We start from the raw sequence: 57,671 nt of genomic DNA, 5'->3' as shown, positions 1-57,671 counted from the left end.
GTGCACTCTCTGTAGCACCTAAACTGTCTAAGAGAGGAGAAACAATAGTATATGTTCCATCTGGTGCTACAGTAATGGTTAATGCACCAGCTTCTTCTAATCCTGCAGTTTGTGCTGCATCTGCATTGAGTGCTATATCAATAGCTGTAAGGTTTCCATTAGCATCTTGGACTTCACTGAGATCAAGAACCGATGAGTTTGTAAGAACATTATTAAGTTCTGTCATATTTGTTGTAGCTTGTATATCTTGTGCTAATGTCGTAAGAGTATTACTTGAACCAAGAAGAGCTGTAGCTAAAGATGTTTGAAGTACATTTTCAAATGCACCTTGTAGAGCGCTAAACGCAGTAGAAGAACCTGCTTGTGCTGCTTGATAGAGACTTAAAAGATGTGAATCTGTCTGAGGCAATGTTACTGTAAGTCCTAAATCTGCATTCTCTACTTTAGAGAAAGTATGTGTATCTGTTGTATCTTCATCATTTACATTGAGGGTACCACTATAAGAAAGAACATTTATACCACTATCATCAGGTATTGAAGTTAATGAATCTTCACTTACTGTTATATCTACATTATTTACAATTGGTTGGTCATTTATATTATTAATGTAAATAGATAGAGTTTCAGTAGTTGAATTTCCATGAGTATCTGTTGCTGTAATATTTACATTGTATTGATTGTCACTACCTTGATCAAGTGGATGCTCATAATTTGGAGGTTGAATAAAAGATAAAGTTCCAGTTGTATCATTTAGTGTAAAGAGGGCACTATCTAATCCATTTTCAAGAGAATAGGTTACATTGCTTGCATCAGTGCTTGTTACTTGGATGACTGGTGCTGTATTGTTTTCATCATATACAATGATGGGCTCAGAAGTTATTACTGGAGCAGTACTATCGGGAGTACCTTGTTGAAGAGGGCTTAGTAAAGGTTCCCTCTCAGCTGTTGGAGTATCTGTTGTGGCTTCTTCTGCTAATATTGTCCTTGATGTTAATGTCGTCTGAACTAGTGGAGATTGATTTACAGGAGAGTCGTCAGTAGGGAGATTTGTCTCAGTCTCGAAAAAAGGAGTAGAATATGTAGTTATAGGTTCATTACCAGTAGCTGTATCATTTATATTGAATGGAGTACTGTTAATAGCTTGTTCATTGGCATTGGCAACGTGATATACAGAACTATCCACTAATACAGTGAAAACCCCAGAGTATTCTGTAGGTTCAGGATGTGCAAAGTATTTAATATCAAAAGATACAGAGTCATCCTGACTGGATATCTGATCTCCTTCATATACAAGTGTTCCATTCTTTATTGGTCGAGTAGTTCCATCTGGTTCAACTATTTCTACATTTTTTAGATAACCAGATTCTGAAGAATTTAATTCAACTTTACCTACAACTCTTTTGTGCAACGGATTAGACATATATGCTGGAGTATTCACAATAAACACCTTTAATTATTATTTTTGATATAATAACATTGAAAATGAAATTTGTAAATAGTACTTTAGTATGAGAACATTTGATCTATGATGGGTTTAGATTTTATTTTTAGTTTTTTTTTAAGTATACTTTTGAATATATTGCGTTATAATTAATTATTGAGAAAATAAAAATTCACACTATTAAGGATTTAAAAATGAGATATATAATTGCTTCGGCTCTTACTCTCCCATCGTTGTTGAGTGCATTAACTATTTCTCAAGTAGTGCAACAAACTATTGAGACTAACCCTAAAATTTATGTTAAAAAAGCTGTTTTAAGTAGTGAAAAAACGCTTTTAACAAAAGAGAAGTCTGGCTATTTACCATCGGTTGATCTCTACTATTCTGCAGGGCGAGAGAGAAGTCGAATGATTTCAAATTCTAGAGATACCGTTATAAATACTACTCAAAATATGACAGGTACTGTGAGTGAGAATATTTTTGAAGGTTTTAAAACCCAAAGTGGTGTTGATAAGCAAAAAGCGTTAATTGTTTCTGCAGAAAAAAATGTACAAAATGTAATCAATAATACTGCCCTTGACGCTGCAGCTGCGTATATTAATATCATTAAAAATAAGTATTTGACAAAAATTGCTAAAAAGAATGTTGCAGTACATAAGAAATATCTTGCACAGATAAAAGAGAGAGTTGATGCTGGGGTAGCTAGAAAATCTGATTATAAACAGACGCTGTCACGTTATGCAAATGCTCAAAGTAACTTCTATTTTGCTCAACAAAATTATAAAAATGCTATAACTTCTTTTCAAAAAATTCTTGATATAAAAGTAAATCCAAATAGTTTTGAAGAACCATCAATAGATAAATTACCTACACAAAATATAGGGGAGTTAATAAAAATAGCCCTTGAGAGAAATCCTGAGTTACTTATGAATCATGCAGATATTAAATCGGCACAAGCATTAGTAGTGCAATCTAAAGCAAGTTATTATCCAAAAGTTGATCTAAAACTACAAAGTTATTGGCATAAAAATCTCAATGGTATTGTTACAAATGTAAATAATCCATACGATACGGAAGATTCATACAGTGCACAGGCAGTTTTAAGTTATAATATATTTCGAGGGTTTTCAGATAAGGCGGTTGTAGAGTCAAACAAATATAAACTTCTTGAGAAACAAGATATTTTGGCAGATTTAAGAAGAAGAGTTATAGCAGATGTAAAAACTGCATGGCAAACATATAATTCAACAAAAGAACAGATGATTTTTTTAACACAACAGATTGAAGCAAGTAAAGAGACTGTTAAGGATTATCATCAAGAGTATAATCTTGGAAGAAGAAGTATTGTAGATTTGTTAAATATAGAACTTGAATATAATTCAGCGAAAAATCGTTTTGTTAAAGCAAAATATGAACATTATCTCTCATATTATAAGCTTTTAACATATATAAATAATATGTTAGAGGAAATGAATGTCTCTGTCAAATAGTCAATATAAGGATCCTGTTTTAGAGTGTTTGGTACTTTTTACTAAACTCTATAATAGACCATATTCTGCAGATGCTCTTGTTGCAGATTTACCTGTAGAACCGGGAAGGGTCACTCCACAGCTCTTTTCTCTTAATGAAAAAGCCTCAAAATCTGCTTTTTCAAGAGCAGCAAAGCGTGCTGGGTTTACTTCAAAGTTAGTTGGCTATGCATTTAAAGATATATCCCCTCTTTTATTGCCAGTCATACTTATACTTAAAGGGGATGATGAAAAAGAGAATGCATGTATATTGGTAGAAATTAGTTCAAATAGACAGTATGCAAAAATTATTTTACCTGATATAGGTGAGGGTGCTAGCTGGATAAAAGTTGAAGATCTCGAGAAAGAGTATATTAATTTTGCTTTTTTACTCAAACCTGAACATCACTATAAAGATGCTCACAGAAAAATTTTGAAACATGAGAAAAAGCATTGGTTCTGGGGCACTATTGCATATTCAAAGAAAATTTATTTTGATGTGATTGTTGCCTCTTTGCTTATTAATCTTTTTATTCTTGCGACACCTATTTTTACTATGAATATCTATGATAGGGTTGTGCCAAATAATGCACTTGATACTATGTGGATTTTTGCAAGTGGTATAATTGTAATATATGTATTTGATTTAATTTTAAAATTTTTACGCTCTTATTTTTTAGAGAATGCAGCTAAAAAGAGTGATGTAATTATGTCTTCAATCCTTTATGAACAGGTCTTAAATATAAAAATGTCACATCGGCCGCACTCTATAGGTTCTTTTGCCAGTAATCTTAAAGATTTTGACACTATTAGGAACTTTTTTACTTCATCTTCTATTGCAACAATGATTGATCTTCCATTTGCGCTTATTTTTCTTTTTGTTATCTACCTTATTGGTGGCTGGATAGTTGCCATTCCATTGATTAGTGCTTCTATTATTGTTATTTATAGTTTAATTATTAAAAATCCTATGCAAAGGAGCATTGAGAGTACTTATGAAGCTGCTGCACGTAAAAATGGAGTTTTAATAGAGTCACTTACGGCACTTGAAACCATCAAAGCATTGGGCATTAGTGGACATTCACAATGGAAATGGGAAGAGGCAACGGGTGATGTCTCTCAAAAAGGTCTGAAATCTAAAATTCTTTCTAATTCTATATCTAGTGTAGTCAATTTTGTAGTTCAGATCAATACTGTTTTTATGATTATTGGTGGAGTTTATGCAATTGGGGAGAAGACTTTAAGTCTTGGTGGACTTATTGCCGTTGTGATGCTTGGTTCACGTACGCTGGCACCACTTGCACAAGTTGCTTCTCTCGTATCAAATTTTCAACAAACGAAGACTGCCTATAAAGTACTTGACGATATTATGAAAATGCCAGTAGAGAGAGAAGAGGGTAAGAAGTTTGTACAACGTCCATCTTTTAAAGGAAAAATAGAGTTTCAAAATGTTAGTTTTACTTATCCTGGAACTGAGAAAAAAGTTTTGGACAATGTTAGTTTTACAATTAACCCTGGAGAATCTGTTGGTCTCATTGGAAGTAATGGCTCTGGAAAAACAAGTATAGAAAAACTTATTTTAGGTCTTTATGAACCTGATGAAGGTTCTATACTGATGGATGGCATAGATATTAAGCAGATAGATCCTGCAGATTTGAGAAATGAAATTTCTTATGTCCCTCAAGATACCATTCTTTTTAAAGGTACACTAAAAGAAAATATTGTTGTACGTGCTCCTGATGCTAATGATGATGAAATTTTACAAACATCTCAAATCAGTGGGACTCAAACATTTGTTGATATTCATCCACTAGGTTTTGATATGCCGGTACTAGAGAGAGGAGATGGATTGTCTGGTGGACAAAAACAGTCTATTTCTATTGCTCGAGCTTTTATTAGAGAGACTCCTATTTTACTGCTTGATGAACCAACTAACTCAATGGATAGTACAAGTGAAGCAAAATTTATAGAGTATCTTAAAGAGTATCAAAAAAATAAGACATTGCTTTTGGTCTCTCATAAAAATACTCTTTTGCAAATTACTAAAAGGCTTATTTTACTTGAACAAGGGAAGATACTAATTGATGGTACTTATCGGGATGTTTTACAAAAATTAAAAGTAAACCAACAAGGATTAACAGCATGAGTTTGCATGATAAATTTGTTGAATCTCCTTACAATAAAAAAGATTTAAAAAAATTTTCTGTCAAAGATGAAGATGATTTGAAATATATGAATTCAGTCAGTGCGGCAATATTAATGCAGACAAAAATGAAAACACGTATTATTCTTTGGTTGGCCGCGATTATTGTAATATGGCTTATAGGTTGGGCATATTATGCTAAAATTGATGCTTTAACGAGAGGTCAAGGAAAAATTATACCTTCACAGCAATTACAAATTGTGCAAAATTTAGAGGGTGGTGTAGTAAATGAAATACTTGTAAAAGAGGGTGAAAATGTTAAAAAGGGACAAATTCTTCTTAAAATAGATGATACAGATTTTAAGAGTAAGTATATGGAAAATCAGTTGCGATACAATGAACTTTGGGCAAAAAGTATACGCTTAATTGCAGAGTCTTCTGGTAAACCTTTTCAAATTAATAAAAAACTCTCGAAAATAGCTCCTGAATTATTTAAGCATGAAAGGTCACTCTATTTGACTAATAAAGAACAATTAAATAATAATATTCGTATTTATCAACGTCGTCTAAGTCAAAAAAGAACAGAAAGAAAAGAGGCAGAAGCTAAATTAAGGCAGTTAAAATCAAATTATGTACTTCTAGCAAAAGAGATTCAAATCAATAAACCGCTAGTAAAAAAAGGTATTGTTTCTGAAGTTGAATTTCTTCAGCTTCAAAGAAAGGCAGGAAGTTTACATGGAGAAGTAGAGGCAATAAAGCTCTCTATACCAAGACTTATCTCCATTATTGAAGAGCAAAAAAACAATATTAAAGAGGTGAAACTTAAGTTTAAGAATGCTGCAAAAGAGAATTATAATAAAACAAAAGCAGAGATGGAACGCATAAGTAAAATGAATATTGCACAAGAGTATAAGGTAAAACGTAGTTTTATACGCTCTCCTGTTAATGGAACTATTAATCAGATTTTAGTCAATACTATTGGTGGTGTTGTTAAACCTGGAATGGATCTTGTAAAAATTGTCCCTTCACAAGACAACCTTATAGTAGAAGCAAAAATTCGACCTTCTGATATAGCCTTTTTATACCCAGGACAAAAAGCTATTATAAAATTTTCTGCTTATGATTTTGCTATTTATGGAGCATTGAATGGTGTTCTGACACATATTAGTGCTGATACTATTGTCGATAAGATTGATAAAAAAAGCTATTATCTTGTTAAGATAAAGACAAATAAAAATTATTTGGGAACCAAAGATAATAAGTTAAAGCTCATTGCCGGTATGACAGCTGATGTTGATATAATTACGGGGAAAAAGACTGTATTAGATTATATACTTAAGCCTATTCGCAGAGCGTTTATAAATACATTAAGTGAGCGCTAAAATGAAAAATATTATAATTTTTACTAATTCATCTGCAATTGAAAAACATTGGAAGAATGCCTTAGATGGATATAGTACTACGACTATAGAAGAGTTTGAAAATTTAATTAAACATCTTCGTTTAACTGATGAAAAAACCATTGTTATGCTTGATGAACAGAGTGTAAGTGATATAGAAGAAGTATTAGAAAATTTAGCTATTTTTACTCATATTGATTTACTTTTATTTCATAATTTTCCTGATGTGGACCATGCAGTGAAGCTGATAGGTAAAAATATTAAGGGATATGAAAATAGTTTTATACATAAAGTAAATTTACTTCAAATGGTGGAGAGTGTGGAGAATGGAAAGAACTGGTTTTTTTTAGATTTAACGCAATACATCATAAACAGTTTTATAAAAGAGAATGATAAAGAGAAGAATAAAGAGCCAGATTTTGTCAAAGAGTTGACGAATAAAGAGCATGTAATTTTAAGTTATTTAGCACAGGGACTTTCAAATAAAGAGATAGCCTACAAAGAACAACTCGCACTCTCTACTGTTAAAGGTCATATAAGAAATATATTTCAAAAAGCAGATGTAAGTGATCGTGTTTCTCTCATTTTATTACTGGGGTAAGTTTGTTAAATATTTTTTTATATATCTCTTGCGTTTAGACTCTTTCATTTTTGAGTTATCCGCCATAATAAATCCCTCTACAACACCGTGGAGAGCGTCATTTACACTAAAGTCTAAAAAGCGTACGGCTCCCTCTTCATAAAGCTCAGTATACTGTTTAAAAAGTGTAGGTATGGCAGTATTTAAACTTTTTAGATACTGCTTTAAAATGATAAAATTTTCTTTATATGTTGGAGCATGAAAGAGTGCATCAAACTCTGTTTTGTATTTTTCACTCATTATATATGGTGTTTTAGCTGTCATGATTTTTTCTTGAGAAGAAAAATAGCGTGAGTAAAAGTATACAAGTGCTGCTACTGCTTTTTTTGGTGTATCTGCATTGATGGTAACTGTACCATAGGTATATATAATGTTATGGTGTTTTGCAAGGTATGCACCTACACCCTGCCAGAGGTTGTCTAATGCTCGTGAACCCCAGTATTTTGGTAGGATAAAACTCCGTCCAAGTTCCACAGATTTGTCAATATAGTTTTGAAAATTTTTGTCATAAGTAGAAAAATTATATGTGTATAAGCCCTGCATTCCTCTATGCTTTACAATATCTTGTGTTTCACCAATTCTATATGCTCCGACAATCTCTAAATCTTCATCATCCCAAAGTATGAGATGTTTATAATAGTCATCATAGAGGTCATTGTCTTTTGTTTTTCCTGTTCCTCCACCAATAGCACGAAAGGAGATTTCTCTTGCGCGTCCAAGTTCACGAATAAGTGAAGTAGTATGCTCGACATCTGCCAATATAATGCGTTTATTGTCTGATGTGCGTCCAAGTTGTTCAGCACGTGCTACCTCGGCTTTGAGCAGCATTTTACTCGTGGTAGGAATGATGGTGTTTTGTGTTTGTAGTAGCTCACCTTTTTTTGTACCTAAGTTGTAGAGGTGCTTATAGAACATCTCTACATACTCATTGATTTGTATTTTTTTATCGCAAAAAGAGGCAGGAGGAATGACCTTTCCTATGTGATAATGAAGTGGTGGTAATGTACCCGATATTGCGAACTCCCTTGGTAGCATGAGTCCGCTAAACTTCATTGGCAAAATGAGTGAAACAAGGTAAAAAAGTATGCTGTTTCTTGCCTCTATGCGTATAGGTAAAATAGGTGTATGATTTTTTTTTGCAATTTTTAAAAAGCTTGCTTTCCATGGTAAATCTTTAATGCCCTGCCAACTGAGTCTGCTTACTATTCCAGCAGGAAAAATGACAACAGCCTCTTCATTTTGCAGCGCTGTATTTATGGCTTGAAAACTCTTTTTTGTAATATTTCCGCTAATGTTGTCAACTGGAATGAGTATGCCCTCTGCTTGTTTGACACCCATCAACATTCCATTCACCATCAATTTTACTTTTCTGTTTTCTCTTGCATTTGCAATAAGTTGTACAAGTGTAAAAGCATCAGATGCTCCGGTTATATGGTTTGCAATGACTAAAACACGTCCTATTGATGGGATGTTGCCAAGTTCATTTGGTTCCACCATATAACGAATACCCAAATTTTCTACCATACTATCTACAAAGTCTAAATTTGTTTTATAGTGATTTTTTGCATGTATATCGTTGAATGTTTTTTCATGAAAGAGTCTTTGCAACATCTTAATAAAAAATCTATTGACACCTTTTGGTAGTTTCTCATTTAATTTTGCAAAATTTTTATTGTAAGCTTTTTCAATATCTAACATGTTTTTTCCTTCTTTTTTGTTTCCATTTTACTGATGAGAGCTGGGAGTAGTAGCAAGTCAATTGCTACGGCAATAAGCAGTGCAATGGCGGTAATAAGTCCAAAGTTTGCATTGAGCATAAATTGTGAAAATACAAAAACAATAAATGAACAACTAAGGACGAGAGTCGTTAAAATCATTGCTGAACCTGCATAGTGCATGACATATGCAAGTGCCTCTTCAAGAGAGAGACCTCGTTTGCGTGCCTCTGTATATTTGATTAAAAAATGTATGGTGTCATCTATGGCAATACCCAAGATAATAGCGCCAGAAGCAGCTACTCCTATATCTATGCTAATTCCCAGCCATCCCATTACTCCAATGACAAGTACAATAGGCAGGACATTTGGAATGATGAAGAGTGGTATCATTTTGATGCTTCTAAATATGAGCAGCATTACAAAAGAGGTCACCACAATAGAGAGCAGTAGAGAGTTTATGAGTGTATCTGTTACATCATGCTGCATATGTGCAAACATGGCTGTTTGACCATCTACTTCAACGGAGTAGGGAGTTTTTTGCCACCATTTTTGTATCCAAGCTATCTGCTTGAGATCTTGTGAACTGTCAGCTACATTCATAGAGGCTGTTAAACGCAGCAGTTGCTCGTTTACATCCATTTTGTCATTTATTTCCATTCCTTGTGGTAATGAAAGTGAGTAGAGTAAAAGGTACTGTGCTATGAGAGCATTTGAACTTGGAATGGTTTTACTAGAGTTGATGACTTCATTAAATTTTTTGACAACATCTACAAGTGAAGAGGTATGCCTTGCGTTTGGAAATTGTGCAATGAACTCTTTTGAGAATTTATCAACTGTTTTCATAAACGCAGCGTCTTTAATGCCATCCATTTTTTTAGAATCTATAATTATTTCATAGCTTAATGGTCCGGTAAGACTCTTTTGGATAATTTTTACAGTCTGTCTAAAGGGAACATCTTCTTTGAAGTACTTCACTGCGTTTGAGTCCACCTTGAGCTTTGTCAAACCAAAACCTATGCTAGAGGCAATGATGAAAGTTGCGATAATAATCTTTGTATCGTTACGAAGAATGAACTTTGCATATTTTTTTGCAAATTCACTAATGCCTTTGTCATCTTTTGTCGGTTTTTCTTTTACTTTGATGTTTAAAATCGCTAAAGCTGCAGGTACAAAAAGAATGGTTAGCACAAACGCAAGCATCGCTGCGTTTGCAGTAGCAATTCCAAGTGTTTTAATGGGTACAATGTGTGAAATGCCAAGCGAAGCAAAACCTATGGCTGTAGTCAGCGAGGTGAGAAATGTAGCAAGCATATTTTTACTAAGCGTGTTGTAAATAGCTTCGTAATTATCCATGCCATTTTTGCGCCCTAAGAGATAGACCCAAAAGATGTGCATCGCATCGGCTATGCCAATAGCGATGATAAAAACAGGCATATTTGCTGTAAAGTTGTTGAGTTTGTAGCCAAGCATTGTCTGCACAGCAAGCACGATGATAAAGGTAAAAATCACTACCAAAAGTGTTAAAATCACACCAGAGAGTTTTCTAAAAATCAGCCATAAAATAAGCATGGCAATGAGAATAACTAAGGGAGTAAAAGTTTTTACATCATACTGTGCTAAAGTGCTAAATGTTGTATTTACAACAGGACCGCCTGCAAGATGAAAAGTGTAGCCGCTTGTATTTTCATCGGCGATGTACCTGTTAATGTCTTTCATAATGTGTTTGGATGCACCTATGGTTACACCTGCTTTAGGGTTTAGTCGTCCTACTATCATTGTGGTTTTACCATCTTTACTGATGATGCGATTTACTAGCAGGTCTTCATGCAGGGCAATCTTCTCTTTTTGTTGCAGCTCTTTTGGTGTAAGTGTGTTAATCTCTTTGATGAAATTTCCAATCAAAATCTCATCTTCATCCTCTTTGCTCTTATGTACATACTGGTAGTTTGTAAGAGAATCTACTCGTGCTATGTACTGCGTTTGCCACAGTTCATTTGTCAGTCTGTCGATGACATGCAGTGCTTTTTTATTAAAAACACCTTTCTCATCATGAAATACAATAATGATAGAGTCGTCATTGCCAAAGGTGTTTTTAAAAGCGTCATACTTTTTAAGTGTTTGTGAACCCTCTTCAAACCATATTCTGTATGAGCCGTCAAACTGGGCATTTTTAAGCTGGTAGCCAAGTACGATGGTGATGAGAGGAATTAAAATTACAATATACCATCTTAGTTTAATTATTAAATTTACAAATGTTTTCATGCTTATCCTCTAAAAATAGTAGCCGACTTTAAGGCTGATTCTCTGGTGTCTTCCCATAAGATTAAATACGGTCGCATAGTGCTTTGATGGCTCTATATAACGGTAGTCAAAAGTGATTTTATAGCTATCTGCTATGCGTGTGTTGTACTCAAAGTAGTAAACATCTTCATCATAATCAAGGTCAAAAATACCCCCACCGACAATAGTTGAGTCATCGCCTTTGTTAAAGCTGTATCGTACTCCTAAAAAGAGGTCGTTTTGAAAGACTTCAAAAAGTTGCAGGTCGTTGCGTTTAGAACCATCTATGGTGTCATAGCTATAGTACTCTGCAAGGAGTCCCAAATCAGCTTCATCATAAACTTGAGGGATGGTATGCTCAACCCCTAAACCAAGATGCGAGTAGTCAGAGATTTGGTCGTTGTTCAAAACATCTGTGAAAATTGCTTCGAGTTTGTAGAGTGTCGCACCTGAGACCAGCGTGTCATAAGTGATAAATTTGTTGACAAGGTAAGCATGCTCATTTGTCTCTACTTCATTGTTCGCTGTAAGGTGTGTGGTGTAGTAGCGCTGTGAATCATAGCCGTTTTGAAAAATGACATTGTAATCAAGTGAATAAGCATCACCCTCATATGAATCAGAATACTTTACATAGATGTTTGGACGGTAGCGACCATGTTGCGTTTTGAGATCTTTAGAGTAGGTGATGTCTTTTGGAAAGTAGTAGTAGACATAAGGATATGCCGACATTTCACGTGGCTGCTCGTAAAGTTGTACTATAAAAGAGAGTTCTCCTGTCTCGGTATAACGCGTGTACTCTGCATTAATGACACCAAGCTTGGTTTTGTAAAATGGATCGGCTCGCAAATCATAAGGGTTGAAAACATTTGCAATATTTCGTACTTCCAGTGCGCCCCAAAAACGGATACTTTTTCCCACAAGCACTTGAGAGTCATCAAACTCATACTCTCCATAAAGCTCATCAATACGCGCATAACTTCTATGTGTATCTTTTGCAGCGCTCTCAAGGTCATTCAAATCCTGTTGGAGTTTGATTTTTGTGTGCAGCTGCAGGGCATCTTTTTTGTAGGTAGCTTCAAGGTCTGCGTTTAGTGTAATATTTTCAGGATTTTTATCTTTTGGTGCAATAAGATAAGACTGTGTAATCCAGTTAAGATCTCCTCTGTATGACATATAGTCCATAAAACTGGGTTTCTTAGGCTCTTCTACTGCGCTTATGGTTACATTTTTCTTTTTAAAGGGTTGTGAAACTTCTTTTGTAACAGGTGGCGGCGCTGCGTTTGGAATTGTCTGCTCTTTTACTTCACTGCGTTTAGGTATAGGCTTTTTAAATCTATATTTATATGTTTTGATGATTAGACTGCCGTTGTAATCTTTAGAGAGCTTTTTTTGTTCATGTTTGGCTTCTCCATAATGGTTGTAACATCCGCAGCGTATAGCATATATTGATTTTATTTTGAGAAGTTTGCAAGAATCAGGATAGTTATGTAATTTAAAATTATAAGTGGAGTTTTTTTTGAGTTTGAAACTTGTTAACTGTACGGTGTAACAGGTCTCCTGCGTTTTAGCAAACACTAGCGTAGAAATAACGAGAAATAGTAAAAATCTCATTATCTTTTCAACACTCTTTTATTGAAATCTTTGTCTCTGAGATGGAGTTTTATTTTTTCATTTTTCCAGACAAGAATGGTTTTTTTATGGTTTTGGTGATTTACCATTGTCATCTGGACTACGCGCCATTTGCCATCTATTTTGTTGTATTTGTCAAAGGTGGCAGTTTTAAGTAGTTCATGTTTTCTGTCATAGTAGTCCACTTTTTGAATGAGAAAAGTTTTGGCATCGACATAAGAGACCTCTTTTGTGTATCCAGAATTTTTACTCTTTGGAGTACGCTCTCCAATGTAGACTTTTTTGCCATTAAGTGTGCCGACTTTTGCATCACCTTTGAAGATGTACTTTTTTGGATTGAATGAGCTTAAATCTTCGTAAGAAAATTCTGAACCCATAAATGAACCCGACTTACTGCTTGAAGCAATACGCTTTACACGCTTAAGTGCAGGAAGGTAGAGCCACTGGTCATCGTCTTTGTTAATGTGTTCATGGTTTAAAAATTTAGTTCCTTTAACATCTGCGGGAGAGAGAAAGGTCATAAGTGACTTGTTCCCTTTAGAACTCTCTAGTGTCATCATGCTCATATCGCGCGAGCGTCTCTGTTTATTAGCATTGATGAGTGTCATTTGCATTTGTGATTTAGAACTTTTGAAGCCTTTCATAACAGCTTCACATTTATTTGCCACTTCTTGGTTTGTGATGGCAAAGAGGTTAATGGATAGAACAACGAGAATGAGAGTTTTTAGCATAGAAATAATTCCACCTTATAATAAAAAGTTATAGAATTATATCGTGTTGTATTAGATTTTTTTATATAAGATGGTTAAAAAAAGAGCAGAGATGCTCTTTCTGTGTTATTTTTTTAAAATAACTGTAGTAGAAGTGTTGAAGTCGAAGTATTTGTTTGCAACTTCTTGTACTTTTTGGGGAGTAATTTTATTGACATCCTCTTCATAATGAAGAAGTGGTTTAACATCACCACGCACAAGGTAGCTTCCAAAGAGATTTGCCACAGAAGTTGAACTCTCTAAGGAGTAAATAAAATCAGATTTTGTATTTATTTTTACTTTTTCAAGCTCCGCTTTTGTCACTTTTGTTGTTTTCATTTTGTTTATTTGCTTAATAAGCTCTTTTTCTACGGTTTCTGCTTTTACGCCTGGATTACAAGTTGCCATAAATATAAAAAGTCCCGGATCGGTATTTTCCATATTATAGGCATAAATAGAATTTACAAGACGTTTTTTATCTACTAAATCTTTGTAGAGTCGTGAGCTTTTTCCAGAGTATAAAATTTCAGAAATAACACTAAGGGTTACTTGGTCAGGGTCTTTAAAGTTTGGAATGTGAAAAGTGATTGCAAGCATCTCAACTTCGCTATCTTTATGAATAATCACTCTTTTTGCACCATCTTGTTTTGGTTCTATAAATTTTACTTTAGGAATTTTGCCATCATTTTTTATTTTCCCAAACGCGGCTTTTGCTTCTTTGAAAACATCTTTAGGATTAACATCGCCTGTAACCATTAAAACAGCGTTTTGTGGTTGGTAGTAGGTTTTGTGAAATTTTCTTATGTCTTCAATTGTCCATGTTTTGATGTCATTTGCAAATCCAATAGGAGTCCAGTGGTACGGGTGGTAAATATAGGCATTGTTAAAGAGTCTAAAGTAGAGATAGCCAAGTGGTGAGTTGTCTGTTCTCCAGCGTCTCTCTTCCATAACAACATTTCTCTCTGGTTGGAACTCTTTATCTTTAAGACTAAGATTTTGCATAAGTTCTGCAAAAAGACCTACAGAAGTTTTAAGGTTTTCACTGCTTGATTTTATGAAGTAGTGTGTGTAGTCAAAACTTGTTGAGGCATTGTTTACACCACCCACACTTTTAACATCTCTGTCAAATTCGCCAGCTTTAAGATTTTTTGTACTTTTGAAGTTCATATGTTCAAGCATATGTGCAATGCCTGTTTTTCCCATTACTTCATTACGGCTTCCCACTTTGTAAAAGATGTCTGTTGAGATAACATCTGAATGATTTTTGAGTGGAATAACTACAATTTGTAGTCCATTTTTTAGAGTCTTTGTCTCATACTTTGGTAGTGATGATGCCATTAGTGTTCCTGTTATTAGTAGTATTGTTAAAAAAAGTTTCATTATTTTCTGTCGCTTCCTATTGCCTCTGTAATGTTTTTAAACCCATCTGCTTTAAGAAGTTCTATAAGCTCTTTGTTTATGTTCATTATCATATCTGGTCCGTGAAACACGATGCCGCTGAGAATTTGGACAAGATTTGCACCTGCTTTTATACGTCTATATGCCTCTTGTGCAGAGTCAATGCCACCTACAGAGATAAGCACTGTTTTACCATAAAGCTCTTTTGCTATTGCATCGAAGATTTTAAAGCTCTTCTCTTTAAGCACTGCACCACTAAGTCCACCGATGCTTTTAGGATGTTTTACAAGTGAGTAGTCTATGGTTGTATTGGTAGCGATGATACCATCTGCCCCTTTTTCAACAGCCATTTTTGTAAGTGCTACTGCATCTTCTACTTCCATATCCGGAGCGATTTTGAGTAAAATTGGCATATCAGTAAGCTTTTTAGCCTCAGAAAAAAGTTTAGTGATGAACTCTTCATTTTGTAAATCTCTCAATCCTGGAGTGTTTGGTGAAGAGATATTGATAACGAAGTAATCTCCCAAACCATCAAAAGATTTGATAAGGTGCGTGTAGTCGTTTATGGCCTCTTTTTCAGGAGTGATTTTGTTCTTCCCAATGTTTACACCAATAGGCGTTGTAAATGGGTAGCGTTTTTTAAGGCGTTTTACAACTTTGTAAGCTCCATCATTGTTAAAGCCCATTGCGTTTTGAATGCTCTGTTCTTCTACATGGCGAAACATTCTTGGTTTTGGATTTCCCGCTTGTGGTTTTGGTGTCACTGTCCCAATCTCGGTAAAACCAAATCCAAGTATTTGGATGCCGCGTATCATTGTTGCATTTTTATCAAATCCTGCGCCAAGTCCAACTGGGTTGTAAAATGTACGACCAAAAATCTCTTGTTTGAGAGAGTCATCTGTTATAAAATGAGACTCTAAAAAGGGGTTAAAAGGAATTTGACAGATATTTGGTAAACGCAGCACACACTCTGCAACATGGTGTGCATTTTCTGGTTGCAGTTTAAAAAGATATGGTTTTATAAAATCATAATTTAGCATAATCATCCACTTATTTAAAATTGGGTGATTATACTTAAAAAAAGGTTACAGATATATTATGAGATATGATTACACTCTCTAAAACGCTCTTCAAATTGGTGTGCAGGAAGAGGTTTAGAGCAGAGATAACCCTGATATATCTCACATTGCATCTCTTTTAGAAACTCAAGTTGTTGTTGCGTTTCAACGCCCTCTGCGACTACTTCAAGTTTTAAATCTTGTGAAATTCCTATTATCATATTTATAAAGGCTCTGTTTTCTTGCATTGTGTCAATGAAACTTTTGTCGATTTTAAGCGTATCAAATGGGATGTCTCTAAGATATGAGAGTGATGAGTAGCCTGTACCAAAATCATCTAAAGAGAGTGTAATACCGAGTTTTTTCATCTCATGCAGGAGCTTGATTTTTTCATCAAACTCTCTTATAAGTACCGACTCTGTAAGCTCTATGTCAAGCTTTGCACTCTCAATACAGCTAAGATTTTCTTCAAGCATCTCAAGAAAGTTTCTCTCTTCAAGCTGCACCCCTGAAACATTGATGGAGAGTTTGATATTTTTGAGTGGTGTTGTTTGCCATTTTTGTATCTGCTCACAAGCTTCTTTGATTATCCACTCTCCTATGGCGATTATCATTCCGTTCTCTTCTACTATAGGAATAAATCTATCTGGTGCAATGATGCCCTCTTGTGGGTCCACAAGACGAATGAGTGCTTCACAGCCTGTTATTGTATTGGTATTTATATCAACTTTTGGTTGGTAAAAGAGTTCAAAGTAACCTTTTTCTAATGCAGTTGCAAGGAGTGTTTGCATCTTTATCTTCTCTTGGACACTTTTATTGAGTTGGTCTGTAAAGAACTGGTAGTTGTTTTTGCCAAGTGCTTTTGCATTGTACATAGCAATATCTGCATGTTTGAGCAGTGTGTTGAAGTCTTTGCCATCTTTTGGATAGATGGCAACACCCATACTTACTGTAATGTTATAACGCTCCTTTTGAATAAGAATCGGAGCAGCAATATGGTGCTGGATACGATTAAGAACTTCAATGACACTATGCTCATTTTCAGTATCAGGAAGAACAACAAGAAATTCATCACCACCAATTCTAGCAGGAACATCATTTTCTCTTATAGCATTACGCAGATAGTTAGCGATACGCTTGAGTACAATATCACCAAAATGATGACCTAGAGAGTCATTTATATTTTTAAAGTTGTCTAAATCAAGAAAAATGATAGCAAATTTTTTATGGCTTCTCTTTGAAGAAGCAATAATACGCTTTATTTGAGATTGCAGGTCATTTCTGTTATAAAGCTGTGTGAGAGGATCTTTAGTAGAGAGGTTGTAGAGATTTTCCTGCTCTGTTTTAAGACGTTTAAATGTCATCTCTAAAGAGTATCTGATGGATTCAAACTCTTTTATGATAAATTCTTTTGGTGAATACTCACTATAGTATGCATAGTTTCTAAGTGCTTCTAATGGTTTAATGATATAGTTATGAAGTGAAAAGTAGAGAATCAGAAAAAGGATGAAAGTAAAAAATAGTGCAACTTCAAGTATCTGCTGTGCTTCTTGTGTCAGTATTTTATAGATGTATTGTAAATCAATACCTAAAATTATTTTGTAATCATGTCCTACCAAACCTTCAAAATGCTCTATAGCAAATTGATAGCAGGGTGTTGTGTCAAGTTTGCTTTGCATTATTTGTGTAATGGGCATACATGTTCTGTTTTGGTCTGATCTTCCTTTTGTGTAGTCTAGTGAAGAGTAAATAATTTTGTTTTGCTCATTGACAATTTCAATGGAAGAGAGGGTTTTATTACTAACGAGACGACTATCAAGCTGCGATGTAATAGTACCAATATGTGCAGGGTCAAAATTTTTTCGTAAAAATTCATTGAGGTTAAGTGCAGCAGTTTGCAAATTTGTTTGTATCAGTGTTTCTGTGATGTGTTTTTCTTTTAAATAAAAGTCATAAAAAAGTAAAAATACACTAACAAGTATAAATGCTAATACGAGAGAAGAGAATTTTTTAATTGATATAGTTTTCATCTATTTGAGTATATTTTCCTTGGTGTAGTGGTATTTGTTTATGAACTCTAAAAGATCATCAGAGGGCTTGTTTATCCATTTGATATTTTTGAGTGAAGTTGTAAATTCATTATAGTTAATGTTTGAGAGATATCTTGCTACTGTTTTATATGCTTGATGTGGGTTTTGATTGATTTCATCTATTGATTGGTCTATTATTTTTTTTAATTTGAGTAATCTTTTTTTATTATTTTTTAGTAGTTCTTTTGTGCTGCAGAGTGCATCGATAACAATAATAGTGTCAATGTTTTTCGTTGACGCGACTTCATGAAAACCTTCTGCTTTGAGTGCAACATCATAAGGAGTGTAGGTAACAATGAGCAGGTCTTTTTTCTTAAGTTTTTTAAAGTCTACATCGTGTATCTGCTCCTGATCTTTGTTAATGATGACAAGTTTATTGAGATTTATAGAGTTGTTTGCGACAAAATCTTTTAAAATCTCTTGATTAATGGAGTCTACTTCTAAATAGGCATAGATTTTTTTGCTCTTTTTGAGTGCTGCAATGCTACGGTTTGAAAGTACCATGTCTCCACCATTAGAGCGGTCTAGTAAGATGATAGGGACAATGTCATGTGTTGATTCTCTTAAAGAGTTGTACTCGTGCTGTGTTGTAGTGACCATATTTGCTTGTCCTACACGGTAAACATCAGCAGCTTCGGCAAGGGAGACATTATTTATGAGTTTGATGTTGAGTTTTTTAAGGTAGCCCTTTTGATAAGCATAGAAAAGGGGTGAATAGCCTATCCATTGGTTTGTCGAGATAGTTATAGACTTAGTTTCTGGTTTTGAGGAACAGGATATGAAAAAAAAAGCTATAAGTAAAAGTACGAGTAAATTTTTCAAACGTAAGAGTTCCTTAAAATTAAATACTCACATCATATCACTAATTGTTTTAATTATTTATAAATATTGTAGTAGAATAAGAGAAAAAAATGAAGGATGTATTATGAGTATAAAAGTTTTAGTACCACTTGCCGGTGAATTTGAAGAGATAGAAGCGGTGAGCATCATAGATGTTCTTAGACGCGCAGAGATAGAAGTAGTAGTGGCTTCTCTAAACGCAGTGATGCTGGTAAAAGGTGCAAATGGCATTAGTATTGAGGCTGATGTAGAGGTAAGAGATGTAAACGCAGACGAACTCGATATGATAGTGCTTCCTGGTGGATGGGGTGGTACACATGCACTCGCAGATGATAAAAATGTGCAAAATCTCTTGCGTGAAATGGATGCAAAAGGTAAAAATATAGGCGCTATCTGTGCTGCACCATTTGCTCTAAATAAAGCGGGTGTTTTAAAAGAGAAATATACTTGTTACCCTTCTGTAGAAGAGGAGATAAAAAAAGAGGGCTATATGGGTGATAAAATGATGGTGGTAGAAGATGCAAATGTTATGACTTCTCGCGGTCCTGCAACTGCCATCTGTTTTGCACTTGCAATTGTGAAAAAGCTTAAAGGTCAAGAGCGCTATGATGCTATTAAAAGTGGACTTTTAGCAAATTATTGCAACTAAATAGATAAATAGGGGAAGTTATTTCCCCTATTTATCTTCTGCATGAAGAGCTTCAAGCTCTTCAAGGCGTTCCATTTTTTTAAAATGTCCAAGGTTTAACTGGACAAACTTTAAGCTAACATATATAAGAATTGGCCAGCTTACATACCAAATTATTTCAGATAAATTTTCCATAAAATCTCCTAGTAGTGATGTGAATCAGATTTGATTTCATCGATTGTTAATTTTGTTTTGTCCATAGAACGCCATACAAAGAAAATGTACCCCGCAACAACAGGAACAAGAAGCGATACAACAGCCATAACGCTGAGTGTATAGTGACTTCCCGAAGAGTTTGCAATGGTAAGTGAACTCTGCATATCTGCAAGAGATGGATAGTAAACTGAGTTGTCAAGCCCTAAAATAAGCATAACAATAGTTACAGTTAAAATAACGCCAAAACCTGTAAACCAGATAGCTTTATCACTGTTTTTTACAAGTGCGATGAAAACGCCCCAAAGTAGGGAGACAACACCGACAACTAAAAGAACAAGCAAGATTGGCATATCTAAAAAGCTATGAAGAAATTTCATACTTTTTACGCTTACAACGCCTGTTGTTGGGTTATAAACTAAACCTTGTGAAAACAGAATCATTCCAAGAACAAACAAAAATAGCACTAAAAACATAATAAAGTTTATTGTAACTACTTTTTTTATTCTTTGCACAATTGCTGGAGCATCAAGAGAGTTTAAAAAGTAGAGACCTGCTTGCATTCGAGAGAGGAAAACAAGCATAAGACCAAACGCAACATTAAAAGGATTAAGCAGCGCTTCTAAACCGTAGCTTTGCATAGTCCAGTGTGAAAGGTGAGAACTGTTTACTACAAAATTTCCACCACTAAAGAGTGTTCCTAGTGCTACACCGATAAGAAAAATTCCAAGTGAACCGTTGATGTAAAGAAGTATTTCATAAAATTTTTCTCCATAAAGGTTGTCTGGTTTTTTTCTATACTCGTATGCAACAGCCTGAATGATAAAACAAAAAAGAATTGCCATCCAAACATAGTATGCACCACCAAAACTTACAGCATAAAAGAGAGGAAACGCAGCAAAGAGCGCACCACCAAACATAACGAGCATAGTAAAAGTGAGCTCCCATTTTCTTCCAAGTGAGTTAATGAGCAGGTCGCGTTCATCTTCAGTGCGTCCGAGTCTGTAAAGCAGTGTCTGCCCACCTTGTACAAATGTCATAAAGACAAACAGAGCGCCTATGACGCTTACTAAAAACCACCAGTACTCTTGTAAAGTTAGTAAATCCATCTTAGTGTCCCTCCGGTCCGACTTTTATTTGTTTAAGCATAATTTTGACCTCTGCGATAAGCAGTCCTGTAAAAAGAATAGCAAAGAGCCAAAAGGTAATCATAACACTTGTTGGGGCAACATTTGAAGTCGCCATACCTACTGGAAGTAGATCTTGAATAGCCCAAGGTTGACGACCAACTTCTGCTGTAATCCATCCTGTCTCTTGTGCTACATATCCAAATGGAATGGTAAAGAGAGCAAGATATTGAATCCATCTTTTGTTGTGCATTTGATTCATCATACTATAGTAAAGGGTAATAATAAATAAAACTAAGAACCAAAAACCAAGCCCTACCATTGTGTGGAAACTGTAAAATGTGAGAGCAACACTTGGAACTGCATCGCTAGGCTTTTTAAGGTATCCATATCCCATATATTTTTCATGTGCTTCAAAAGTTTTAAGAGCCTCTTGTGCATGTAGCATATCATGCTCTTTTTTATATATTTTATATGCGCCTAATGCTTCAACAGCTATTTTACCCATCTGCATTTTTTGGGAGATAGAGATAATATTGTGTTTTTTGTTTCCACTGATTAAATCATCTATACCGGGAACAAAAGCGTTAAGTCTATGATAACCTAAAATCGAAAGTGCATCTGGAATCTCAATTTTTGCTAGAAATGGATCTAAGTCATCTCCTATCTGTTTTGAGCTATTTAAGAGACCAACAGCAACAATTCCAGCTCTTTGCTCACCTTTATATAGACCTTCCATTGCTGCAAGTTTCATAGGTTGTGTAAGTGCTACTTGGTGGGCTGCTTCATCACCTGTTGTGATAAGATAGATAGAAGCAAGAAGACCAAAACTTGAAGCTACAATAATGCTGCGTCTTGCAAATTCTGTATCTCTTTTTTTAAGTAAATACCATGCACTAATACCAATTACAAATAGTGAAGCAAGAACATAACCACTGCTTATTGTATGTAAAAATTTACTAACACCATTTGGGTTAAAAACAACTTCAGAAAAATTTTGCATTTCATTTCTTGCCGTGTCTGGATTAAAGTGCATTCCTACAGGGTGTTGCATCCAGCCATTTGCCAGTAAAATCCAAAGTGCAGAGAGATTTGAACCAATAGCTACAAGCCATGTGGAAGTGAGGTGCATCTTTTTGCTTACTTTATTCCAGCCAAAGAACATAACGGCGAAGAATGTTGACTCCATAAAAAAGGCCATAAGTCCTTCAATGGCAAGTGGTGCTCCAAAAATATCGCCGACTATCCAAGAGTAGTTCGACCAGTTGGTACCAAATTCAAATTCCATAATAATACCAGTAGCTAGACCGATGGCAAAGTTAATTGCTAAAAGTCCCATCCAGTATTTTGTAATAGTTTTCCACTTTTCATCTGAAGTTTTTACATATATTGTCTCCATAATGGCAACTATAAATGTCAAACCTAAAGTAAGTGGTACAAATAGCCAATGGTAGAGTGCAGTAAGTGCAAACTGTGCGCGTGACCAGTCAACGAGTAAAGCAGTATGTTCCATAGATTAATTCTCCTTTGTGAGTTGATTTAAGATGTATTGGCTGCGTTGTTGATCAGTGTGAAACTTCTCCTGCAGTACATCTGGAAAAAATAGCCATTTAAGAATGACAAACAGAACGAAGAGTTTTATAGCTATGAGTAGCCAGAGTGTTTTTCCGACCTTCATATTGACAAAACCATCGTAGTACAAGTAGTAAACGAATTTGAAAAACTGTGTGATTTTAGTTTTCATAAGAGAATGTTATTGCAATAAATATTAAGTATGAATAAACAAAGATTATTAATTATATAATATATATTTATAATAATATTTAATTTTGTTGAAATATGAGATTTTTAAGGCTTTTCTCTTCATCCCTATTTTTAAATTCTGGGAGATTTGTAAGACGTTTTTCAAAATGAAAACTTGGTGCGAACTTCTCTATCATAGAGATAATAAATTCACTGGTCAGTTCAGGAGAGTTTAAACAAGCTAAAAGAGTGCATTTCTCGGCTGCAAGCTCTGGTAATCTTTTAATGATTTTCTCATAATCTTTTGTTGCCTCAAAACTGCCACGCTGAAAACTTGGCGGGTCGATGATAATCATATCGTAAGGACCTTTTTTCTTAAGGGCTGAAAAAGATTTAAGAATGTTGTAGGGTAAAAAGCTTACTCCTCTTGGCTCAAGATTGTTTAGAGAGTGGTTTGCCATGCCCACTTTGAGTGCTCCTTTGCTCATATCGACATTGACAACTGAGGATGCACCACCAAACTTTGCAGCGACGGAAAAGGCACAAGTGTAGGAGAAAAGGTTGAGTATATGTTTCTCTTTGGCATTTTCGCGCACAAATGCACGACCATTTTTCATATCGGGGAAGTAGTAGTTGTTTTTGTTTGAGAGTAGGTTGAGTTTGAGTCTCATACCATTTTCTACAATGCTCAATTCATCAGGTACTTCTCCCACAAGCACTTCGCTTGGGGCGCCTTTTATATACCTTCTTTGAATGACCAAAGTTTTGTACTTTTGAGAGTTTTTGACAAATGTTTGCAGCATAGCGATGATTTCATCTTCATTAGATTCTTCAAAATAGAGCGCTGCGCTGAGTATGGTGTCTATGGAGTCAATAGTAAGGTGTCTCATTCCCTCATAAAGTCCACCGCGACCATGAAAGAGTCTTTGAAACTCATTGGCTGCGTTTAGGGATTGGTTTTCTATATGTTGTTGAAGTTCCTGTGTAGTCACGCTTAGATTTTCTCCCAAAAAGTACCTTGTGGGGTATCCATAAGATTGACATTAAAGGCTAAGATTTCATCACGAATGCTATCTGATAGGGAGAAATCTTTTGCTTTTTTTGCTTCGTTGCGTTTAGCTATGAGTGCGTCTATTTGCTCTTTTGTTGCACCATCTACACCAAACTGAAAATACTCAAATGGATTTTTTAGACCAAATCCAAGTACTTTTTCGATGTAAGCAAGATTTGCCATTGTCTCGCGTTTAAGCTGTTTATGTTTTCCTGCTGTGTCGAGTGTTTCATTTGCACTGCTTATCATATCATCAATGAGTGCGAGTGCAGTTGAAACATTCATATCGTCATTAAGTGTTTCAAGCAGAGCCTTGCTAAACGCAGTATCTTCTTCATTTTGGGCAACTCCAAAGAGGCGTTTTTTTAGACGATAGAGTCTGTCAAGACGCTTTTTAGAGTGCATTAAATCTTCGGTGTTAAAGTTAAAGTCACTACGATAATGCGTACTTAAAAGATAAAAACGCAACACCTCTCCATCATACTCTTTGAGTGCATCTTTTAGGAAAAAACTGTTGCCTAAAGATTTACTCATCTTCTCACCATCAATGTTTACAAAACCGTTGTGCATCCAGTAATTTGCAAGGGCGTGGTTTGTAGCACATCTTGTTTGTGCTGCTTCATTTTCATGATGAGGAAAGAGCAGGTCAGCACCACCACCGTGAATATCTATGGCAAATTCTCGGTCTTTGTAGGCAAGGTGCTTCTCTATCATCGCAGAACACTCTAAGTGCCAGCCAGGACGACCCGCTCCAAAAGGAGAGTCAAAAGTAACAGAGTCATCTTTGACGCTTTTCCAAAGAGCAAAATCAGCACTATTGCGTTTAAACGAAGAACTCTCTACGCGTTCTTGCTTGTCTTCTTCATTTTGAATACGGTGTGAGAGGCTAAGGTATTTTGAATCGCTTGCTGTATCAAAATAGACATCACCATCAGCTATTTGATAGGCGTGACCTTTGTCTAAAAGTTGTTGGACAAGTGCATACATAGCTTCAAGACTTTGTGTCGCTTTTGGCTCTAAAGTAGGGCGTTTGACACCTATGGCTTGCATCTCTGTATGAAAAGCATCTGTATAGAAGTCTGTAATCTCCTTTATATCTTTTTTCTGCTCTATAGCTTTTTTTATGATTTTATCATCAATATCTGTAATATTGCGAGCATAAGTCACGGTGTAGCCATTTGCCTCCAACACGCGTGTAAGCAGATCAAAAACAAGTGCTGATTTTGCATGTCCTAAGTGGGCATCATCATAAACAGTCGGACCACAGACATAGAGTGTGACTTTTCCCTCTTCAAGAGGAGTGAATTTTCGTTTTGTTTTTTGTACAGAATCAAATATATGCACTGATAGAATCCTTCAATAGTATAAGTAAAAGTGTAAACGCAATGGCACCTACAATAAGATAAATAAGCTTTTTGTTCAGAAGTATAGCAAAAAAGCGCTCTTTGCCAAATACTTTAATAGTAAAAAAGAAGCTTACAAAACCGCCAAGAGTACTCGCAAGTGCTAGTCCTGCTGCACCAAATGGAGCAATAAATGTAAGGGCTAATACAATGTAAGTAAGCAGTGAAATAGTAGCGATTTTAGCAGCATGCATCTGCATCTCTTTTGCGTAGAGCCAAAGGACAAAGAGTTTTTGTATGCCAAAGGGGAGCAGTCCTATCATATACATTTGTAAAACAGCGCTTGTATTTGTAGTGTCAGTAGCACTAAATGCACCATGCTCAAAAAGTAGTTTTAGAATCTCATGGGAGAGTACAATGCCACCGATGGTGCTTGCTGTGAGCAATGCGCTTAAAAACCAAAAGGCCTTTTCCAAGTTTGCCAATGCTTTTTTCTCATCATTGTTTTTTAGGTAGCGTGCCACTTTTGGAAAGAGTGCCACGGAAGTGGCAATGGCAAAAAGAGCAAGGGGAAGCTGAAAAATACGGTTTGCATAGTAGAGATAAGAGATAGAGCCTGTTGCTAAAAATGAGGCTAAAAAGGTGTCTAAAAAGGCACTAACCTGTGCAGTAGAATTTCCCCACATTGCAGGAAAAAAGTTGCGTTTAAATTTGCTGGTATCCTCTTTTATGATTTTTGATTTTTGAGTAAGATATTTAAAGCCTCCATAAAGCAGCTTCATAAGTCCCATTCTATAAAGAGTCATAAGATGTACTCCTACTTGCAAAAGTCCGCCGATGACAACACCAAAACTAAGATAATAGACGATGGTACTCTCATTTGTATTTTTTGAGAGTAGGAGTGCAAAAATAAGTGAGAGATTTAAGAGTGCTGTTGAGAATGCTGAGGTGGCAAAGTGCCCTTTGTATTGTAAGATGGAGCTTAAAAAAGTGACAATAAATATAAGCGGTAGGTACCAAAAATTTATGGCAACATAAGGGGCTGCAAGATGAATGGTATCTGCATTAAATCCAACGGCTATGGCTTTTGTAAAGAGTGCAGGAAGAAGGTTGACAAGTAGGGTAATAATAAGAATGATGGAGAGAAAAAGCAAAAATATATTTGCACTAAATACCGCTTTGTGTTTTGTTCTTGCAAACGCAGGCATAAAAACTTGTGTAAATGCACCCTCTGCAAAAATACGGCGAAAGAGATTTGGCAGCTTAAAAGCAATGAAAAATATATCACTGTAAACATTTGCACCAAGGGCAGATGCTGTGAGTAGATCTCGGATAAATCCTAAAATTCTTGAGAATAATATTCCTGAACTGTTGGTGAAAATGGCTTTGAACATAGGCTTCTTTTTTTGTTAAATATAGTGTTTATTGTAAATTTACGAAATTTTAACAAAGGTTTAGTTAAAATATCCCCTATAAAATTAAAAATAAGTTTGGTAAATAATCTATGGCACTATTTGGTTCAAAAAAAGAGACTTCTAAATCATCTGTAAAAAAAGTAAGACCAATAGTAGTGCGTACACAAAATATTGCTAGTGAAATTTTTAAAGTGGCAAAATCGTATGAGATTCAGCCTGAAACTTTAGACTTTAATCTGTTTGATGTACAGACATATACACGTGTTATGCTCGATGATAATTCAGCAAATGTTGATTGGAATGAAATATCTCCAGATAAATTACATGAACTCGATACAAACGAACAGCTACTCAATCCTAATTTTCAAATAAAACAGGTTTATGAAGTAGAGATATTTTTAAAACAGCCTGATGATTCTAATCCATGTAAGGATTTTAAAATAGCAGTCGGTGCAAATGCAACAAAGAGTAAAGTTTACTTAAGTGTATTCGCTGGTTCAAAACTGTCGCAATATCCAACATTTGCACATGATTTTGAAGATATGCTCAATAAAAAGAAGATACGAGCGGGTATTTTAATCTATATCTTTGATGATATGGTTGATTCTCTTATCTCCAAACTCTCTGCGCAGTTAGAAGTAGCAGAAGAGTTGAGTTTTACAAATAATGAAACTTATTTGATTGCACAGTCGCCTGAACCTACTGCAACCATAAATGATAAAATAATACTCCATTATGAAACAAATCATGAAATAGATGAAAATACAAAAATAGACTATGCGGCGCGTGGATTTATTCAAAATGTTAAAGAGGGTGATCTACTTATTGAATATATTAAGCCACAACCTGGAAAACCTGGGCGTAATTGTCGTGGGGAGTTTATGCGTCCTGAAGAGCCTATAGTGAGATATAAACCGACTTTTGAAGTAGATGATAGTATTAAAGTTGTTGAAGATGATAAATCAATTAAATATATTGCAAAAGAGAATGGTTATATTGCCTTTGAAAATAATACCTATTTGATAAAAACGGAAGTAGATGTTGGTGAGATAAGTTTTAAAACAACTGGTTCGATTGAAAGTGGTGTTGATTCTGATGTAAATATTTTTGTAACTGAAGCCGATGCTGTTAAAGATGCGGTTGGCTCTGGTATGACTGTTGAGGTTAGTGAAATTGACATTGATGGAAATGTTGGTTCACATGCCAAAGTTATTGCTAAAAAAGCTAAGATTGGCGGGCAGACTCATAAGAGTGCTATGATACGGGCTGATGAAGTAGAAATTCATGTTCACAAGGGTAAGGCTTATGGTAAAAAAATTCTTGTTGAGCGTCTTGAACATGGAGAAATTGATGGGAATGAAGTACATGTAAATCAGGCTTTAGGTGGACATATTCGTGCAAAAGAGGTGACAATAAATGTCTGTTCATCACATGTTCATATAACAGCTTCAAGGTTTATAGAGGTAAAAAAGCTTATAGGGAGTGAGAATAGTTTTACTATTGATCCACTGCTAAAAAAAGATGAACAAAATGGTTTGAAAGAAAATTCTAAGCAGATAAAAGAGTTACAGTATGAGCTAAAAAGTATAAAAAAAGATGTGCAACAGTACACAACTTTTGTTAAAGAAGGAACGCCTGCGTTTATAGAGATAAAAAAGCGTTTGATTCATTACAAAAAAAATGGTGTGAAAATGCCTGAAAGTTTTGTAAAAAAATATAAGCAGTTTCAAAAAATGCAGAAAAAACTTAAAGATTTGACAGCACAAAGTGATGTAGTGCAAGATAAATTAAATCTACTTACGACAAGAACTGCTTCATTTCAAGACAACATTTTTGATGCAAGAGTAATAATGAGAGATACATGGAAAGGATACAACATAATCAAATTTAAACTTGTTGACCCTCCTATGGAGATTGTTTATAAGCCGATGGAAAATTCAAACGAGCATGTGTTTGGTTTGGTACAACTTGATGATGACGAGTATGCAATTCATCCTATGAAAGAGGAGTAAAAGTGATAGTTGGATTACATGGTAAAATAGTACATAAAGAGCCATCTTTTGTACATATTGATGTTAATGGTGTTGTTTATGAGGTCTTCATTTCATTACATACTTTTTCTGCTCTTGGCAGTGACAGAGTTTCACTCTATACAACGCATATAATTCGTGAAGATGCCCAGTTGCTTTTTGGATTTTTAGAGATGAGTGAAAAAAAACTCTTTGAGCGTCTTATAAAAATAAGCGGCGTAGGTCCAAAAGTTGCCATGGCAATATGTTCTACTTATACACCAACGCAGTTTGCGACGGTTATAAACAATAAAGATATGAACGGTGTAAAAAAAGTTCCAGGAATTGGACCTAAAAGTGCAGGGCGTATTTTAGTAGAGCTTAATGGCTTTGATGCAGAGATACTTGGTGGTGCTGAGAGCTCTTCAGGCTCTTTGGCATTTAGCCAAGCGAGTGAAGCATTAGAGGCATTGGGATTTAAAAAAGATAAAATAGCAAAAGCATTAACTGCATGTGAGGGCGAAGATACAGCTTCACTTGTCAAAGGTGCATTAAAACTACTACAAACAATTTAAGAAGGAAAAAAATATTGAAATTAACTATACTATTTGGCGGTGCAAGTTTTGAGCATGAAATTAGCATTGTCAGTGCAATAACGATTAAAGAGAAGCTCTCTTCTTTTGACTTAACATTTATATTCTGTGATACAGACCATACTTTTTATCTCATAGATGCGTCAAAAATGAAAGCAAAGACATTCTCAAGCGGTGAGCATAAAAAGATGCCTCAGCTTACTCTTGAAAAAGGGTGCTTTATGCAAAAAGGTATGTTTTCAAAGAGTGAATACAAGAGTGTGGTACTTAATCTTATTCATGGTGCAGATGGTGAAGATGGAACAGTAGCTGCATTATTGGACTTTTATGGTGTTGATTACATTGGACCAAGAAAAGATGCTTGTACTTTTTCATATGATAAAAGATATACAAAGTATTTGTGTGATGCTATTGGTGTGAAAAGTGTGAAGTATGAAGTTTTACACAAAAATGAGGCGGCAAATATTGAGACTCCTTACCCTATTATCATAAAACCTTCTCGACTTGGGAGCTCCATTGGTGTGAGTATTGTAAAAGATGAGAGTGAACTTGACTATGCTTTAGATGTTGCGTTTGAGTTTGATAATACGGTGATAGTTGAGCCATTTTTAGAGGGTGTAAAAGAGTACAATCTTGCGGGATACTATGCACAAAATAAAATGCACTTTTCTATAGTGGAAGAGCCTCATAAAGAGGAGTTTTTAGATTTTGAAAAAAAATATATGGACTTTTCAAGAAGTGAGCAGGTTTTAAGTGCTGATATAGGAGATGAACTTGTAGCACGGCTAAAATCAAACTTTCAAAGAGTTTATAGTGGTCTTTTTGAGGGTGCACTCATCCGTTGTGACTTTTTTGTTTATAACGATGAGGTGTTGCTCAATGAGATAAATCCTATACCTGGTTCGATGGCAAATTATCTTTTTGAAGATTTTACACAAGCTATAGAATCACTCTCGCATTCATTGCCTAAAAGAGATCAAATAAAAACTAATTATGAGTATATTCACTCTATTTCTAAGGCGAAAGGTAAGTAGATATGGCACAAAAATCCATTGTGTACTGTGGAAAAAACATTGATATAAGTTATGAAATTGTCAATCCAAGTGCGAAGATTGATTTTGTCGTTTTACATGGTTGGGGAAGCAATAAAAATCTTATGAAACAGTTTTTCTCTTCATATATGAAGGGATTTAGACATATTTATATTGATCTTCCAGGTTTTGGAAATTCAACTGCTTGTTGTGCAATGCAGACGAAAGATGTAGCAGATATTGTAAGAATTTTTTTACAAGAGATAGCTGCTTCATCTGATATTGTCTTAGGACACTCATTTGGTGGTAAGGTCGCTCTTTTGTTGGAGCCAAAACTTTTAGTGCTTGTGGCAAGTGCTGGCATATATGTACCAAAAAGTTTTACTATAAAAACAAAAATAGCTGCGTTTAAACTTCTTAAACTTTTTGGTTTAAGTAAATTTCGCTCTCTTTTTGTAGCTGATGATGCTAAAGAGTTGAGTGAAGATATGTACACAACTTTTAAAAATGTGGTTAATGAAGATTTTACTCAAGAGTTTGCTTCATTTTCTGGGAAAGCCTTGCTTTTTTGGGGACGAGAAGATTCTGCTACGCCACTAAGTTCGGCACAAAAAATTCACTCGCTTATAAAAAATTCTGAGCTATATGTTTATGATGGAGACCACTACTTTTTTATGAAAAATGCACAAGATATAGCAACAAAAATAGAAAAAACTTTTTTAACTTTAGGAGAGTAGATGCAAAATTATCAACTTCTGGCTGCGTTTGTAACAAATGTTGTGTTTGTTATGTTACTTGGGTGGTATCTTATTACCAATCTGCAGTGGTATGACTATAAAATAGAGAGAGTCATCTTTAAACATCATAAACCTTACTGGCATATTCTTTACTTTATCATTCCATTTGTTGCTTACTATACTACTGGAAAATATTTTATTATCTTTTTTATTTTTGCTTTTTTGCCTGCTATTTTTGTTTGGTATAAAAAACTTGATAAAAAACTTGTGCTTACTTGGCGTGTTAAGCGTTTTCTTATTCTTTTAGTATCGCTTACACTTTTTCAAGATATTTTATGTACCTTAAAAGAGGGATGTGCTACTTATGGTGTTTTACTGCCTTTAGCTATCGCTTACATTGGGAGTACACTTATAGAGAAGTATCTTTTTACTATCTATAAAAAAGAGGCGAAGAAAAAGCTAAAAAGTATGCAAGATTTACAAATAATCTGCATAACAGGAAGCTATGGAAAGACAAGTATAAAGAACTTCGTAGCACAAATTTTGTCAGAGAAGTTTAGTGTCTATGCAACTCCAAGAAGTGTCAATACTCTGGGTGGTATAGTGGCTGATGTGAACAATAATCTTAAAGAGAACACTCAGATTTATGTTTGTGAAGCTGGAGCTAGAGAGACAGGTGATATAGAAATTATTACAAAATTTTTAGAACCGCAGACGGTGGTTGTCGGTCGGGTTGGTGAAGCCCATATTGAGTACTTTAAGTCACTGCATAACATCATTACTACGAAGCTTGAGATTATGAAATCACCGCGTTTACAAAGAGCCTTTGTGCATACATCTGTAACAGATGAACCGCATGAAAAAGTAACATTTTTTGGTGATGAAATAAGTGATGTAGAGGCAACGCTTGATGGGACTGCGTTCAAGCTTAGCATAGATGATGAGATTTATGACCTTCATACTAATATACTTGGCAGATTTCAGACGATGAATATTGCTGTAGCTGTAAGAGTGGCAAAAGCCTTTGGGATGACTCATAAAGAGATTGTAAACGCAGTCAAAAAGCTTGAACCAGTAGAGCATAGACTGCAACTCATAAAAGCAGGTGGAAAAATTATTCTCGATGATGGATATAATGGAAACATTGATGGCATGTTGGAGGGCATTCGACTCTGTTCTTTACATGACGGTCGCAAGGTAATTGTCACTCCAGGGCTTGTTGAGAGTACAAAAGAGTTGAATTTACAACTTATAGAAGCCATAAATGATGTTTTTGATATTGTTATAGTAACAGGTGCATTAAATGCAGAACTTTTTAATAAAAATATAAAAGTTAAAAACAAGATAATGCTCTCTGATAAATCTTCGATGGTCGATGTCCTCGCAAATCAGACGAAATCGGGTGATATTATCCTTTTTGCAAACGATGCACCGAATTTTATATAATAACAGAAAATATTAAGCTTAGTTTGTTTACAATTACTCATCTTAGAAAAAAAAGGGTCGAAAATGAAAAAATTGTTAGTAAGTTTAGCAGCAGTTGCTGCGTTAAGTACGGTTGGTTTTGCAAGTACAAATAGCCAAACGGGTTGTGGTCTTGGTGCAATGATTATTAAAGATGATTCATCTGCTGTTATGTTGGCGCTACAAGCTACTACAAATGGTACTTCAATGAACCAAACTTTTGGTATTACTTCTGGTACATTGGGATGTAAAAAGACTAAACTTGTTATGAATGAAAGAGCATCAGAATTTGTTGCTTCAAATATGGACATTTTAGCAAAAGAGATAGCAGTTGGTCATGGTGAATCTTTAGATGCTTTAGATGAACTTTTAAAAGTAGGCGATAAAGTGGCTTTCAATGCGGCACTTCAAGCAAATTACAATAAAATTTATAGCTCTAAATCAGTTAAAATGGCTGATGTTTTAGATAATATTTCTACAACTGCACTATAAGTTTAAATCGCGCAGGAACTTCCCTGTGCGAAGATACTCTCCTCAAAATAAGGTTTCATTATTAATTTTTTAAAAATCACTCTTTTTATACTTTTTAGCACACAGCTTTTTTGTGCATCAGGTGTTCAAAATTATAAAAATAGAGCAGAACAACTACAACTCTCAAAAAAACATTATTGGCATATCTTATTGCATATGAATGGTGATAGTAGTGAGATAGATGATCCAAATTTCTTTTTTGCAAAAGATGGTGCGACTAATCCCTCAAGTGAATTAAACGCAACACTTGATGCTTTTTTTTCATTACAAAAGAAGGATGATAATTCTAGTATATGTAAGTTTCCGGCACGCTATGCTTGGCTACAAGAGCAGCTCAAAGCCACTGATTTTCCAAAAGCAAATTGTCTAGAGTATGAGAAGATTTTTAAAAGAGTTGATCCAAAATCTACTACTTTAGTCTTTCCTGCTGCACATATTAACTCCCCAGCTTCTATGTTTGGGCATACATTTTTACGCATAAACTCCTCTTATCACTCCAAGCTGCTCTCTTATGCTGTTAATTATGCTGCAGATGCAGATGAAACGAAAGAAAATGGCATACTCTTTGCAATAAAAGGGCTCACCGGTGGATACTATGGAATGTACTCTCTGCTTCCCTACTATGATAAACTAAAAGAGTATAGAGACTCTGAGCAGAGAGATATTTGGGAATATAATTTGAACCTTACACAAAAAGAGACGGTGCGTATGTTTAGGCATATTTGGGAATTAAATGGTACGCATTCTCATTATTACTTTTTTACCAATAATTGTTCTTACAGTATGTTGTGGTTGATTGAATCAGCTCGTCCAACACTTGATTTGCGTTCAAAATTTACTTATCAGGTAATTCCTTTGGAAACAGTTCATGTGATAAAAAAAGCAGGGATAATTACTTCTTATAATTATCGTCCTTCAAAAAGAACGAAGCTTCTAAAATATGAGAATTTAATAGATAATAAATATGTTTATTTACCTATAAAACTTGTCAATGGTTCAATGAAGGCAAAAAATATAGATGCAAATGAAAGTATAAATATAACACAAAAGCAGTATATTTTAGAAGCTGCTATTGAGTATTTAGAGTATCAATATAGTAGAGGGAAAGTAAAAAAAGAGGATTATCTTGAGCGTTTTCATGAGCTAACAACACAAAGAGCAAAGCTGGGCATTGGCAAATCACTACAAATAAAAACACCGCCTAATCCGGTAAATGGGCACCGTGCAGTTCGTCTGCAAGCTGGTGTGGGAGTCAGAGATTCTAAGTTTATTAGTTTTCTTGGTGTTCGTCCTGCTTATCATGATTTAGAAGATAGTAACTATGGATTTTTAAGAGGGACACAAATTGAGTTTTTAAACTTACTAGCTTCGTATAGAGCAGATAAAATGAAAATTGAAGAGGCGACAATCATCTCCATAGTCTCTTTAGCACAAAGAAGTGAATTTTTTAAAAGCTTTTCATGGCGAACAAAGATAGGGTGGGACAATGATTATCTCACTACAAAACCTACTTTTGATTTTACTATTGGAGCAGGGTATAGTTGGGGTAATAAACTGGGCTATCTCTACTTTTTACTAGATCCACTTTTATATATGGAAAATCAACCCGTTAGTGGGCTAGGTGGTACTGTTGGGTTTAAAATTGATAAATTTAAAAATTTTAATACAAATGTAGAATTTAGACAAAGGTACTATGACAATGGTAAAGAGCAGTTACTCATAAATGCGCTGCAAGGGGTAAGAATATCTAAAAATAGCCAAATCGTGTTAAAATACGACTATAAAGAGAAATTCAAGGCAAAGAAGATGCGAAATGAGCAGACTTTTAGGCTTATGTTTAAATACTATTTTTAATTATAGAGGTGGAACTGTTTGAAAATTATAGATAATATTACAAAATATGTCTCCTATTTGACTGCGTTTATATTGGCTTCTTTAGTGCTTTTAGTTGTTTTTGATGCAACGAGTCGTTACCTTTTTTCAGCAGGTTCTACTGCCTTGCAAGAGTTGGAGTGGCACTTTTTTGATGTGGTTATTTTGCTTAGTATTGCATATACCTTGAGAAATAATGCTCATGTTCGTGTAGATATTTTTTATGAGAAGTTTTCACCAAAATTAAAAGCACTTATAAATATTTTCTCATTTGTTTTTTTTGTGCTTCCTCTCTCATTTCTTATTATTTACATCGGTATTGGGTTTGTAGAGCTTAGTTTTGTACAGCATGAAGCATCAAGTGACCCAGGTGGATTGAAATACCGCTGGATAGTAAAATCACTGATGCCTGTAGCTTTTATACTTTTAGCGATGCAGGCTTTTAAAGAGCTTTGGAGTGATATAAAAAGGTTTAGAGAATTATGATAGCTTTAGTGATGTTTGTTGTGGCTCTTATGCTTCTTTTAGTTGGTATTCCTGTTGCATTTGCTTTTGGTGGTGTGGCTATGATGTTTGCCTTTTTTATTCCTGACATTGGCTTAGATGTTTTTAATATTCTGCCATTTCGCATCTATGGAATTATGAGTAATACTACGCTTATGGCTGTGCCACTCTTCATTATGATGGGGCTGATTTTAGAAAAATCTGGGATGGCAGAGAAACTTTTAATGTCGATGAGTTCACTATTTAAAGGTGTGCGTGGTGGACTTGGTGTAAGTGTGGTTCTTGTTGGTGCTATTCTTGCTGCTTCGACAGGTATTGTCTCGGCTTCTGTCGTTATGATGAGTGTTATTGCTCTGCCACTTATGCTAAATGCAGGTTACAACAAAGGTCTAGCTTCTGGAACGATTGCTGCGAGTGGCACACTTGGACAGATTATTCCGCCCTCTATCATCTTGATTGTTTTAGGTGATGTTATGAGTGTAAGCGTTGGCGATTTGTTTATGGGTGCAGTACTTCCTGGACTTATACTTGTATCGCTCTATATCACCTATATACTTATTCGAGCCTATATAAAAAAAGAGGACGCTCCGGCCATTGTAAGTAAAGAGAAAGTGACTTTTAGCTCTGTTTTATATGCCATTGTCCCTCCAATGCTTTTGATGTTGGCAGTTTTAGGGAGTATTTTTGCAGGTATTGCTTCACCTACTGAGTCAGCTGCGTTTGGTGTTATTGGTGGTGTGATACTCTCTGCGTTTAATAAAACACTGAATTTTGAAATGATAAAGTATGCACTTTTTGAGACGATGAAGCTTACGGGAATGATATTTATGATACTCATTGGTGCGACTGCGTTTAGTCTTGTTTTTAATGAGTTGGGTGGAACGGATTTGATACTTGACTTTTTCTCAAATGACATTGGAAATGTTTGGGTCTTTATTGGCGTGGCGATGTTTAGTATTTTTATACTTGGCTTTTTTATAGATTTTATAGAGATCAGTTTTATCATTGTTCCAATCTTAGTTCCTGTTATGTCTGCGTTTGGAATTGATCCTATTTGGTTTGGTGTGCTTATAGCTATGAACCTGCAGGCTTCATTTTTAACACCACCATTTGGACTTTCTCTATTTTTCTTAAAAGGTGCAGCTGGAAATCGTGTTTCAACTATGGATATTTACAAAGGTATTGTTCCTTTTATCTTATTACAGCTTTTAGGTTTAGGACTTGTTATTCTATTTCCAGATTTAGTATTTGCATTTTTATAGGAGGAAGTGATGGAAAATATACTTTATGCCCCATGGCGTGATGAATATGTTACAAATGAAAAGATAGAAGGATGTGTCTTTTGTTATATATCTTCGCATATAGATGAAGATGAAAAACTACATGTTTTGCATAGAGCCAAAAACTGCTTTATAGTGATGAATAAGTACCCTTATACTCCTGGGCATTTTATGATTATTCCAAATATGCATACAGATAAGTTGGAAGAGCTTCCTGCTGAGACTTGGCTAGAGATATCTGTGCTTGCACAAAAATGTGTACGCCTTTTAAAAGAGGGATTTGGTGCTAAGGGTGTTAATATTGGGATGAATCTCGGAGGGGCTGCAGGAGCTGGAATTGCAGAACATATTCATATGCATTTAGTTCCTCGTTGGGAGCGCGATACAAATTTCATCACTTCTATAGCTCAAACACGAGTATATTCAACAGATTTTGAAAAAATATATAAAAAACTTAAAAGTTTGATTCCTAAATATATATAAATTTACTAGAATTGATGTATACTAAAAGAAAAATAAATAAAGGATATACAAATGACAGATGCTGTTATTAAAGAATTGGCTGTTAGAAAAGCTGAAATTGAAAAAGAGTTAGAGTTACTTTTTAAAGCAAATATGAAAATTACGGATTGGGATGTTCCTGAGGGTGACGATAGCGAAGCGGCAGATATTATTTTAAATATTATGGATAAAAAGATTCAAGAACTTCGTGCTGCAGCAAAAGCTGGAAAATATAAAAATTATTAAAAAAAACAATAAATAAGGAGAAAATATGAGTGCACATAAACATAGAGAACATTTACAGAGAATTAAAGAGGCTGTTGTTAAATCAGACAAATTGGATGAGAATCAAAAGAGTGATAGTGTTAAACGTATAGAAGAGTGGGTTGAAGAGGATAAAGCGTTTGGTTTGTTAAAAGAAGAGTTGCTCAATATAAGTGAGTATTTTGAAGTGCTTTTTGCAGAATTAGGTTTAACTAAATAGGTAAAAAGTATATATGGCGAATGGATTGAGGATAACGCTTGTTGGTGGAATATTACTAAGTATAGTTGGAAGTATAGGTTATATTTACTCTTCAAGAGTTCTTGATGAGATTAGAGATGGTATTTATTTACAAACAGCAAGAGAACTCTCCTCAAATTTTGAAGAGAGTATAAAGAGTAAGAAAAAAGAGCTTGCAGTAGCAACTGTAATAATGGCTCAGTCTCCTTTTCAAAATAGAGAGAGAGTCTCTCTTAGTCTAAAAAAATATTCCTTGTTTAATAATATCAATTTTTCTTATTTGCCAAAAACAACTCTAAAACCACCTAAATCTATTCAGGATACTATTACTTTTTATAAAAATAGACCTTATATTACTATCACTTCTGTTGCTCCTGCCTATAATGCAAAAGGAAAATATACATCAAACCTTGTTGCAAAGGCTAACTTTAATGCTTTTTCTTTTCACTTTGACATCAAAGATTATAGTGCTATGGCCATAGTTGATAAGAATAAAAGCCGTTACCTTTCAAACCCTTTTTACTTTTCCAATCTTTTTGAAACTATTAATACTATGCCCAGAGAAAAGATGGCAGATCTTGAACGCTATGTTGTAGATGAAAAGAGTGGTTTACTTTTGAGAGCATTTGAGTTAAAAAATATACATTCTACAGATAAAGTGAAAATTATTTTAGCAAAAAATCTTAGAGATATTGACCTCTCTAGTATAGATAAAGAGATAGAAAAAATTGTTTTAATAGCTGCTCTGTTGTTCTTGTTACTAATGTTACTACTTTATAAAGTTTTTATTACAAATTATAGTAAAAGTGTTGGAGACTACTACAAAGAGCTTTTAGAAGATTTGGCAGAAAAAGATTTAGAGATACAAAGACAAGCAGATGTGATTAAATTTATTGCAATGAATGATCCTCTTACCGGACTAGACAATAAAGTTTCTTTAGTTAATAAGCTTGATAATATTATTAGTGATACTCAAATTAATGAGTATCAAGTTGGAATTGTTTTTCTTGATTTAGATAGATTTAAAAAGATAAATGATGTGTATGGCCATTATATAGGTGATTTGTTATTGAAAAAAGTGGCAGATAGACTTAAAGAATGTGTACATAAAAACGATATTGTGGCGAGAATTAGCGGAGATGAATTTGTTATAGTTGAAACAAATATGACTGATTATAGTAATATAAACTTAATAGAAAAAATAATTTTTATTATGAAAAAACCATTTTATATAAAAGATAAAGATATTCATATTACATTTAGTATTGGTCGTAGTATTTTAGGACAAGATGGAAATGATGTAGATAGCTTACTGAAAAATGCTGAAACTGCGATGTATATTTCAAAAGATATGGGATTAAATAATTACGTATCTTATGATACATCTATGGGCAAAATGTCTCAAAAAAGACTTGAACTTGATAGGAATATACGCAGTGCCCTTAAAAATCAAGAGTTAGTAGCATATTACCAACCAAAAATAAATGCGATAACAAATGAAGTTATAGGACTTGAGGCTTTAATTCGTTGGAAAGATGCTAAAAAAGGTATTATTTATCCTGGTGAATTTATTCCGTTTTGTGAAGAGAGTGATCTTATAATTGATATAGATGAATATATGTTAATTCACGCAATGAGACAACTTCTAATGTGGCATAGAGAGGGTGTAAAGACTGGAAAAGTTTCTGTTAATATTTCGACAAAAAAACTTGAAAAAGGCGATTTTGTTGCTGAATTAAAACATCTTCTTTTGAGTGAAAATTTTGATCCAGCTTATTTAGAAGTAGAAATATTAGAGAGTCAAGTTATGAATAATCCCAAACGCTCAATTGAGATACTTAGACAAGTGAAAGAGCTTGGGGTTTCTATTTCTATTGATGATTTTGGTACTGGTTATTCATCACTTTCCTATCTTAAAGAGTTGCCAGTTGATAAGATTAAAATTGATCGTAGTTTTATTATAGATCTTCCATATAATAAAGATGCAGTCTCTATTGTTAGAACTATCATAGCTCTTGCAAGAAATCTTCGCTTGGAAACAATAGCAGAAGGTGTTGAAACGCAAGAACAGTTGGATTTTCTTATAGATGAAGGATGTGTAAACATTCAGGGATATTACTTTTCAAAACCGCTCTCAGCTGTGATTTGTAAAGATTTTCTTCTTTCAAAAAATGCTAAAAGATAAGAGTATAGATATGCAGATGGTTGTTGATTCCTTAAGAAAAAAAGGAAAACTTTTTAAAAAGATGCAAGAGGTTGCTCCTAAAGAGTTGGGAATCAGAAATAAAATAAAAATTTATATAGCAACGGATACTTATGGTTATTTTTGGGCTATTTTTGCAGTGAGTCAAAAGAGCCGAATACTTATGAAAGATGTATATAAATTTGAAGAGATATATGCAAAACTCACTCTCTATTGTGAGCATAATTTTAAGCATAAAATCATTTTTATAGATGCTCCTCTTTGTTCTAAAGCTCAAAAGGCCTTTAAAGAGGCTCTCTGGAAAATTCAGTGATGCTTCTTTGTGATATTGGCAATAGTTCGTATCATTTTCTTGATGGTGAGAATGCATTTAAAGAGAGTGTTTCTACATTTAATCCGACATCCGTTACAAAAAAAGTATATTTTATCTCTGTGAACGCAGCGGTTAGTAAAAGAGTTGCCTCTTTGGAAAATTGGATTGATTTAGCTGCGTTTGTAGATAAGAAAAAATACTATGAGACTATGGGTATCGATAGAATTGTGGCTGCAATGGCAATAGAAAATGGTGTGATTGTTGATGCAGGAAGTGCGATTACCGTTGATGTGGTAAAAAATGGAGTTTTTTGTGGTGGATTTATCTATGCTGGGGTAAAGGCAATGCAAAAAACTTATGCAAATATTTCTCCTGCTCTTGCATATTCATTTAACTTTGAGTGTGACTTAGATATAATGCCGAAAAATTCACAAGATGCTATAAGTTATGGATATTTAAAGACGCTTTATCTTGAAGTTATGTCACATAATTTACCTATTATTTTAACGGGTGGGGATGCGTCAAAATTTAAAAGAATATTTAAAGATGCAAAAATTGATGATCAGTTAATTTTTAACTCTATGAAAAAGATTATAAATGAGGATGGTTTATGTTAACAGTTGCACTGCCAAAGGGTCGTATAGCAAAAGAGACTTTAGAGATTTTTGAGACTATTTTTGGTGATAGTTTTAAATTTGATGATAGAAAATTGATACTAGAGACTCCAAAGTTTCGTTTTTTACTTGTAAGAAATCAAGATGTGGCCACTTATGTTTATCATCAGGCAGCAGACATTGGTGTTGTAGGACTTGATACACTAGAAGAGCAGGGGCTTGATGTTGTCCGTCTGCTTGATTTGCGTCGTGGTGTTTGTAAAGTTGCCATTGGTATGCGAAAAGGTGAAAAGTTAGACCTTAGTAAACCAGAACTCAAAGTAGCTTCTAAAATGGTAAATATTACAAAGCGTTATTTTGAAGAGAGAGCTGTAAGTGTTGACATCATCAAGCTCTATGGTTCTATTGAACTTGCACCGCTCATCGGGCTTGCTGATATGATTGTGGACATCGTGGAAACAGGCACGACTATGAAACAAAATGGGCTTGAAGTTGTTCAAGACATCATGACAAGTTCTACTTACCTTATAGCAAATAAAAACTCATATATCTCTAAAAAAGATGAAGTTTTAGACATTTATGAGAAGATAAACGCAGTGATAAAAGCAGAGCAAAATACTTAATGACAAATTTAGATTTATATGCAAAAGCAGAGCATCTTTTAGGGATTGAGGAGGCTACTGAGGCTCTTTATGACCTTTACCGTTCAGAACTTGATGAGTATGATGTAAAAACACTTCTTGATGTTGGTTGTGGTCGTGGTGGTTTTATGCAACGCATGATAAGTGATGGTGTAGAGTGTAAGGGTGTCGATTTAAGTGCTGTGATGGTTGCAGAGTGTAAGGAAGCAGGGCTGGACGCTGAGTGCATTGATGTGGCAGATGTCGCTGGTAAATATGATGCTATTGTGAGTATTTTTGATGTTCTTAACTTTATGGATAAAGATGATTTAGTGAAGTTTTGTGATGCAATTTCTGACAAACTTAATGATGATGGCATTTTTATAGCAGATATAAATACACTTTATGGATTTAGTGATGTTGCAGAGGGGACGATGAGCAATGATGAAGAGGATGAGTTTTTAGTCGTAGATGCTGCGTTTGAAAACAAAGAACTTCATACAAAATTTACACTCTTTGAAAAAGATGAAGATGGTAGATATACGAAGTATCAAGATACTATTGTGCAGTATTTTCATAAGATAGAGTTCTTTCAAAAACTCTCAGGGCTAAAACTTGTAGAGAAACAGACTTTTTCGCTTTATGACAGAGAAGATAAGACGCTTTTAATCTTTAAAAGACGATAATTAGGTATAACAAAAGAAGGATATATATATGAGTAAACATAAACAAAAAATTCAAAAAATTTTTGAACACCCAATGTCAGGAAATATCGATAGTAAAAAGTTATTGGCTGCGTTAGAGCATTATGGTGCAACAGTTGATGTGAACAAAGAGCATCGTGCTATTATTCACTTAAATGGTAAAGAGCACTCTCTTACACTTTCACACAGACCAGAGCTTTCAAAAGATGCCATTACAAAACTTCGCCACTTTCTTGAAGAGGTAGGACTTACAGCAGATAAGCTATAGTTAAAAAACTATAGCTTCATAAGCATAGATTGTCGCTTTTGGACAATTTTGTGGGGCTATGCCCGCTTTTTCTTCACAACAACTTCTAAAAAATTCTTCTGCATTCCATCCCATGTCCGTAGCTACTTGTGGCAAGTATGTTCCATTTTTACCGCCATACTCTACATAAATACCATGTTTACCAACTACTATTTCATCAACTGAGTCTATTTTTTGTCGAGGGGTTAGGATGGAAATTTCGATGTTTATTTTATTAAGCTCTTCTTCTGTAACAGGTTGGAATCTTGTGTCATATCGTGAAGCTGAAATTGCCATATCTATTATGATTTCATAAAGCGGTTGATTGGGCTCAAATCTTCCAACACAACCACGTAATTCTGAATCTTCATGCAGGGTGACAAAGGCACCTAACTTCTCCTTCAAAATTTGAGGTAATTTTGAAGGATTGATACTCAGCTGTTTATTATTTTTAACAGCCTCATCAAGTGCAGCTTTGGCAATAGTTTTTATTAACTTTTTTTCATCATCTGTAATTATAATATTACTCATAACTTTCTCTCCATTATTTACAAATAAAAATCTTTATTTATTTCTCTTTAATTCAAATCAGGCTTTGGAGTTGCATTTGTAGATGCTGGAAGCATTGGCATCATCATGTGCGGTTTTTTACCTGTGAGTGAACCTAAGAAAGCCTCAATAGAGCTAGCTTGCTTGTCACTTATTTTTGTACCAAGTTGAATACGCCCCATCTCTTTAATGGCATCTTTTAAATTCCAAATCATACCATTGTGAAAATATGGTGCTGTTTCAGTGATATTTCTAAGTGTTGGTACTTTTACCATACCGTTTTTATCGCCTTTAAAGTCGCCTATGTTCATATACTTGTATGTAGCAGTTACATTAAATGCACCCATCTCTCCACCAAGTGCTACGCCGTTATGACAAGATGCACAACCAATTTGAATAAAAGTTTTTAATCCCTCTTTTTGTTTAGGAGTCATAGCTTCTTTGTAGCCATTTAAAAATGCATCATATGGTGCAGGAGTTACTAAAGTTCTCTCAAAATTACCAATGGTATCTGTAATTTTTTCAAATGTAATTTTTACATTATCTCCATAAGCCTCTTTAAACTCTTTTACATACTCAGGCATAGATTTTACAACTTTAACAATATGCTCTTTTGTTGCTGCCATTTCCGGATGAGCAAGGGTTGGTCCTTGTGCTTGTGCTTCAAGGTCTTTTGCGCGTCCATCCCAAAATTGTGAGCCAAAAAATACAGCATTATAAACAGTAGGTGAGTTTAAGTGGTGAGGATTGTGTCTCCATTTATGACCTGTTGCAGCACTTACTCCATCATCTCCACTTTCCATAAGGTTATGACATGTGTTACATGAAATGAGTTCGCTTTTTGAAAGGCGTGGATCCATATAGAGTTTTTCACCAAGTTTTACTTTTGCTTTAGTGATAGGGTTTTTTGGGTTATCAATGAGCTTTAAAAGCGCGCTTTGTGATGCTGGAATTGGTGTGAGTCCTGCATTCTTTGCATCCTGTGCTAATGAACCTGCCATTAGTGAAGCCGTTGTAAGTGTAATTGCTACAATTTTTTTCATAAGTCTATCCTAGTAAAATGTATTTAAAGATAATAATTATCTTTTTATAGAAGAATTATAGCGCGAAAAGACTTAAAAGAAAATAATTATCTTTTAACTACTTTTGATGAGCTTTATTGCACTTTTTACTGCGTTTAAATAACTCAAATTACTGGCTTGGTTCTTGTATGCAATATCAAACGCAGTACCATGATCCACTGATGTTCTTACGATAGGAAGATTAAGAGAGATGTTTACACTCTCATCAAAGTAGAGGGCTTTGAGTGGTGCTAAACCTTGATCGTGATACATTGCTACAAAATAGTTGTAGTTTTTACGGAAGTATGGTGCAAAAGCGACATCTGGAACAATTGGACCAACGAACTGTTCAAAGCCTATTGCTTCATTGGCACTATTTATTGCCTTTGTGATGATTTGCTCTTCATCACCTAAAACACCATTGTCTCCTGCGTGAGGATTGAGTCCAAGCACGGCAATTTTCTCTTTTTTTATAGAGTTGTGCAAGTCAAGAAAAAATTGCTTTAGTCTATTGTACTCAATTGCAGAGGCAACCTCTTTTAGAGGAACATGTTCTGTAAAAAGTGCTACAAACATATCTGGAGTGCCAAGCATCATAATGGCATCTTTTTTGAAATACTTACGCATTAAATCAGTATGTCCCTTGTACTCAAGCCCTGCCATCATCCAAGCTTCTTTGTGAATAGGAAGTGTTACTACAGCTTCAGCTTGCTGCGTTTGGCAGAGTTCTATGGCTTTCATAAAAGAGTCATAGGCATATTTGCCACTCTGTGCATTTACTTGGGCTACTTTTATATCAAAAAAACCATCAACGGGAGCAATAGTAAAATCATCAGGTATAGCTGCGTTTAGCAGTGTAGCTGCTTGTGCCAGCATCTTCTCATTGATGCAATAAACTGGCTTACAAAGTTTTGAGATTTTTTTATGGGAATTGAGAGCGAGTTCTATGCCTACACCACTTAAATCGCCAATACTGATGGCTATAGTTGGTTTGTTCATCGTCTTGTTGCTCTCTTCATCTCTTGAATTGCTTCTGCTAATCCTGTAAAAACACTTCTAGCAATAATAGTCTGACCAATATTTAACTCTGAAATCTCTTGAATTTTAACCATCTCATGAACATTTTGGTAGTTAAGACCATGTCCTGCTGCTACTTCAAGTCCAAGCTTTTTTGCATGAATTGCAGAGAGTTTTATTTGTTCTATTGACTCTTCTAACTTCGTGCTTAATGTACTTCTTGACAACTCTAACTCTTTTACTGAGTGATTAGAGTAGGGCAGGGAGGAGTTTAGCATTGCATAGATATTGGAAAATGCACCCGTGTGTAACTCTACCATCTCTGCACCTAACTCTTTTGAGCGCTCCATAGCTTCTATGGTTGGATCAACAAAAAGTGAAACAGGAATGAGTGCATCGTGAAGTTGTTCTATAGCGTACGATATTTCATTTTCATGTGTAAAAACATCAAGCCCACCCTCTGTTGTAACCTCTTCTCTCTTTTCAGGAACAAGAGTCGCACGATGGGGTTTTAGCTCACTGACTATATCTAAAATTTCTCTATTAATGGAACACTCCAAATTAACAGGAACTTTTGAGTGCATTAAAATATTTTTGACATCATCATCTTGAATATGGCGTCTGTCTTCTCTAAGATGAATGGTGATTTGCTGCGCACCGTTTTCACATGCCACATAAAGAGCCTGTAAAATATCTGGGTCATTTACCCTACGAGCTTCTCGCAAAACTGCTACATGATCTATATTTACACCTAATGTCATCGTTACTTTTCCTCTTTTTCTTTTACTGTATTGTAAAATTCTAAATATTTTTCTTCCAAGTTTTCATGGCTGATAATTTTACCAATATGTACTTCTACAGTGTAAGTTTTTTGATAAGGTGCATTTTTAAACACTTTTTCAAGTTGGTCATTAATGTAGACAGGAACTATGTCAAGATTGTTGGCTTTTGCGATTTTTTGCGCACCGCCTTGAAACTCTTGTACACCTTCACCTTTAAATCTTTCACCCTCTGGAAAGATGTAGAGATTCATATCATCCACTTTTGCAAAAGTTTTTTTTATTTTTTTGAAAAATGTCAAAAGACCTCGTTTATTTTCCAAATCAACGCTAATGCAACCACTGTATTGAAAAAATTTTCCATAAAGTGGATCATCAAAGAGTTCTTGTTTTGCAATCCAAGTTCCATTTTTATGGAATCTTGAAAATACATTTTCCATTACAAGAATATCAAGAAGTGATCTATGATTTATAGCATAAAGAATTTTATCTTTTTTAGGAAGTTCACCTATGATTTTCACTTCAATATTTAAAAACTTTAAAACATCATTACAGTAACTTTGTCGCTCTTTTGAGAGCTCCTGATAACCATACTTTTGTGTAATAAATGGATGAAAATAAGTCTTTTTAAATACTTTGATATATTTATATCCAAGTTCTATCATAAAAATATATTTACCTAAATCTTTGAACATATAATTTTCCTTATGCGTTATTCTTTTTAAGAGTCATTTCGGTTTCCATCAATTTTATCTCATCATTGGCATGAATACGAATGGTGTCGTCAGCTTTAAGCCTTTTTTTAGAGATTTTTTTAGGATAATCAAAATGATTTAAAATATGTTTAATGCTATTGATACGAGCTTTTTTCTTGTTGTCTGAGCGAATTACAGTCCATGGTGCATACTCTGTATGTGAAGCCAGAAGCATAGAGTATTTTGCTATGGTGTATTTATCCCATAAACCTTGAGATTGCTCATCAACAGGAGAGAGTTTGTACTGTTTAAGTGGATCAGTGCGTCTTTTATCAAAACGTTTTTTTTGCTCATGTTTGGAGACAGAGAAGTAAAACTTGAAGATTTTAATGTCAGAATTTACAAGCATCTTTTCAAACTCAGGTACTTCGTGCAAAAATTCTTTATGCTCCTCTTGAGTACAAAATCCCATAACAGGCTCAACTCCTGCACGGTTGTAGTAACTTCTGTCAAAAAGGACTATTTCTCCAGCTGAAGGAAGGTGTTGAACATATCTTTGAAAGTACCACTGTGTACGCTCTTTGTCACTTGGCTTATCAAGTGCTACAACTCTTGCGCCACGAGGATTAAGATGCTCTGTAATACGCTTAATGGTTCCGCCTTTTCCAGCAGCATCGCGTCCTTCAAATATCATTAACACTTTTTGCCCAGTCTCTTTGATGTAATTTTGCATCTTAAGCAGTTCAATTTGAAGAGTTTTTAGCTCATCTTCATATTGGAGGACTTCATCTTTTACCCAGACCGCTACACGCTTTTTATGTGGATCTTTTTCACGCTTTTCACGCTTAAGTTCTTTTTTGTTTTTTCGTCTATCTTCATGAATTATCTCTTCGAGCTCTGTTCCATCACTTATCTCATCATCTAATATATCTCTCTCTTGACCCATATTGCTCTCCTTTAAAGTGAGTTTGTTATTAGTCTATCAATTGCATCAATATCTTGCGTATTTGCAAAACAACTTTTCTCTCCACAAATCATAAAACCATCCTCCTCAGACGCTTTAAAAAGAGTAAAAGGATAGCGTAACGCCTTGCTTGCTAATGCGCCATTTTGTATATTTTGTGTTGTTGTCTTTATAATTCTATCACCTTTTACATATCTCAAAGCTTGTACGAGCATAAAAGGGTAGTAAATTGGTTTGCGTCCAAGCTCATAAGAGTTGTATTCCATTGTTTTAAAAGCAAAATGTGTGTATTTTTCATCTTCAAGTAGTGTGCCAAGAGTTAAGAGTACATCTACCATTACACTGACAGAACTTGTATATGTTGTATCTGTTGTTTCAGCTTTTACAGCAAACTCCCCAGCACTAAAGTTCCATAAACCTTTGTCATAAAACTCCTCAAGTGCCTTGTTTATAAATCTCTGTGCATGGATGAGATAGAGTTCATTTTGTGTGTATTTAAACGCAGTGAGTAGTGCTTGAGAAAGAAAGGCATAATCTTCTAAGAAAGCTTCAACTTTTGGCTCTTTATGGATGAGTGTCGTATGGTAAAGTTTTCCATCAAGAAACATTGTATCTAAAAGTTTGTCCAGACTTTGTATGGCTTTCTCTTTGTAAACGCAGTCAATAGTCCCTAATTTAAAGAGTGAATTTATCATCATCGCTGACCAAGAAGTTTGTACTTTTTTGTCTATAAAAGGGTACTCTCTTTTTGCTCTAAGATTTTGTAATAAGATTTTCACTTCACCAAACCATGAAGGTATCTCTTTCTCAAATCTTACTATATTTTGACCCATTTCAAAGTTTCCATGGTGTGAGATGTTCATCTCTTGGCACATCTCTTGTGCATTGTTATATCCATTTTGAGCTAAAACCGTGTAAACCTCTTCATAGCTGTATGTAAAGTAAGTCCCTTCTGCTCCCTCACTATCTGCATCACTTGCGCTGTAAAAAAGTCCATCTTCACTCATAAAATGTAGCCAGAAATTTGCCACTTCTTTTGCGATTTTCAAGTAGTTGTCATTGTTGTATGTTTTATAAGCTTCACTATATATACCGCAGAGTAGGGCATTGTCATATAACATCTTCTCAAAATGCGGAACAAGCCACTTTTCATCTACAGAGTATCTACAAAATCCTCCATCAACAAGGTCATACATTCCACCCTTTGTCATATTTGTAAGTGTAGTCTCTACCATCGCTTTTGCTGCTTTGTCATTATAGAGTCTATCTATTATTAGTAAGGTATTGAGTGTTGCTGCGTGAGGAAATTTTGGTTTGATTGAGAAACCACCATTTCTTGTATCGTAGTTGTTTTTTGCTTGAAGCATAAAGTTTTTGTAAAAATCCTCTTTTAAAACGGTTGCCTCTTTAGGATGCTCTGGATGGTTTAAAAATCCCTCAATCTCATCAGCATTTTCAAAGAGCTTTTCATCCATTGCTTTTACTTTATTTGTTATGAGTTTTGTAAGCTCTTTAAAGCCCATTCCCTCAATGCTTCCTGCGTTTGATTCAGGTGGAATATATGTTCCAGCAAAAAATGGTTTGTTTTGTGGAGTACAAAAGATAGATGTTGGCCAGCCTCCAGCTCTACGGTTGAGTAAAAGATGCACCTCTTGATAATATTTGTCAATATCAGGACGCTCTTCACGATCAACCTTAATGGCAATAAAACCTTCATTCAAATTTTTTGCACACTCTGCATCTTCAAAAACTTTCTCTTCCATAACATGACACCAGTGGCATGAGCTGTAACCTATGCTAATAAAAATCGCTTTATTCTCTTTTTCGGCTCTTTCAAACGCTTCATCACACCAAGGCCACCAATCTACAGGATTGTCTTTATGTTGCTGTAAGTAAGGGCTATCTTCTTTTGCTAATCTGTTTGACATATAATTCTCCAATTTAAAAAAATATGGTATTCAACAAGTGCTAATGAAGTGCTTAAACTTTTTGACTAAAATTTATAATTTTTTATGTATAATAAAAGCTGATTTAGAAAAGTGAGTATTTATGAAAAAAATATATATAGCTGGACCTGATGTTTTTGAAAAAGATTCTATAGAAATAGGAAAGAAGCTTGTGCAACTTTGTGCAGAGTATGGATATGAAGGTCTCTATCCATTAGACAATGTTGTGGATTTTTCACAAGAGAAACAAAAAATAGCGCAGGATATTTTTCAGGCAAATGTAGCGATGATTCAAAAAGCAGATATTGTCATTGCAAATTTGAATCAGTTTCGTGGAAAAGAGGCAGATAGTGGTACTGTTTGGGAGTGTGGTTTTGCTTATGGACTTGGTAAAAAAGTATATGGCTATATGGATAAAAAACAAGATTACATAGAGAGCTTTTCAAAAGATGAAAAGTTTGCTACTTCAGATGGTTTTGTAGATGAAAATGGTCTCTTTATAGAAGACTTTGCATATCCTATAAATTTAATGTTGGCTTGTTCTATGAAAATAGTGGAGGGAGATTTTGCAACTCTCTTAGAAGAATTAAAAGAAGAGTAATTAATGAAATTCTTTTGGATTATACTTATACTCTTTTCTTCTGTTTATGGAATGGGGGATTGTAACTATAGAAGACTAGATCATATCTCTCTGCAACTACATTGGAAGTATGAGTTTGAGTTTGCTGGTTTTATTGCCGCTAAAGAGAAAGGCTTTTACAAAGATGTAGGGCTTGATGTAACTTTTAAAGAGTATAAAAATGGTGTGAATGTTATAAAAGATGTAGTATCTGGAAAATCTACTTATGGTATTTATAACTCTTCTACTTTAATTGAATATTTAAAAGGGGTGCCCGTTGTTTTAGTTGCTTCATTTTTTAAACGCTCTGCACTTGTTTTAATCACTAAACCAGATATTAAGTCTCCTAAAGATTTGATTGGTAAAAAGGTGATGTGTGCAGGTAAATTAGATATGCAACTCAATTTTGGTCCTTACTTTAAAGGTTATGGAGTGGGCTTGGACTCTTTTACATATATTCCCCCAACTTTTAATGTAAAAGCTTTTGCTGAGGGTAAAGTGGATGCTATGACTGCATATATATCTGATCAACCCTATAAGCTTGATAAACTTGGTGTGAAATATAATATTTTAAATCCCTCAAATGAAAATCTTTTTACACTGCAAGAAGAACTGTTTACCTCCAAAAAAGAGGCGCAAAATCATCCAAAAAGAGTAGAGGCTTTTAAAGAGGCATCTATACGAGGATGGGAATATGCACTTTCGCATAAAAAAGAGCTTGTCGATATAATTCATAGAAAATATGCATCAAATATTTCAAAAGATGCTTTAACATATGAAGCAAATGCAATAGATAAACTCATTTTGCCATATATCTATGATATAGGTTCAATAGATGTAAATTTCTTGCATAAACAAATAACTCTTTTTCAAAAAACATATAATATAGGAAGCAAACGAAGTCTTAATGGGTTTATATTTAAAGTAAAAAAAAATCCTTTAAAATTTACAGAAGAAGAACAAAAATATATACGCAATCATCATACAATTCCTATGTGTATAAATTATGATTTTTTACCAGTTGGTGGTATGGAAAATGGAAAATATATTGGTATAATGGCTGATTTATATCAAATAATTTCTCAAAAAACAGATCTGAAGTTTATCCCTGTAGTATCTCATTCGGCAGAAGATTTATTAAAACACTTAAAAAATAAAAAATGTCAGTTGGTATCTATTACTGCTAAACAAATAAATAATTTAAAAACCATTAAAACAACTAAACCTATAACAGCTACATATTTTACGCTTTTGAGTAAATTAGATAAATCATTTATACATTCACCTTTTGAACTCAAAGGTAAATTACTTATAGTACAGAGAAAGGCATATAAAAACTATCTTCAGTATTACTATCCATATCTGAATATTGAAGTAGAAAATAATAAAAATAAGATGCTTGAAAAAGTATTGGAAAATAGAGTGTATGCCATAGTAGATATTGATGAAAAAGCAGATTATTTTATTGATAAATATGGTTATGGAAAATTGAAAATTAATGGTTTTTTAGCAAAGGATCATCCACTTCAAGCAAGTGTCGGTGTCCAAAAAGATAATCCTTTGCTTTATTCAATTTTACAAAAAACATTGGATTCAATTGCTGAGAGTAAAATCCAGTCCATAATTGATGGGTGGCGACTGACTCGCTATCATAAAGTTGTAGATTATACTTTAGTAATTGACATAATTATAGTGATGGGAATAATTTTTCTTTTGATGATCTATTATCAAAGAAAACTCAAAAATTTTAATCAAGAACTAGAAAAAAGTGTTGCTCAAAAAACAAAAGAGTTACGTCAAATAAATGACTCTTTAGAGATTAATGTACAAGAAAAAGTTAATGAACTGTTGCAAAAAGATGAGATACTTACAGCCCAATCTAAACAAGCTGTTATGGGAGAAATGATAAGTATGATAGCACATCAATGGAGACAACCTCTAAATACTATTGCTTTGAAAATATCTAATATTCAGCTCCAAGAGATGATAAGTCATTCAGTAACAAAAGAACAACTTTTAGATGTAATAAAAGAGATAAATAAAACAATACAGTATCTCTCAACTACTATTGATAATTTTAGAACATATTTTCAACCAAATAAAAATACAACACAAATAAGCCTAAAAACTCTTTTAGAAAAAACTCTAGGTTTTATTGATGCTAGACTAGAGAAAGAAAATATACAAATAGAGATGCAAAATTTTGAAGATGTCTCTTTAAATACCTACTCAAGTGAACTTATTCAAGTTATTTTAAATATACTTAACAATGCTATTGATGCTTATATAGAAAATAGATATGTATCAGATAAAATTATAGTGATTAGTAGTCAAAAAGTTGATTCACATGTAAAAATTTTGATAGAAGATAGAGCAGGCGGTATAAAACCAGATGTAATGAAACAGCTTTTTGAACCATACTTTTCTACTAAAGAGAAGAATGGGACAGGACTTGGACTCTATATGTCTAAAATGATTTTAGAAAAGCAGTTTGATGGGACAATAAATGTCAATAGCAGAGCTGGAAGAACGACTTTTATTATTGAAATTCCTATAAATGTCAAACATTAACTTCTCTATATCTGTTTTGTGTTTACCAAAGAGAGGACTAAAGGAAGATTAAGTCCATCATTATGGTAACCCTCATCGCGACACGCCTCGCATTTGTCTCCCATTGGACAGATGTTATTTTGTAACATCTCTTGGAGAGACTTGAGATTATTTTCTTTAATACACTCTGCTATATCTTTTACAGTGAGTGAATTACACACACATATTTCAGTATTTACATCTATCATAAAAACCTCTTATAATTTTTTTTGAATATTATAACTGACTTTACACAATATATACACATTTAAGTGATATAATTTCTCCACAAAATCGAAAAGGATATAAGAGTATGAATATATTTGTAAAGATATTTGTTTTATTGACACTGACTTTTGGCACGCTAAACGCAGGAAAGTTTTTGATGCCAAATGAAGCGTTTGCACCATATGCAAAAGTCAATGATAAAACGCAAATAGAAGTAGGTGTTAAACTAGGGAAAAAGATATATCTCTATGAAAAATCATTAAAGATTTCATTGGAGGATAGTAAAGATTTTACCATTAAAAATATTCAAAAACCAAAAACAGTCAATCATGAAGGTGACGCAGTTTATATGCACTCGCCAAACTTTGTACTTACTCTTAAAAATAGAGATGGTGTGAGTGGTATTAAAGATGTAAAAGTAAAAATTGCTTATCAGGGCTGCTCTGAAGAGGGTTTATGTTATGAGCCTAATTCTAAGGTTTTTACACTTAAAATAGATAGTAAAAAACTGGCATCTGGCGGAAAAATTATGCAACAATCCCAAACAGACTCCATTGCTCAAACCATAAAATCAAGTAGCTTTATTGTGGTGCTTTTGACATTTTTAGGTTTTGGACTTTTACTGTCACTGACCCCTTGTGTTTTTCCTATGATTCCTATCATCTCAGGTGTAATCATCTCTCAAGGAGAAGGACTAACTACTAAAAAAGCTTTTGTACTCTCTTTGGTCTATGTTCTTGCTATGGCTGTGGCATATACCATTGCCGGTGTTTTAGCAGGGCTTTTTGGCTCGAATCTTCAAGCTGCTTTGCAGACTCCATGGGTTGTTTACTCCTTTGCAGGTGTTTTTGTGCTCCTTGCGTTTAGTATGTTTGGTTTTTATGAGCTTAAACTTCCTGATGCTTTAGTGGCAAAAGTAAGCTCGAACTCTAAACGCAGCGGTTATGCTGGTGTGGCTATTATGGGCTTTTTGTCTGCTCTTATAGTCGGACCTTGTGTTGCTGCTCCTTTGGCAGGTGCTTTAGTTTACATTGGTCAAACAGGCGATGCACTTCTCGGTGGTGCAGCACTTTTTAGTATGAGTATAGGAATGGGACTGCCTCTTATTGTCGTTGGGGTGAGTGCTGGTAAATTTATGCCAAAACCAGGTGCATGGATGACTCTTGTAAACGCAGTCTTTGGTGTGCTTATGTTAGGTGTTTCTATTTGGATGCTTGGTAAGGTTGTCGATGAAAATGTGACTACACTGCTCTACGCACTTGTAGGCATAGGTTTTGCACTCTATCTGGATGCTTTTTCAAAAGAGGGGCATATCTTTAAACGCAGCGTTGCGTTTATTTTACTTACTTATTCGCTTGCACTTTTTATTAGTGTTTTAGCAGGTGCACCGAGTATGAGCAAACCACTTGGATTTTTAAAAGCTTCTCCTATTCAAGGCGTAGCAGCAGTTTCAAGTAAAGAGTTGCATTTTACAAAAGTGACTTCAATACCAGAGCTAAACGCAGTGCTAGAAAAAAACCGTGGTAAAAAAATAATGCTTGATTTTGCGGCTGATTGGTGTACGTCATGTAAAGAGCTTGATGAAGTGACATTTGCAGATGCAGATGTAAGAAAAAAATTGAGTGATTTTGTACTGATTCGTGCGGATGTTACAAAAAATGGTGCGAATGAAAAAGCACTCAGTAAAAAGTACGGTGTTTTTGGACCACCGGCAATAATCTTTTTTGACAAAGATTTGCAACCGATAGAGTCGAAGACTATCATTGGGTACGAAGATCCAAAAGAGTTTTTAGGGCATCTTCGTAGTTTATAACAGAAGTTTTATCTTCTGCCTCTTCTTGCATTCGTATTGCCTCTTGCGCCTGCGTTTGCTCTTCCTCCACCGCGTGGCTTATTTCTCGCTCCGCGGTTTCCACCCATATTTATAGGTTCAGCTTTGATGCTAGGGTCTGGTTTAAACTCTTTAATCCATACTTTTGGTATATCTTTTTTTATAAGTTTTTCAATACCTTCTAAAAACTCATCTTCATCAACACAAACAAGACTAATAGCCTCGCCCTTGTTACCTGCACGACCTGTTCGACCTATGCGGTGAACATAATCTTCACTTACATTTGGAAGCTCAAAGTTCACAACATGAGGGAGTTGGTCTATGTCAATACCACGCGCTGCAATGTCAGTTGCTACAAGTACACGGATGTCACCTTTTTTAAAGTCTGCGAGTGCTTTTGTACGTGCATTTTGGCTTTTGTTTCCGTGAATTGCCGCTGATGTAATGCCATCTTTGTCAAGCTGTCCACTAAGTCTGTTTGCCCCATGTTTTGTGCGTGTAAAAACTAAGACTTGCTGCCATTTTCCTTCATTTATAAGGTGTGTTAAAAGCTCACGCTTGCGTGTTTTGTCCACATGGTATACAGCCTGTTTTACTATCTCACTTGAAGCATTTGTACGCGCAACTTCTATAAGCGTTGGAGCATTTAGAAACTGGTTTGAAAGCTTTTTAATGGCATCTGAATAAGTTGCAGAAAAAAGGAGGGTTTGTCTCTGTTTTGGAATGATGTTTATGATCTTTTTGATGTCATTTACAAAACCCATATCGAGCATTCTGTCTGCTTCATCAAGTACCAAAAACTCTATTTCTCTCAAATCAATAGTCTTTTGAGAAATATGGTCAAGCAGACGACCAGGGGTTGCAATGACAATATCTACACCTTTGCGAAGTTGTGCAATTTGTGGGTTTATCTTTACCCCACCAAAAATCACGGTTGATTTAAAAGGTGTGTGTTTAGCATAAAGTGCTACATTTTCAGCGACCTGCAATGCAAGCTCACGAGTCGGCGTTAAAATAAGTGCTCTTACTTTATGCTTTTTTTGTGCTTGTTTGCGTGAAAGAAGTTCCAAAAGTGGCAGAGTAAAACCTGCTGTTTTTCCTGTTCCTGTCTGTGCACCTGCTAATATATCTTTCTTTTGAAGTATAACGGGAATAGCCTGAGCTTGAATCGGAGTAGGAGTTGTATAACCTTGTTCTTTGACAGCTTTTAGAATCGGCGCTGATAAACCGAGTGAATTGAATGTAATTTCGTTTTTAATCTTTATTTCCTAATTGAGACCTTACTAAAAAAGTCTTGTGTATATCTCTACACTATAGCATAATTTCTGCGTTTTGTGGTAATAATGCAAATAATTTATAATTTCATTTAAGCTACATTTTGGACTTAATTAAAAAAAAGAATATACGAGCCAATAAATTACCTAGCGGCAATTTATTGGCTATCTTCAACTGTTATGTATATTGAACTGTAATTAAAGAAAATATTTAGGTATAATCGCATAAAGACTTTACTTAGGAATGCAACTTGTCATCAAACAACTTAACCATAAAACCCAACAATCACCGCGTCTATCAATGCCCATTTGAGAAAAAAATAGAACTTTTAAACCTGCTTATAAAAGATAATGCTGGTAAAAGCATTGTTGTTGTGACTGCTAAAGATGCAAAAATCATTGAAGAGGGGTTACAAAACAAAGAGATACAGGTCATAGAAGACAAGAATCTTATAAAAGATAAAGAGCTTCATGCAGATATTATCATTGGTTTTGAGATGCCGATTAAAAATATTGTTTATATGGCACGCGCATCAAAAGCGACTGAAAAGTCTTTTATGCTGCTTGATGAGAGTGAACAAAATGATCTTCACTTTATTGAGATGCTTTTAGGTCGCGCTATAAAGCAAGAGAGCGTAGAAGGATTTAACTATCCTGTAATAGAAGAGGATGAAAAACCAAAAGTAAAAAAACTCTCTAAAGATGAAATAAAAGAGGTAGCGAAAAAACGCTACGAAAAATCTACAAATACTCAAGACGCTGCGTTTGAGAAGAAAAAAAATTTCGATAAACCAAAGAAAGAGTTTAAAAAAGATTTCAGTAAAGATGCTAAACGCAGTGAACGTCCAAAAGATGACAAATGGGCAAAAAAGAAAAAATCTCCAAATAAATTTCTAGGTAAAGATGAAAATGGAAAAGCACTTTTTTCAGGAAAATCTGGTGAGCGAAATCATCGCTACGATGGAACACCAAGAGATAAATGGGATGCTCTAAAAGTAACGGGTAAAAAGATAAATATTAAAGCGCGTAAGTCTAAAAGCGAGGACTAACTCTCCTCTATAATCTGCGCAACTCTTTTAGAGCTCCCATGCCCAAGATAGCTGCGTAGAGCTTGTGAGTCATGTAAAAACTTCTCTCTGTCATACGTTTCATAGGCTTTTAAAAGATTTTCAACCGTGACATCATCTTGAATAAACTCAGGATGCAGTGACTCTCCTCTAAATTTTTCAAACATAATGTTAGCAAGTCCGAGATAATTGAGCTTTACAAGTCTACTGGCTATAAAGTAGTCAAGCGGCTTTGCAATGTAGGTCAAAACAAAAGGTATGCCTATGAGCGAAGCCTCTAACGTTGCCGTACCACTGCAAATAAAGGCAAAATCTGCTTTGTAGAGTGTTTTATGCGGTGTGTGGGAGATTTCAAACGCAGTGATGTCGCCATAGAGGGTATCGCGCTCTTGTTGTGTGAAATGTTCAGGAATGATAAGCACTGCGTTTAGATTGAGCCTCTTTTGTACCTCTTTGAACATTGGCATCAGTTTTGTTATCTCTCCCTTACGGCTTCCGGGCATAAATACGATGCTTTTTACCTCTTTTGCCACGCTTGTTTTGAACTCTTTTATCTGGTCAAGCAGAGGATGTCCCACATACTCTATGGGTGCATCTTTTGGGTAGTAATCAGGCTCAAAAGGGAGGATGGACGCGAGTTTGTCTATGGTATGGGCTAGCACAGGAATGCGTTTTTTCTTCCATGCCCATGCTTGGGGGAGAATGTAGTAGATTATCTCTTTATCGGGGTACTTTTTCTTGATTTTTTTTGCAAGTGGGAGGTTGAACCCTGATGAGTCCATCAGTAATACTTTGTCTGCATCACGAGCGAGTTCTGTCATCTCATCAGCGAGTTTAAAGAAAAATCGCAGTTTTTTTAAGGCATCAACAAAGC

General features: G+C 34.7%; 53 protein-coding genes (1 of these 53 running past the window's edge). 27 read left to right on the top strand and 26 right to left on the bottom strand.

What is annotated here, in order from left to right:
* Nucleotides 1–1,438, bottom strand: part of the annotated coding region (locus MV589_RS05970) for a VCBS domain-containing protein (RefSeq protein ID WP_297433010.1) (this coding region is incomplete at its 3' end). Its footprint begins 310 nt before the window's first position; 1,438 of its 1,748 annotated nt are in view.
* A gap of 197 nt (nt 1,439–1,635) precedes the next feature.
* On the opposite strand from MV589_RS05970, the gene MV589_RS05965 reads away from it, so the two are divergent.
* From MV589_RS05965 to MV589_RS05950, 4 genes are read left to right on the top strand one after another with little or no spacing between them, the layout of a single operon-like run.
* Nucleotides 1,636–2,931 (top strand): TolC family outer membrane protein, encoded by a 1,296-nt coding sequence (locus tag MV589_RS05965; protein WP_297433008.1) that lies wholly within the window; start codon nt 1,636–1,638, stop codon nt 2,929–2,931.
* Entirely contained in the window at nt 2,915–5,095 is a 2,181-nt protein-coding gene (locus MV589_RS05960; protein WP_297433006.1) for a type I secretion system permease/ATPase, read from the top strand. Before MV589_RS05965 ends, MV589_RS05960 begins: the two co-directional genes overlap by 17 nt.
* The gene (locus MV589_RS05955; RefSeq protein ID WP_297433004.1) at nt 5,092–6,474 is read left to right on the top strand and encodes an HlyD family type I secretion periplasmic adaptor subunit; all 1,383 of its coding nucleotides are present in this window, start codon (nt 5,092–5,094) and stop codon (nt 6,472–6,474) included. Before MV589_RS05960 ends, MV589_RS05955 begins: the two co-directional genes overlap by 4 nt.
* 1 nt (nt 6,475) lies before the next feature.
* The gene (locus tag MV589_RS05950) at nt 6,476–7,093 is read left to right on the top strand and encodes a helix-turn-helix transcriptional regulator (RefSeq protein ID WP_297433003.1); all 618 of its coding nucleotides are present in this window, start codon (nt 6,476–6,478) and stop codon (nt 7,091–7,093) included.
* On the opposite strand, the gene olsF is transcribed toward MV589_RS05950, so the two are convergent.
* The 8 genes from olsF to MV589_RS05910 form a co-directional block, all read right to left on the bottom strand.
* Nucleotides 7,082–8,830: a bifunctional ornithine lipid synthase OlsF gene (olsF, locus tag MV589_RS05945; protein ID WP_297433002.1), complete on the bottom strand. Its 1,749-nt coding sequence runs from the start codon at nt 8,828–8,830 to the stop codon at nt 7,082–7,084. The two genes, MV589_RS05950 and olsF, sit on opposite strands and share 12 nt — an antisense overlap.
* On the bottom strand, nt 8,824–11,112 hold the full coding sequence (locus MV589_RS05940) for an efflux RND transporter permease subunit (RefSeq protein WP_297432999.1): 2,289 nt from the start codon (nt 11,110–11,112) through the stop codon (nt 8,824–8,826). Before MV589_RS05940 ends, olsF begins: the two co-directional genes overlap by 7 nt.
* A gap of 9 nt (nt 11,113–11,121) precedes the next feature.
* Nucleotides 11,122–12,741, bottom strand: coding sequence for a hypothetical protein (locus tag MV589_RS05935; RefSeq protein WP_297432997.1), 1,620 nt, complete (start codon nt 12,739–12,741; stop codon nt 11,122–11,124).
* On the bottom strand, nt 12,741–13,490 hold the full coding sequence (locus MV589_RS05930; protein ID WP_297432995.1) for an outer membrane lipoprotein-sorting protein: 750 nt from the start codon (nt 13,488–13,490) through the stop codon (nt 12,741–12,743). Before MV589_RS05930 ends, MV589_RS05935 begins: the two co-directional genes overlap by 1 nt.
* A 105-nt stretch (nt 13,491–13,595) precedes the next feature.
* Nucleotides 13,596–14,846 carry a M16 family metallopeptidase gene (locus MV589_RS05925; RefSeq protein ID WP_297432993.1) on the bottom strand — a complete coding sequence of 417 codons (1,251 nt, stop codon included), beginning with the start codon at nt 14,844–14,846 and terminating at the stop codon, nt 13,596–13,598.
* Nucleotides 14,847–14,887: 41 nt separating this feature from the next.
* A complete protein-coding gene (locus MV589_RS05920) occupies nt 14,888–15,946 on the bottom strand; it encodes a quinone-dependent dihydroorotate dehydrogenase (protein ID WP_297432991.1) in 1,059 nt (352 codons plus the stop codon).
* 56 nt (nt 15,947–16,002) lie between these two features.
* Nucleotides 16,003–17,994 (bottom strand): EAL domain-containing protein, encoded by a 1,992-nt coding sequence (locus tag MV589_RS05915; protein WP_297432989.1) that lies wholly within the window; start codon nt 17,992–17,994, stop codon nt 16,003–16,005.
* A complete protein-coding gene (locus MV589_RS05910; protein ID WP_297432987.1) occupies nt 17,995–18,876 on the bottom strand; it encodes an ABC transporter substrate-binding protein in 882 nt (293 codons plus the stop codon).
* A 103-nt stretch (nt 18,877–18,979) separates the two neighbouring features.
* Between MV589_RS05910 and MV589_RS05905 the strand changes: the two genes are divergently transcribed.
* Nucleotides 18,980–19,543, top strand: a complete 564-nt coding sequence (locus tag MV589_RS05905) for a DJ-1 family glyoxalase III (protein ID WP_297432985.1) — start codon at nt 18,980–18,982, stop codon at nt 19,541–19,543.
* A 27-nt stretch (nt 19,544–19,570) separates the two neighbouring features.
* Here MV589_RS05905 and MV589_RS05900 read toward each other — a convergent pair whose 3' ends face one another.
* The 7 genes from MV589_RS05900 to murJ all read right to left on the bottom strand — a co-directional run bounded on the left by MV589_RS05900 (nt 19,571) and on the right by murJ (nt 26,393).
* Entirely contained in the window at nt 19,571–19,717 is a 147-nt protein-coding gene (locus MV589_RS05900) for a hypothetical protein (RefSeq protein WP_297432983.1), read from the bottom strand.
* Nucleotides 19,718–19,725: 8 nt separating this feature from the next.
* Nucleotides 19,726–20,844 (bottom strand): cytochrome d ubiquinol oxidase subunit II, encoded by a 1,119-nt coding sequence (cydB, locus tag MV589_RS05895; protein ID WP_297432981.1) that lies wholly within the window; start codon nt 20,842–20,844, stop codon nt 19,726–19,728.
* 1 nt (nt 20,845) lies between these two features.
* Entirely contained in the window at nt 20,846–22,375 is a 1,530-nt protein-coding gene (locus MV589_RS05890; protein WP_297432979.1) for a cytochrome ubiquinol oxidase subunit I, read from the bottom strand.
* Nucleotides 22,376–22,378: 3 nt separating this feature from the next.
* On the bottom strand, nt 22,379–22,606 hold the full coding sequence (locus MV589_RS05885) for a DUF4492 domain-containing protein (RefSeq protein ID WP_297432977.1): 228 nt from the start codon (nt 22,604–22,606) through the stop codon (nt 22,379–22,381).
* 79 nt (nt 22,607–22,685) lie between these two features.
* Entirely contained in the window at nt 22,686–23,615 is a 930-nt protein-coding gene (locus tag MV589_RS05880; RefSeq protein WP_297432975.1) for a class I SAM-dependent methyltransferase, read from the bottom strand.
* Nucleotides 23,600–25,000: a cysteine--tRNA ligase gene (cysS, locus tag MV589_RS05875; RefSeq protein ID WP_297432973.1), complete on the bottom strand. Its 1,401-nt coding sequence runs from the start codon at nt 24,998–25,000 to the stop codon at nt 23,600–23,602. The genes MV589_RS05880 and cysS overlap by 16 nt, the downstream gene beginning before the upstream one ends.
* Complete coding sequence (murJ, locus tag MV589_RS05870) at nt 24,987–26,393, bottom strand: murein biosynthesis integral membrane protein MurJ (RefSeq protein ID WP_297432971.1); 1,407 nt, start codon at nt 26,391–26,393, stop codon at nt 24,987–24,989. The genes cysS and murJ overlap by 14 nt, the downstream gene beginning before the upstream one ends.
* A gap of 110 nt (nt 26,394–26,503) precedes the next feature.
* Between murJ and MV589_RS05865 the strand changes: the two genes are divergently transcribed.
* The 18 genes from MV589_RS05865 to MV589_RS05780 all read left to right on the top strand — a co-directional run bounded on the left by MV589_RS05865 (nt 26,504) and on the right by MV589_RS05780 (nt 42,160).
* Nucleotides 26,504–28,426 (top strand): flagellar assembly protein A, encoded by a 1,923-nt coding sequence (locus MV589_RS05865; RefSeq protein WP_297432969.1) that lies wholly within the window; start codon nt 26,504–26,506, stop codon nt 28,424–28,426.
* A gap of 2 nt (nt 28,427–28,428) precedes the next feature.
* The gene (gene ruvA, locus MV589_RS05860) at nt 28,429–28,998 is read left to right on the top strand and encodes a Holliday junction branch migration protein RuvA (RefSeq protein WP_297432967.1); all 570 of its coding nucleotides are present in this window, start codon (nt 28,429–28,431) and stop codon (nt 28,996–28,998) included.
* Between the two features lie 14 nt (nt 28,999–29,012).
* On the top strand, nt 29,013–30,050 hold the full coding sequence (locus tag MV589_RS05855; protein ID WP_297432965.1) for a D-alanine--D-alanine ligase: 1,038 nt from the start codon (nt 29,013–29,015) through the stop codon (nt 30,048–30,050).
* Between the two features lie 2 nt (nt 30,051–30,052).
* The gene (estV, locus tag MV589_RS05850) at nt 30,053–30,784 is read left to right on the top strand and encodes an EstV family lipase (RefSeq protein ID WP_297432963.1); all 732 of its coding nucleotides are present in this window, start codon (nt 30,053–30,055) and stop codon (nt 30,782–30,784) included.
* Complete coding sequence (locus MV589_RS05845; protein ID WP_297432961.1) at nt 30,785–32,230, top strand: Mur ligase family protein; 1,446 nt, start codon at nt 30,785–30,787, stop codon at nt 32,228–32,230.
* A 63-nt stretch (nt 32,231–32,293) separates the two neighbouring features.
* Nucleotides 32,294–32,740 carry a DUF3015 family protein gene (locus MV589_RS05840; RefSeq protein ID WP_297432958.1) on the top strand — a complete coding sequence of 149 codons (447 nt, stop codon included), beginning with the start codon at nt 32,294–32,296 and terminating at the stop codon, nt 32,738–32,740.
* A gap of 57 nt (nt 32,741–32,797) precedes the next feature.
* A complete protein-coding gene (locus tag MV589_RS05835) occupies nt 32,798–34,633 on the top strand; it encodes an Lnb N-terminal periplasmic domain-containing protein (RefSeq protein ID WP_521966170.1) in 1,836 nt (611 codons plus the stop codon).
* An 18-nt stretch (nt 34,634–34,651) separates the two neighbouring features.
* The gene (locus MV589_RS05830) at nt 34,652–35,137 is read left to right on the top strand and encodes a TRAP transporter small permease subunit (protein WP_297432956.1); all 486 of its coding nucleotides are present in this window, start codon (nt 34,652–34,654) and stop codon (nt 35,135–35,137) included.
* On the top strand, nt 35,134–36,417 hold the full coding sequence (locus MV589_RS05825; RefSeq protein WP_297432955.1) for a TRAP transporter large permease: 1,284 nt from the start codon (nt 35,134–35,136) through the stop codon (nt 36,415–36,417). Before MV589_RS05830 ends, MV589_RS05825 begins: the two co-directional genes overlap by 4 nt.
* A gap of 9 nt (nt 36,418–36,426) precedes the next feature.
* Complete coding sequence (locus MV589_RS05820; RefSeq protein WP_297432953.1) at nt 36,427–36,918, top strand: HIT family protein; 492 nt, start codon at nt 36,427–36,429, stop codon at nt 36,916–36,918.
* A 51-nt stretch (nt 36,919–36,969) separates the two neighbouring features.
* On the top strand, nt 36,970–37,182 hold the full coding sequence (locus MV589_RS05815; protein ID WP_297432951.1) for a hypothetical protein: 213 nt from the start codon (nt 36,970–36,972) through the stop codon (nt 37,180–37,182).
* A 25-nt stretch (nt 37,183–37,207) separates the two neighbouring features.
* A complete protein-coding gene (locus tag MV589_RS05810; RefSeq protein ID WP_297432949.1) occupies nt 37,208–37,420 on the top strand; it encodes a hypothetical protein in 213 nt (70 codons plus the stop codon).
* A gap of 25 nt (nt 37,421–37,445) precedes the next feature.
* Nucleotides 37,446–39,623 (top strand): putative bifunctional diguanylate cyclase/phosphodiesterase, encoded by a 2,178-nt coding sequence (locus MV589_RS05805; RefSeq protein ID WP_297432947.1) that lies wholly within the window; start codon nt 37,446–37,448, stop codon nt 39,621–39,623.
* Nucleotides 39,624–39,639: 16 nt separating this feature from the next.
* A complete protein-coding gene (locus MV589_RS05800) occupies nt 39,640–39,954 on the top strand; it encodes a hypothetical protein (RefSeq protein WP_297432945.1) in 315 nt (104 codons plus the stop codon).
* Nucleotides 39,954–40,571 carry a type III pantothenate kinase gene (locus MV589_RS05795; protein ID WP_297433014.1) on the top strand — a complete coding sequence of 206 codons (618 nt, stop codon included), beginning with the start codon at nt 39,954–39,956 and terminating at the stop codon, nt 40,569–40,571. The genes MV589_RS05800 and MV589_RS05795 overlap by 1 nt, the downstream gene beginning before the upstream one ends.
* Nucleotides 40,565–41,191 carry an ATP phosphoribosyltransferase gene (hisG, locus tag MV589_RS05790; protein ID WP_297432943.1) on the top strand — a complete coding sequence of 209 codons (627 nt, stop codon included), beginning with the start codon at nt 40,565–40,567 and terminating at the stop codon, nt 41,189–41,191. The genes MV589_RS05795 and hisG overlap by 7 nt, the downstream gene beginning before the upstream one ends.
* Nucleotides 41,191–41,874 (top strand): SAM-dependent methyltransferase, encoded by a 684-nt coding sequence (locus MV589_RS05785; protein WP_297432941.1) that lies wholly within the window; start codon nt 41,191–41,193, stop codon nt 41,872–41,874. Before hisG ends, MV589_RS05785 begins: the two co-directional genes overlap by 1 nt.
* A gap of 28 nt (nt 41,875–41,902) precedes the next feature.
* Nucleotides 41,903–42,160: a hypothetical protein gene (locus MV589_RS05780; protein ID WP_297432939.1), complete on the top strand. Its 258-nt coding sequence runs from the start codon at nt 41,903–41,905 to the stop codon at nt 42,158–42,160.
* On the opposite strand, the gene amrA is transcribed toward MV589_RS05780, so the two are convergent.
* The 7 genes from amrA to MV589_RS05745 form a co-directional block, all read right to left on the bottom strand.
* Entirely contained in the window at nt 42,161–42,709 is a 549-nt protein-coding gene (gene amrA / locus MV589_RS05775; protein ID WP_297432937.1) for an AmmeMemoRadiSam system protein A, read from the bottom strand.
* Nucleotides 42,710–42,756: 47 nt separating this feature from the next.
* The gene (locus MV589_RS05770) at nt 42,757–43,770 is read right to left on the bottom strand and encodes a cytochrome-c peroxidase (RefSeq protein WP_297432936.1); all 1,014 of its coding nucleotides are present in this window, start codon (nt 43,768–43,770) and stop codon (nt 42,757–42,759) included.
* 93 nt (nt 43,771–43,863) lie between these two features.
* Nucleotides 43,864–44,787 (bottom strand): 4-hydroxythreonine-4-phosphate dehydrogenase, encoded by a 924-nt coding sequence (gene pdxA / locus MV589_RS05765; RefSeq protein WP_297432935.1) that lies wholly within the window; start codon nt 44,785–44,787, stop codon nt 43,864–43,866.
* On the bottom strand, nt 44,784–45,566 hold the full coding sequence (locus MV589_RS05760) for a pyridoxine 5'-phosphate synthase (protein WP_297432934.1): 783 nt from the start codon (nt 45,564–45,566) through the stop codon (nt 44,784–44,786). Before MV589_RS05760 ends, pdxA begins: the two co-directional genes overlap by 4 nt.
* 2 nt (nt 45,567–45,568) lie before the next feature.
* Nucleotides 45,569–46,279, bottom strand: a complete 711-nt coding sequence (locus tag MV589_RS05755) for a lysophospholipid acyltransferase family protein (RefSeq protein WP_297432932.1) — start codon at nt 46,277–46,279, stop codon at nt 45,569–45,571.
* Nucleotides 46,280–46,289: 10 nt separating this feature from the next.
* The gene (ppk2, locus tag MV589_RS05750; RefSeq protein ID WP_297432930.1) at nt 46,290–47,225 is read right to left on the bottom strand and encodes a polyphosphate kinase 2; all 936 of its coding nucleotides are present in this window, start codon (nt 47,223–47,225) and stop codon (nt 46,290–46,292) included.
* 11 nt (nt 47,226–47,236) lie between these two features.
* Nucleotides 47,237–49,171, bottom strand: a complete 1,935-nt coding sequence (locus MV589_RS05745) for a thioredoxin domain-containing protein (protein ID WP_297432928.1) — start codon at nt 49,169–49,171, stop codon at nt 47,237–47,239.
* Nucleotides 49,172–49,292: 121 nt separating this feature from the next.
* On the opposite strand from MV589_RS05745, the gene MV589_RS05740 reads away from it, so the two are divergent.
* Together MV589_RS05740 and MV589_RS05735 are read left to right on the top strand one after the other, a co-directional pair.
* Nucleotides 49,293–49,790, top strand: a complete 498-nt coding sequence (locus MV589_RS05740; protein ID WP_297432926.1) for a nucleoside 2-deoxyribosyltransferase — start codon at nt 49,293–49,295, stop codon at nt 49,788–49,790.
* Between the two features lie 3 nt (nt 49,791–49,793).
* Nucleotides 49,794–52,379: an ABC transporter substrate-binding protein gene (locus MV589_RS05735; RefSeq protein WP_297432924.1), complete on the top strand. Its 2,586-nt coding sequence runs from the start codon at nt 49,794–49,796 to the stop codon at nt 52,377–52,379.
* A 5-nt stretch (nt 52,380–52,384) separates the two neighbouring features.
* Here the strand turns inward: MV589_RS05735 and MV589_RS05730 are convergent, their stop codons facing one another.
* Nucleotides 52,385–52,606 (bottom strand): (2Fe-2S)-binding protein, encoded by a 222-nt coding sequence (locus MV589_RS05730; RefSeq protein ID WP_297432921.1) that lies wholly within the window; start codon nt 52,604–52,606, stop codon nt 52,385–52,387.
* 104 nt (nt 52,607–52,710) lie between these two features.
* On the opposite strand from MV589_RS05730, the gene dsbD reads away from it, so the two are divergent.
* Complete coding sequence (gene dsbD / locus MV589_RS05725; RefSeq protein ID WP_297432919.1) at nt 52,711–54,438, top strand: protein-disulfide reductase DsbD; 1,728 nt, start codon at nt 52,711–52,713, stop codon at nt 54,436–54,438.
* An 8-nt stretch (nt 54,439–54,446) separates the two neighbouring features.
* Here the strand turns inward: dsbD and MV589_RS05720 are convergent, their stop codons facing one another.
* Nucleotides 54,447–55,703: a DEAD/DEAH box helicase gene (locus tag MV589_RS05720; RefSeq protein WP_297433012.1), complete on the bottom strand. Its 1,257-nt coding sequence runs from the start codon at nt 55,701–55,703 to the stop codon at nt 54,447–54,449.
* Nucleotides 55,704–55,981: 278 nt separating this feature from the next.
* Between MV589_RS05720 and MV589_RS05715 the strand changes: the two genes are divergently transcribed.
* Nucleotides 55,982–56,779, top strand: a complete 798-nt coding sequence (locus MV589_RS05715) for a DEAD/DEAH box helicase domain-containing protein (protein ID WP_297432917.1) — start codon at nt 55,982–55,984, stop codon at nt 56,777–56,779.
* Here MV589_RS05715 and lpxB read toward each other — a convergent pair.
* Nucleotides 56,776–57,671: lipid-A-disaccharide synthase (gene lpxB, locus MV589_RS05710; protein WP_297432914.1), on the bottom strand; the 896-nt coding region annotated here is incomplete at its 5' end. The two genes, MV589_RS05715 and lpxB, sit on opposite strands and share 4 nt — an antisense overlap.

The sequence above is a fragment of the Sulfurimonas sp. genome, from assembly GCF_026991475.1.
Classification (GTDB): domain Bacteria; phylum Campylobacterota; class Campylobacteria; order Campylobacterales; family Sulfurimonadaceae; genus Sulfurimonas.
This window is presented reverse-complemented; position numbering and strand designations above follow the sequence as displayed.

Bases quoted from the DNA above. Each gene is read 5' to 3' on its own strand.
- MV589_RS05965 (WP_297433008.1), top strand. From the start codon at position 1,636: ATGAGATATATAATTGCTTCGGCTCTTACTCTCCCATCGTTGTTGAGT.
- MV589_RS05960 (WP_297433006.1), top strand. From the start codon at position 2,915: ATGTCTCTGTCAAATAGTCAATATAAGGATCCTGTTTTAGAGTGTTTG.
- MV589_RS05955 (WP_297433004.1), top strand. From the start codon at position 5,092: ATGAGTTTGCATGATAAATTTGTTGAATCTCCTTACAATAAAAAAGAT.
- MV589_RS05950 (WP_297433003.1), top strand. From the start codon at position 6,476: ATGAAAAATATTATAATTTTTACTAATTCATCTGCAATTGAAAAACAT.
- olsF (WP_297433002.1), bottom strand. From the start codon at position 8,830: ATGTTAGATATTGAAAAAGCTTACAATAAAAATTTTGCAAAATTAAAT.
- MV589_RS05940 (WP_297432999.1), bottom strand. From the start codon at position 11,112: ATGAAAACATTTGTAAATTTAATAATTAAACTAAGATGGTATATTGTA.
- MV589_RS05935 (WP_297432997.1), bottom strand. From the start codon at position 12,741: ATGAGATTTTTACTATTTCTCGTTATTTCTACGCTAGTGTTTGCTAAA.
- MV589_RS05930 (WP_297432995.1), bottom strand. From the start codon at position 13,490: ATGCTAAAAACTCTCATTCTCGTTGTTCTATCCATTAACCTCTTTGCC.
- MV589_RS05925 (WP_297432993.1), bottom strand. From the start codon at position 14,846: ATGGCATCATCACTACCAAAGTATGAGACAAAGACTCTAAAAAATGGA.
- MV589_RS05920 (WP_297432991.1), bottom strand. From the start codon at position 15,946: ATGCTAAATTATGATTTTATAAAACCATATCTTTTTAAACTGCAACCA.
- MV589_RS05915 (WP_297432989.1), bottom strand. From the start codon at position 17,994: ATGAAAACTATATCAATTAAAAAATTCTCTTCTCTCGTATTAGCATTT.
- MV589_RS05905 (WP_297432985.1), top strand. From the start codon at position 18,980: ATGAGTATAAAAGTTTTAGTACCACTTGCCGGTGAATTTGAAGAGATA.
- MV589_RS05900 (WP_297432983.1), bottom strand. From the start codon at position 19,717: ATGGAAAATTTATCTGAAATAATTTGGTATGTAAGCTGGCCAATTCTT.
- cydB (WP_297432981.1), bottom strand. From the start codon at position 20,844: ATGGATTTACTAACTTTACAAGAGTACTGGTGGTTTTTAGTAAGCGTC.
- MV589_RS05890 (WP_297432979.1), bottom strand. From the start codon at position 22,375: ATGGAACATACTGCTTTACTCGTTGACTGGTCACGCGCACAGTTTGCA.
- MV589_RS05885 (WP_297432977.1), bottom strand. From the start codon at position 22,606: ATGAAAACTAAAATCACACAGTTTTTCAAATTCGTTTACTACTTGTAC.
- murJ (WP_297432971.1), bottom strand. From the start codon at position 26,393: ATGTTCAAAGCCATTTTCACCAACAGTTCAGGAATATTATTCTCAAGA.
- MV589_RS05865 (WP_297432969.1), top strand. From the start codon at position 26,504: ATGGCACTATTTGGTTCAAAAAAAGAGACTTCTAAATCATCTGTAAAA.
- estV (WP_297432963.1), top strand. From the start codon at position 30,053: ATGGCACAAAAATCCATTGTGTACTGTGGAAAAAACATTGATATAAGT.
- MV589_RS05845 (WP_297432961.1), top strand. From the start codon at position 30,785: ATGCAAAATTATCAACTTCTGGCTGCGTTTGTAACAAATGTTGTGTTT.
- MV589_RS05840 (WP_297432958.1), top strand. From the start codon at position 32,294: ATGAAAAAATTGTTAGTAAGTTTAGCAGCAGTTGCTGCGTTAAGTACG.
- MV589_RS05825 (WP_297432955.1), top strand. From the start codon at position 35,134: ATGATAGCTTTAGTGATGTTTGTTGTGGCTCTTATGCTTCTTTTAGTT.
- MV589_RS05820 (WP_297432953.1), top strand. From the start codon at position 36,427: ATGGAAAATATACTTTATGCCCCATGGCGTGATGAATATGTTACAAAT.
- MV589_RS05815 (WP_297432951.1), top strand. From the start codon at position 36,970: ATGACAGATGCTGTTATTAAAGAATTGGCTGTTAGAAAAGCTGAAATT.
- MV589_RS05810 (WP_297432949.1), top strand. From the start codon at position 37,208: ATGAGTGCACATAAACATAGAGAACATTTACAGAGAATTAAAGAGGCT.
- MV589_RS05800 (WP_297432945.1), top strand. From the start codon at position 39,640: ATGGTTGTTGATTCCTTAAGAAAAAAAGGAAAACTTTTTAAAAAGATG.
- MV589_RS05795 (WP_297433014.1), top strand. From the start codon at position 39,954: ATGCTTCTTTGTGATATTGGCAATAGTTCGTATCATTTTCTTGATGGT.
- hisG (WP_297432943.1), top strand. From the start codon at position 40,565: ATGTTAACAGTTGCACTGCCAAAGGGTCGTATAGCAAAAGAGACTTTA.
- MV589_RS05785 (WP_297432941.1), top strand. From the start codon at position 41,191: ATGACAAATTTAGATTTATATGCAAAAGCAGAGCATCTTTTAGGGATT.
- MV589_RS05780 (WP_297432939.1), top strand. From the start codon at position 41,903: ATGAGTAAACATAAACAAAAAATTCAAAAAATTTTTGAACACCCAATG.
- amrA (WP_297432937.1), bottom strand. From the start codon at position 42,709: ATGAGTAATATTATAATTACAGATGATGAAAAAAAGTTAATAAAAACT.
- MV589_RS05770 (WP_297432936.1), bottom strand. From the start codon at position 43,770: ATGAAAAAAATTGTAGCAATTACACTTACAACGGCTTCACTAATGGCA.
- pdxA (WP_297432935.1), bottom strand. From the start codon at position 44,787: ATGAACAAACCAACTATAGCCATCAGTATTGGCGATTTAAGTGGTGTA.
- MV589_RS05760 (WP_297432934.1), bottom strand. From the start codon at position 45,566: ATGACATTAGGTGTAAATATAGATCATGTAGCAGTTTTGCGAGAAGCT.
- MV589_RS05755 (WP_297432932.1), bottom strand. From the start codon at position 46,279: ATGTTCAAAGATTTAGGTAAATATATTTTTATGATAGAACTTGGATAT.
- ppk2 (WP_297432930.1), bottom strand. From the start codon at position 47,225: ATGGGTCAAGAGAGAGATATATTAGATGATGAGATAAGTGATGGAACA.
- MV589_RS05745 (WP_297432928.1), bottom strand. From the start codon at position 49,171: ATGTCAAACAGATTAGCAAAAGAAGATAGCCCTTACTTACAGCAACAT.
- MV589_RS05740 (WP_297432926.1), top strand. From the start codon at position 49,293: ATGAAAAAAATATATATAGCTGGACCTGATGTTTTTGAAAAAGATTCT.
- MV589_RS05735 (WP_297432924.1), top strand. From the start codon at position 49,794: ATGAAATTCTTTTGGATTATACTTATACTCTTTTCTTCTGTTTATGGA.
- MV589_RS05730 (WP_297432921.1), bottom strand. From the start codon at position 52,606: ATGATAGATGTAAATACTGAAATATGTGTGTGTAATTCACTCACTGTA.
- dsbD (WP_297432919.1), top strand. From the start codon at position 52,711: ATGAATATATTTGTAAAGATATTTGTTTTATTGACACTGACTTTTGGC.